This is a genomic window from Gammaproteobacteria bacterium (genome assembly GCA_009838035.1).
In the GTDB taxonomy this organism is placed as follows: domain Bacteria; phylum Pseudomonadota; class Gammaproteobacteria; order Steroidobacterales; family Foliamicaceae; genus Foliamicus.
In genome coordinates, this window is sequence record VXSK01000002.1 from 230,687 (window position 1) to 288,357 (window position 57,671).

Consider the following 57,671-nt stretch of genomic DNA (forward strand, 5'->3'; position numbering starts at 1 on the left):
AAGAAGCGGTTCCCGCCTGCGTTCATCTCGCCCACCCTGCCCTGTGCGGCGAAGGCCTCGGCGCTGAATACTGGATGCGCGAAGCTGGTCCTGGTGATGACCTTGTCGCGGCGCAGCGGACGCAGCGGATTGAGCGTGACGCAAATCGGTTCCGGCGACCGAAGATGCTGCAGCACGTTGAGGTTGTAGGTAACGGAAGCCTCGCGTCCGCTATCGGGCGCGCGGTAGTAGTTCCAGGAGGCCCAGGCCAGCCGCCGCCTGGGGAGAACGCTGCGGTCGGTATGCACAACCGCTTCGTTGCGCCGATACGATATTGCGCTCAGCACCTGCCGCTCAAGCGGGCTGGGATCCTTGATCAGGCGCAGCGCCTGGTTGCTGTGTACCGCCAGCACGGCGGTGTCGAAGGCCTCAACGCCCCGATCGGTTTCGACGCGGACTTCGCCCGCCGTGGATTCAAGCGAGCGCACCGGCGAACTTGCCCTGACGCGGCCGCTGAATCCGCGCAGTACAGCGTCGACGTATTGGTCGGCGCCGCCGGGAATCATCCGCCACTGGCGGTGCCCCTTGGCACCCAGCAGCATGTGGTTGGCCATAAAACGGAGCAGGTAGAGGCTCGGGTAGCGCTCGATCGATTGCGCGGAACACGACCAGATGGCCCCCGTCATCGGCAGCAGGTAGTCGTTGACCAGTTCCGTGCCGTAACCGCCCTGCCCGAGAAACTCCGCCACGCTGGTTTCGGCCAGCTCCCCTTCTCTCTCCGCCAGCGCCCTGTTGGCGTCGCGATTGAACTTGAGGATGTCGCGCAGCATCCGGTAGTGCCGGGGCCGGAGAAGGTTGCGTCTCTGCGCAAAGAGCTTGTTCATTGTGCTGCCGTGGTATTCCAGGCCGGTCTGGTCGCAGCGCATGCTGAAGCTCATTTCCGTGTCCCGCGCGGGAATGTTCAGGTCCTGCAAGAGCCGGGTGAAATGCGGGTAATTGGCCTCGTTGAACACCATGAAGCCCAGGTCCGCCCGGTATTCCTGCCCGAACCGCTCGAATTCGAGGGTGCGCGTGTGGCCACCCGGCTTGGCCCGCGCGTCGAACAGCGTCACCTCATGTTCGCCGTCCAGCGCCCTGGCCGCGGCAAGCCCGGAGATTCCTGCGCCGATGACGGCGATGCGCAGGCGGTTCACCGTCCCGAGCCGGGTTACTTCAACGTCCATCCGGCTATAATTCGCAGTTCTCGCGCGCGCCGGATTCAGGCGCAGGCAGCAAGGAGCCCGGGAGGGATCGATTGGTGAAGACCGCAACGCGAAAGGCGCAACAAAAGGCTCGAGTAGTAGTCATAGGAATGATCGCCTTTCACCTGGCCTGCTTCGGCGCCATCTACACGGGCGTGAGCTGGACCGCCGTAATTGTCGCGGCCGTACTCTACTTCCTGCGGGCCTTCGGCGTCACCGCGGGTTTTCACCGCCTGCTCGCCCATTCCTCCTACAGCGCGTCGCGTCCCGTGCGTTTCCTGCTGACTTTTCTTGGTAGCTGCGCGACCCAGGGCGGACCGTTGTGGTGGGCGTCGCATCATCGCCGGCACCATCGCTATTCCGAGCGCGAAGACGATGTGCACTCGCCGGTTCAGCGTGGCTTCTGGTACGCGCATATCGGATGGATGTGGGATGCGGTTTGCTTCGCGGGCAACTACGCCAACATCAAGGACCTTCACCGTTACCCGGAAATCCGGATTCTACAGAAAGGCTACGTTTTCCTGATTCTCGCCCAGGCCGCGGCCCTGTTCGGCCTTGGCGCGCTGCTGAACTGGCTGAACCCGGCCTTGGGAACGAGCGGTCTGCAGATGCTCGTGTGGGGTTTCTTCATCAGCACCGTGGCCCTGTGGCACGCCACATTCATGGTGAATTCGGTCTGCCACCTGTGGGGAACGCGACCCAATCCCGCCGGAGACGGCAGCCGCAACAACTTCCTGGTGGCCCTGCTGACGCTGGGAGAAGGCTGGCACAACAACCACCACCGCTGGGCCTACTCGGCGCGGCACGGACTGCGCTGGTGGCAGATCGACATCACCTGGATGGGCCTGCTACTGATGAAGCATCTCCGCCTGGTCCGCGATCTTCGCCTGCCTGCCCGGAGAGTGGCGCCGGCGCAAACCTGATTCCTGAGGCGCGGTGGTGAAAACTCTCTTCATCCTGATCGCGATCCTCGTGTGCTGCGAGTCCGCTCTCGCCTGCTCCTGTGCGGACAGGACGACTACCGAGCTGTATTCCGCGGCCAGTCATGTATTTCGAGCCCGCATTGAGTCCGTAGGTATCGTAGTGGTGCCCAAGCACGTTGAGAGTTTCCGTGTGCACAAGACGGCGGTCCTGGCGCGCTTCGATTTGCTGGAAACGTACAAGGGTTCACCGCAACGTCTCGATGCGGTTTACACCAACCCGTCTGGCGCAGCCTGCGGCCGGTCTATCGTCGATGCCGAAGAATACGTCTTCTTTGCAGACGCCGAGGGCATTGTAGGTCACTGCGACGGAAGCACCCAAGTTTGGTCCCACGAGAGCATCAGGGAACTGATCGAGACCTTGAAACGCTTGGCGTCTGAGCAGTCGGATCATGAGAAAGGCCCGGCGGCGCCAGAAACCCCCGGTAGCGAATGACGAATCCTGCCAACGGCAGGCGGACCTCCACGTCGAACCAAAACTGATTGTCTTTCGCGAATTCGTGAGAATCGCCGCTCGGCATCAAGCTGCGCGGTAGCGGCAATCCGAGAAAGCTCCACCTGCGCATGACCAGGTTCAGCCGGCCGGCGTCCGGAACCAGGGCCATGCCGAACGTCAACGGGCCGAACCGTTCGCACAGGAGGTGTTCGAAGCGGCCGGTGCCCAAAGTGAAGTTGCTGGAAAACTCCTGGCCCCCGAAATCGCGCGTCCACTTGTCGTAATCCCCATGGCGCTCGAAAGTCACCGACACGGGGGTGTTTTCGCCGGCGGCGGGAAACCGCATGATCCACGCCAGCAGGCGCGCCAGCACTCCCCTACCCCGGGTGATCGAGGCTTCGCCGCTGATCGTCAGCTTCGGCCCGGCACCATGCACGGCCCTGAGGACGGCAGGAAGCGATTGCCATGCCGTGCCGAGAATCCGCTTGTGCAGGCAGTGAACGCCGGTTCCCGCGCCGTTTCGTGTGCCGATAGCGATAGGCCGGTCCGCGAACACGCGTGCGTAATCGGAAAACTCCAGCGCCGCGGTCGCGGGCCGGGCGCCGGCCCTGGGCGGGCGGCCGTCCAGCCAGTTGCGAACAATCGCCTCCACTGCCATCGACGGAATGTAGAGGCCGTGATGGCCCTCCGCCAGGAGGTGAGCCGATCGGCTGATTTCGGCTCCTTCCGCGTCCCTGCCTCTGACTTCCACGAACATGCCGCCTCGATGCTCGCCCCAGCGTACGTTGTTGGCCGTCGAGTGAATGATCCGCGCGAGCGGCGCCAGCGAAGGTACCAGTCCCAGCCTTACCAGCCCGGCAAACCGGCGCAGCAGCCAGTGCAGGATCGCGGGTTCCGGGGCGGCGCCCATCCACACTTCCCGCACTTCCGGCCATTCATCGGCCAGCAACTGCAGGTCCGGCACATCGACCAGCGAAAACGTGCGCGGGAACAGCGGAATTTCTCCGGGCGGCGCAATCATGAACCTTCTTGTCTCCCGCAAGGCGCGGGCGGTTTGCTCGCTTCCACCTCGACGCACCGGGATTCCCTTGCCCGCGTAACCAGCAATCGCACGGATCACGTTGTATCCGACGCCGGCATACGGGGAAGGCGCGATCCCTCCCGTTATCGAGTCTATGCGCCGGAATTCGGTTGCGAGATCGCGCACCAGAGCGGCCGACAGCACGGGAAAACTGCTGACGCCCGACAACATTACCAGCCCTTGCTCTTTGGCTGTCCCATCGAATTTTCGGATGCCCCGAACAAAATCGGGGCTGTCGGCGAGATCGAGATAGTGCGTGCCCGTGGCCAGCGCGGCCTTGACCACGCGATAGGGGTCCTTACCGTAGGCCTGGAACGGTCCGGACGCGTCCACAACGATGTCCGGCTTGACCTTCTCGATCCGCCGGGCCACGTCCCCATCACGATCCACCGCCAGCGCTTCACGAGTAGCCCCGGGTGGAAGCGCATGACAGAAATCCAGCGCGGCGGACTTTGAGCGACCGGCGATGACAAGCGAGACACGCCGCTCGCGGCATAGCAATTCGGCCAATCGGCCGCCGAACGTGCCGTAACCCCCGATGATCAACAGGCGGATCGTCGTATCCGTCAATTCTGGCTCTCTCAGCAAATGCGATCGGCTTCCGGTTCATAGGTTACTATGCGGCGATGATCCGATCTCCGTCACAGATTGCGCTTGCAACGCCCTAGTGAGACATGCGGGCTTCGGTTCGCGCGTTCGGGTTCCGAGTGTAGCTTTGAGTACTTGAGAAGCGGATCGTGGCGAAAACCCAGGTAGCGATTATTGGCGCGGGGCCATCGGGATTACTGCTTGGTCAACTGCTCCACAAGGCAGGCATCGACAACGTCGTCATCGAGCGCCGCAGCGCCGAGTATGTTCTCGGACGCATCCGCGCAGGCATTCTTGAGTACGGATTCGTCGATCTCATGCGGGAAGCTGGAGTCCACAGCCGAATGGATGCGGAGGGTCTACGCCACGATGGATTCGAGATTGCAATTGGAGAAGATCGCACTCGCATCGATTTGCATGGATTAACGGCCGGCAAGTCGGTCCTCGTATACGGGCAGACCGAAGTTACACGTGACCTAATGGAAGCGCGTACCGGGGCGGGACTACCGACGCTCTACGAGTCCGAGGCCGTCGAATTGCGGGGACTGGACACCGACAAACCGGCAGTGGTCGTTCGCCCGGACCGCGAGGAGTACGTCCTGGAGTGCGATTACATTGCCGGGTGCGACGGATTCCATGGGGTTTCGCGGAGGAGTATTCCGCGCGAAGCGCTACGCGAGCACGAAAAGATCTATCCTTTCGGATGGTTGGGGCTGTTGTCGGATACCCGGCCGGCGTCGGACGAGCTCATCTACAACAAGAGCGATCGTGGATTTGCGTTGTGCAGCATGCGTTCCGAATCGCGCAGCCGCCATTACCTGCAGGTTCCATTGTCCGACAAGATCGAAGATTGGTCCGACGACCGGTTCTGGGATGAATTGAAGACCCGTGTGCCGGCGGACGTAGCGTCAACTCTCGAAACCGGGCCATCCCTCGAAAAGAGCATAGCCCCGCTGAGGAGCTTCGTCGCCGAACCGCTTCAGTACGGCAGGCTGTTTCTCGCCGGCGATTCGGGCCACATAGTTCCTCCAACCGGGGCAAAGGGACTCAACCTGGCAGCCAGCGACATCAGCACGCTATTCACTCTGCTGGTCAGCATTTACGAGCAGGGTCGTACCGATCTCATAGAGCGGTACTCGGAAACCTGTCTCAGGCGCATATGGAAGGCCGAGCGATTTTCGTGGTGGATGACCACGATGTTGCACCACCTGGACAGCACCGACATAGACCGGAAACTGATTGATGCCGAACTCGACTACTACCTCAACAGCGAGGCCGGGTTGACTACGATCGCGGAAAACTACGTAGGGCTGCCGTTCGACCGACTGGAGTAGCCGCCGGCGTTAGCGGCCTGGCGCAAAGCGCTAGGGTGCCACGTGTTGTCACCGTAGAATCGGAACATGAATTCAGATCCTCGTTTTGTCGGCACCAGATGCAATATGCCAGGTAAAGGGACACGCAATTTCTTGGACAATGCGCTGACAATCCAACAATTGCTCGCTCCCGCACAAGCCCGTGTTTTCGCCGGTAAATAGTCTGGTAAAGATGTGAGGCGGAGAAAGACATGACGAGCAGCGAACAGGACCTTTTGCTGGCCAGCGGCCTGCCGATCTTTTTTGAGATCGACAACTTCGACGAACTTGATCTAAGCCCGACGGACAATCGCCACGGACAGTCCGTCCGTGTCTGGGCGCGGTCCCTGTCCGTCATGCAGAAAGAGGCGATCGTGGCATCGGCGCGGTCGGGGAAGGCCTGGCGTCTTGCCAGCGATGAGGGGCCGTACCTTGACGGGTTCGACAGCGCGCCCTGCCCGCTGTCGTTCCTGACCACCGGTATGGTGAGTTCATATTTCAATGAGATTCAGGCGCTTGCCAGGCAGCGTGACATCAACATCCGGAATCTCGTTCTGATTCAGGACAACTACTACACGATGCAAGGCTCGGCATTGCGTGGAACGATGATTGGAGGAGCCTTGCCGGTCGATCTGGAGGTGCAAATCGACTGCGATGCGGATGATGCCGGGCTGAACGAATTGTTGGTGCATGCCGTGCATGCGTCGCCGTTGAACGGACTGATGAGAAAAGTCCACGAGTCACTATTCACGTTGACAATGAACGGCAGCGAAATCGGTGTCGGCGAGGTCGCATCGATCAATGCCCCGGCCGAAAAGGACCCGGGCGACCGTTTCGCGTTGATCAGCGCGGGCGACGACACCGGCCGCCATGATGAACTGATCCGGCGCATAGACAAGGTTGCAGTTCAGGATGGAGTCGCCGGCGGCGCGGGCACCAGCTTGCAGGCCAACCAGAGCCGTCAACTGCACGTCCGGGCCCGGTGCCGGCTGCGGGCGGACGGGGTCAAGGAGATAACCCAGGACCTTCTGAGTCCGCTCGGCTCAAGGTTCCGGTTTCTGTCGGACGAAACGGAAGAGTTCGGCGGCCAGGACGCCGCGCCGGATGCGGTGACGTACATGTCCGCGGGCATTGCCTTTTGTTTCATGACGCAGCTCGGTCGCTACGCGAAAATCGTGAAGAAGAACCTGGACGAATACAAGGTCATCCAGGATACGCATTTCTCTCTGGGCGGCGCCAGCGGGCGTACGGGCCAACCGGGCGTGGCTGACCCTGTCGAGACGCATACGTACCTGGATACTTCGGAAGAAGCGGAATTCGCCCGCAAGGTCCTGGATATGGGTGAGCGAACCTGTTTTCTGCATGCGTTTTGCCGCACCGAACTGAAAACGAAGATCAAGATCAGGAGAATCTGACGAATCCGGCCGCGAAACTCGCGGCTACAGCGCCAATAAGCAACCGATCGGCGCAAGAGCTGGCTTTTCGCTCCCGATTTGCCACCAATCGGGGTGCGCTGAAACACTAATAATTGAGCACTCGCGTGCTAGCGTCGGTGAGCGCGGCGCATTTAGCATTGAGCCTAGGGCAATACCATTTTGCTCAGAGGGCTCTACTGATATGAATTTCCAACACGCCAATCTGTTTCGCGTATGCATTCTCGCCGCAAGCCTGTCCATACCGGCAAGTGCGCTTGCCCAGGCAGCCCTGGAAGAGATTGTCGTCACGGCGCAAAAGCGCGAGCAATCGCTGACTGACGTGCCGGTCTCTGTTCAGGTCCTGTCCGGTGAGGACTTTATCGAGCAGGGACTCAATACGCTTGAGGATGCCGCAAATTTCATTCCCGGCCTGCAGGTGGAGCAGACAGAGGGTGGCGCAACCGTGCGCATCCGCGGAATCTCCAATGAAGGCTTCAACGTTGGGTTTGAACAGGCGACGGCCGTGTTCAATGACGGCGTCTATTACGGCCGGCAACTGCAGGCGCTCGCGGGGGTGTACGACATCGAGCAAATGGAAGTCCTGTTTGGCCCGCAACCCGTCTATTTCGGCCAGAGCGCCATAGCGGGTCTGATCGGCTATCGGAGCCGGCGCCCTACCGACGAGTTGGACGGGTACGTCGTTGCCGAGGCCGGCAACATCGGCCACACGAAAGTCGAGGGCGCCCTCGGCGGCCCGCTGGGCGGCAACTGGGCTGGCCGCTTATCCGCGAAGATTGTTCAAGACGACGGCTGGACCAAGGTGTTCGGCACCGGAGAGGATGGCAACCCGAACGAAAACTCGGCATTTCGTTTACAGCTTTCCGGCGATATCGCGGAGAACTTTTCGGTCTGGGCCAAGTACGAACAATTCGAGGCGAATACGGATGGATCATCGACCGATGCGTTCCCCTGCAACGTAGGGCTTTCAGCGGCGCCTCCGCTGGTGTTCTGCGATGACGCGATCAGGAATGGCCTTGGCGAGTTCGAGTACAACGACACGGTCAGCTTTGGTTCGTCCGTTTCGGCGCACCCGTTCGGGAGGGCACCCTTCGGTAATCTCGACCTGACTCAACTGGATATTGCCCAGCGCGACGCGATCGCGATCGACATTGAGGGCTCGGCAGCCGCTCTGGAACTTGTCTGGGAGCCCGTCAATGGCCTGATCGTGACCTCGCTGACCGGCTTTTCCGATTACGAGGCCGATCGCGCACAGGATTTTGACTTTTCACCGTACGCCAATTTCGCGTTTCCGAATGTCGAGGAGTTCGACCAGGTCAGCCAGGAATTGCGCGTGCAGAGCGACAATGACGGAGCCCTCAACTGGATGGCCGGTCTCTACTGGCAGGACCAGGAACTCAACTTCCAGGCGGATATCGTGTCTGCATTGCCGAACCCGATGGGGCCGTCGGGCACCAACGCAACCGAGTACAACGAAGAAGCCCAGTATTTCGGCGCGTTCGCTGCCGTGGCCTGGGAGGTTTCCGACGAGGTCACGCTGGAATATGGCATTCGGCATAACGATGTGCAAAAGGACGCCTACCTCTGGGAAGTGGATTCGTACCTGACAAATGCCGCCGGTAATCGAATTTCCAACGCCGGGCCGCCCAATCGGGGCATGACGCCACTCACCCTCGTGCCCAACGGCACGCAGGCAACCGGTTATTCGGGTTTGCTTGGCGAGATGGTTGCCGGCGATCGATGCCTGGGCAAGACGCCCAATAACGACGACTGCACGGTCAACATAAACCCGGCAGTTCTGGCGGCCTGGGGAGACACGGACCTGTCCCTTGACGAGAACGACCTTACGCATCAATTGACCGTCAACTGGGCCTTCAGCGATTCCTCCAGTGTTTTCTTCCGCTACGCCGAAGCATTCAAGCCGGGTGGGTTCAGCCGCGGAAGTTCATCGTTCATCGTATCCACAAAAGGTATATACGACGCCGAGAAGGCCGACAGCATAGAGGTGGGAGGTCGATTCGGTTTCGCCAATGGGCGCGGCCAGGCGAATGTCACGCTATTCAGCACCGACTATGAGGAGCGCCAGGTGGAACAACGGTTCGACGACCCGGTTACGGGCGTCACCTTCCTTATCTTCCAGAACGCCGCAAATTCCTCGATCAATGGACTGGAAGGCGACCTGCGCTATGTCGCCGACAGCGGACTGCGCTTCAGCCTGGCTGCATCGTATGCGAAAGGCGAGTACGACCTGTTTGACGATGCTGCCTGCTTCCGTGCGGAGCAGCGGATGATGCTTGGCGGGTGCAGGCCGGGAGGCGGCAGCATCGATCTGTCCGGCACGGAGTTTGACGGCATCCCCAACTGGACGATAACCGTGGGTCTCGGCTATGACTTTGCCTTGGGCGGCAACCTGCGCATGAACCTCGACACGAACCTGACAACGCACGACGATTTCGACCGGACGCGCCCGTTCGCATCCCAGACGCCGTACGAATTCCGCCAGCAAAACGGTTTTACGCTGATCAACGCGCGGGCGGCAATTTATCCCGGAGACGGGCGGTGGGAAATCGCAGCGTACGGCCGAAATCTCACCGACGAGCGGTACTGGCATACCCAACCCTCCGAAGTGGGGATATTCGGTAATGCAGTGGCCGTCATCAATCGCCCCGCGACGTATGGCGTAACGCTCCGATACAACTTCGGCGGCGCCTGAATTCACCGAGACCTGTAAGGTCGATGGCGGACGGGAGTCGTTGCCAGGCTCCATGGGAACACGCCGATGAAATTCAGGATATGTCTGTTGCTGTCAGCCATGTTGGCGACCTCAGTCACGGCTGCCGAAACCATTCTGATCACCGGAGCAAACCGGGGAATCGGACTGGAATTCGCGAGACAATACGCAGCCAAGGAGTGGCACGTTGTAGCGACTCATCGACGTGACGAAATTCCGGAAACGCTGGCGGCGCTGGCCGCCGAGCACGGCAATGTGCAGGTGGAAACACTCGACGTCAACAATCCCGGGCATCTCGCGGCGTTGGTTGCAAAGCTCGATGGCATGCCCATCGATGTGTTGCTCAACAATGCTGCCGTAATGGGCATCGACTCCGCGGGCACACTGGCAACGCAAACGAACGAAAATTTCGGCACGCTGCAACGCGAAGACTTCCTGCCCTACTTCACAACCAACGTGCTGGCGCCGCTGCTGGTGTCCGAGGCGTTCATCGACAGTGTACTCGCGAGCGACAGGAAGATGATCCTCAATATGACATCCGGCGCAGGCTCGATGACGACCGGCACGGAAATGTTCGCCGGCACAGGCTTTTTCTACAAGAGCACCAAGGCCGCACTGAACAGGAACATGGTGAATCTTGCGGCACACCTGAGGTCGATCGACGGGGAAGCAATTACATTCAACCTGGCGCCGGGTTTTACCATCACGGAGCGCTTTCAGGGAATGAGCGCCGATGAAATCGGGAACCGCGGAACGCCCGTTGCGGAGGTCGTCGCCGGCTTTGTCGAAGTCATCGACAGCGCGACGCCCGAATACAACGGCAGGATTTACGGGTTCAGGGGCGACATCAAGCCTTTTTGATTCCAGAGCCTGTTTGTGGCGCCACTCGTCTGGCCTGATGCTGACAGGCCTGTTTTCAGTAACGGGTACACTGCGGGCCAATGACCGGCGAGCTTCAGGGTTCATACCGTGATCGAGCAGTATTTGCGGGAGTTGCTGTCTGCTTTGTGCTTTCGGGATTTGCCGCGCTTTTGTATCAAACCGCGTGGATGCGACAGCTGTCGACGGTTTTCGGGACTTCGGAACTCGCCGTCGCGACAGTACTGGCAGCCTATATGGCGGGTCTCGCCTTTGGTGCAGCCGTAGCCGCCCGTTACGTAGACCGCATTCGCAAACCAATTCTGGTTTACGGAATTCTGGAGGCCGCAATCGCGTTGTCGGCAATTGCCGTACCGTACCTGCTCGAGCTGGCCGGCGGCGTCTACGCAACCTTGTTCGGCGGACATCCCGAACCGCCCGATGCGAGTGGTGCAGGTCAGTCGCTCTACTACCTGGCCGCATCCTTCCTGGTTCTGGTCCTGCCCACCGCGTGCATGGGCGCGACATTGCCGATGCTGTTGCGCTATGCGGTGCAATCGGACGATCAGGTCGGTCCCAGGACAGGCGCGCTCTATGCCCTGAATACGATCGGTGCGATTGCCGGGACTCTCGCAGCGGCATTCCTGTTGCTGCCCGCACTCGGGCTCAGGGGGACCATTCTGTTCGGGGCCAGCGTGAACTTCTTGGTGTTCCTGGTGGCGGCCTGGTTGTCGCGGGCGCAGTCGGACGCCCGGCAAACCACTTCAGCCACGACACTGCAACACGCGCGAATCGGGAAACAGGCCGAAGCGCTGATACTCCCGGTCATGCTCATGTCGGGCATGGTGACGTTTACCTATGAGGTTCTGTGGACGCGCCTGTTGTCACATGTCCTGGGCGGCAGCGTCGTGGCGTTCGCAGTCATGCTCGCGAGTTTCCTCTCGGGTATCGCATTGGGCAGCGCGGTGGCGTCCCGTCTTGCGGTATCGAGCCTGTTTTCCCAGAAGGCGTTCGCGATAACGCAAATGGGAATCGCGGCCACCTCGCTGGCGATTTACCAGCTGTTGGACGTTGCCGTACCGGAAATTGCAGGCCTCGGCCCCAATATTGCGCTTGCCGTTGCAGTGCTTCTGCCCGCGACATTGTTTATCGGGGCGACATTTCCACTCGCCGTCCGCATCCTCAGCCGCAACGAAGAGGATGCGGCGAACGCGTCCGCGCGCGTGTATTCATGGAACACCCTGGGCGCCATTGCGGGTGCTGTGATTGCCGGATTCGTATTGATTCCGGTACTTCGCTACGAAGGAACGGTGAAGCTGGCAGTGATGGTGAATATCCTGCTGGCGCTTGCGGTGGCGCTCGCCGTACCGGTCCGGCTATCGAAATTGGCGGGCGTTGCTGCTGCGTCCGCCATACTCGTTCTCATCGTTTTCAGGCCTGCCATGCCCGAGTCCTTTCTCAGGGTGTCGCCATTGAACGACTCGCGTAGCGGGGCGATCCGCTACTATGACGTTGGCCGCTCGGCAACGGTACTGATGCTGGAGCGGGATGGCTTCTTCTTTTTAAGAACCAATGGCCTCCCCGAGGCCTCTACGGACATGAAAGGCGCGCCGCCGACCAGGCATTCGCAGCGGCTGCTCGCAGCGCTTCCGGTAATCGCCAGGCCTGAACTCGAGAAAATGCTCGTCATCGGGCTTGGTGGCGGCGTCGTTGCTGAAGATATTCCAGCGTCGGTGCGAGAGTTCGATGTAATTGAGCTGGAGCCGAAGGTTGTCGAAGCCAATCGCGAGATTGCCGCCGAGCGAAACACTGATCCGCTGAGCGATCCGCGCGTACGAGTCGTTGTCAATGACGCCCGGAACGCAATGCGTCTCATGACCAAGGAATATGATGCGATCGTCTCGCAACCGTCACATCCCTGGACGGCTGGTTCGTCGCATCTCTATACACGTGAATTCATGTCGCTGGCAAGGTCCCGGCTTACGGAGGACGGCGTCTTCCTGCAGTGGATGAACCTCAGATTCGTTACCGAAGACCTGTTGCGTTCGCTCTCCGGCACCCTGCTGGACGTATTCCCGCACGTCCGCGCCTACCAGTTCGATCCCAACGTCGTATTCTTCCTGGCTTCGCGATCCCCGCTGAATCCCGAACTGGGCCTTGCGCTGCACGGCGAGCCACTTGCGACCCACCAGGCGCAATTCATGCGCAAGGGAATTGCGTCGCTCAATGATGTTGTTGCAGCGCTCGCCTGGGATACCGAGGGACTGCGCGTGATGGCGGGAGACGCGCCGCTGCTCACGGACGACGAAAACCGAATGGCGCAAAGGATCGTGGGGGGCTTCGAGAATGCTGCAATTCCGTATTCTCGTGTCAAAAGCCTGATCAGGGAACATGGACCACTTTTTGATCCGACGAGTTTTGTGTATCGGGAGCTTATAGACGAGATTGACTTTGTTTACGTCGGCGATCGGCTCTCGGCAATGTATGCGCCTGAACTCGTTCAGGCGCTTGCCCGGTCGCTGGCGGGCTACAGACACGCACATGGACCCGCGATAGGCGCGAAAGTACTCCTGTCGCAAGGTCAGCCGCAGCGGGCCGATCGACTTTTGATGACTGCGCTCGATCTGGATCCGGACAACCCGGTTGCCGGCTACCTGCTCTTCAAGGATCGTGGTGACTCCCTTGCCGACAATTCCCTGCCCAGTCGAATCGCCGGCTACGCCGACACACTGACGGATGCCGCGCGGTCGGTGATTCTGAATTGGAACGATTCGTTTCGCGGGCCGGGTGCCGGTGCGCGTTCCGACGACCCCATTCTCGCCGAGTCAGCGCCCTACGAGCAGTGGTATGTAGACGCTGCAAAAATGCGCGCCGACTGGAGAATCCGGGCGGGTATGCGCGGTGAACCCGGCACTCACGCAGTTGAAGCAATGAAAATCATAGACGATGCAATTGCCCTGCATCAGGATCTTGACATATACGGTATGCGCATGGCCGCGTCGTTCCTCGCGGGTGATTACGACGCGACGCTTGAAACGGCGCGGCGAATGATCTGGGTGATTCGTACGGATCTGGAGTTTCGCTCGAGATCGGGCGGAACTCCGATGTCGCGTCTCGAAGCCAGGAATACGCTCCGAAGGCTTGGTTCTGTCAATCGTGGCCTGCAGGAGGTCAGAAACCAGGGTCTGGCGGCGGATTACAAACTCAATGACCTTGACGCGCAGGCCAGCGCGCTCGCAAGGCGGCTGGAACTGATCGACCAGGGAGCTCCCCGGAGCTGACTACACCGGGACGGTCTTGTTCATGGGCTGGCGACGGCGCGCTTAGACACCAATAATTATGCGCTCAGATGCCAGCGTGAACGTTAACGGAAAACTATACTCAGACATGGACCGGTTCACAGAGGTCCACGCCAAAGGGTAGGAATGGTATGGACTTGGCGGCCAAGAGAATCGTTGTAACGGGAGCAGCGTCCGGTATTGGCAAGGAGAGCGCTCGCATGCTCAGGAAGCGGGGCGCGACGGTCATCGGTCTTGATCGCAAACAGCCGGCAAATGGACTGGTGGATCAGTTCATTCGCGTTGACTTGACGGAATTCGATTCGATTGGCCGGGCTGTCAACGCTATCAGCGGCAAAGTCGATGGGCTGTGCAATATCGCCGGTGTGCCTCCGACGGCATCTATTGCCACCGTCGTCACCGTGAACTTCATTGCCTTGCGATACCTGACGGAGCGCATGCTGGACAAGCTCGCCGACGGAGCATCCATTATCAATATGGCGTCGTTGGCAGGCGTGGGCTGGCCCGATTCCATCGAGCAGGTCAAGCGCTTCATTGAGGAGGCAAATTTCGACAATGCCGATAGTCTGTGCGAGGAACTCGGCATCGATGAAGAGCGGAGCTATTTCTTTGCGAAGGAAGTGCTCCGTGTATGGACCATGCAGAACTGGAATACCTGGCGGCAGCGCGGGATACGGGTGAATGCAATAAGTCCCGGCCCCGTTGAAACTCCGATTCTGGCCGATTTCCTCGAGACTCTGGGTGAACGCGCCGAAGAGGATATGGGCGTCATGGGCCGCGCCGGTACGGTGGAAGAGATTGCGCCGATCGTTGCATTTCTTTGCAGTGATGACAGCGTCTGGATAAACGGCACGAACATAGCCGCAGATGGTGGTATGCAGGCGCATGTGATGAGACAGGTTCACGGATTCTGAAGAGGCTGCAGCTTTGAGGCATCTTCGATTTGCACCTGCAGCCTTTCTGGCCGTTTCGCTGTTATCGGGTTGCGGCGGCGATGGTGGTTCCGCTCCGGTCAGTGAGGGAGATGCGCGCCCCAACATTCTGCTGATAGTCGTTGACGACCTGGGTCTGAACGATCTCAGTCATTTTGGCAGCGAGATCGGGACGCCGAATATTGATGCGTTGGTGAGGGATGGAGTAATGCTCGCGGATTTCAATGCGGGCCCTACCTGTTCGCCTACGCGGGCGATGCTCATGACGGGTGTGGACAGCCACGTTGTCGGCCTTGGCTGGATGGCCGAAGTGCTGCCTGATTTTCTGAAGGGTCGCCCCGGTTACGAGGGCTACCTCAATCAGCGCGCCGCTGCGCTGCCGGAGCTTATGGCCGATGCCGGCTACAACACCTATATGACCGGCAAGTGGCACCTTGGAAACACGGAAGAGACAAGCCCTTTCGCACGGGGTTTTGACAGGACATTCAGCCTGGCGAACGGTGGCGCAGGCGCGTTTCAGAATCAACTGTGGTTGCTGCCGCACGATCCCATCGTTTATCGCGAGAATGGCAAACGGGTCGAGGTTTTGCCTGACGATTTCTACAGCACCCGTTTCTATACGGAAAAGATGATCGAGTTCATCGACAGCGATCTTGGCGACGGCAAGCCGTTTCTGGCGTTCCTTTCATATACGTCGCCGCACTGGCCGCTTCAGGCGCCGGCGGAATCCATCGCCAAGTACGAGGACACGTATCTCGATGGGTACGATGCTCTGAAAAGTCGCCGCCTGCAACGTCTCAAGGATCTGGGTTTCTACGAACAGGATATCGACGCATTCCCCAGGATGCTGAAGGGAAGACCATGGGTTGAGCTTACTGAAGAGGAGCAGCGATACGAGTCGAAGAAGATGGCCATTTACGCCGCCATGGTTGACGATCTCGATGCCTACATCGGTGTAATCGTCGATCATCTGAAGAGCATAGGCGAGTATGAGAATACCCTGATCTTCCTTATGTCGGACAACGGCCCGGAAGGCAACAACATCCTGATGGGTCCGGGCATGGACGAGTATCTGGAAGCCTGTTGCGACAACCGATACGAAAATATTGGCAACCCCGATTCCTACGTCATCTACGGTCCCGATTGGGCTCAGGCCGGCAACGTGCCGTTGCGGACCTACAAGGCGCATACTTCGCAAGGAGCGTTGCTGGTGCCCGCCTTCGCCCATTTTCCCAAAAACTACCCGGGGGGCAGGACCTCTGACGAATTTCTGACCGTAAAGGACGTAGTGCCGACCATTCTCGAGGTGGCGAAGGTCAAACATCCTGGAGGCGGGATGTATCGCGGACGCGAGGTCGCCGAATTGGAGGGACGTTCAATGCACCCGCTTCTTCTCGGCCGGCAGGATTCCATTCGCGAACCCACGGACTACGTGGGCTGGGAAATATTCGGCCGACGTGCGATTCGCAAAGGCGACTGGAAGGCGATTTACCTGGCGCAACCGCTGTTTGGAGAAAACGATGTTCCGTTGGTAAAGCTGCAGACCTGGCAGCTCTATAACCTGGCCGACGATCCCGGTGAAGTAAACGACTTGTCCGCCCAGCACCCAGGAAAACTGAATGAACTGGTCGCTCTGTGGGACGAGTACGCGGAGAGAAACAATATCTACATTCGTGAGGGCGCCGAATGAAAAAAGGCATCCTGACGGCAGTCATTGCCGCCCCGGTTAACGGCATGTTCGCGGTCTTTGCCGTCATCCTGGCGCTGGTCATTTCCCGGGACGGCTTGGCGCACGAAAGCGAATACGACCCGAAGACGAATCCCCGGCCCTGGATTCGGCCGCTTGACCGGCAGGGTTTTCACCTCGGTTTTCCGCTGGCAACCGTTACGCCAATGCTTTCGCCGGCGGACACCGGCGGCTTGTTCGATGGGGGCGTCGAGCACATCGAAACGAATTACTACGGCCCGGCGCATGTGCACGAGAAATTGGACGAAACCATCATCATGATCGATGGCAGCGCCTACATCCGACTCAATGATCGCGACTTCACGCTCACCAGGGGCGAATGGCTTCACATCCCACGGGGCACGGTTCACAGTTTCAAGTCAACGGGCAGCCCGGCCAAGTGGATTATCCTGAAATCGCCGCCGGCACCACCGCCGCCCGCAACTGTCACGCCCGAGTGCGATCGTTCCGCATTCACGCCGGCGATGGTCGCGGATGTCGAGAGAATGAAACAGTTCTATCACGACTGCCTCGATGACTTTTATATGGTTCCGGATGCAGGTTTACCGGGAACACCCTTTACGCCCAGCAGTTACAGGCCCGATTTCGAGATTCGTCCCTGGGTCCGGCCGCTGGACCGCCGGCAATTTCACCTTGGCTTCCCGTCCGCAAGCGTTACGCCCATGTTGAGCGGCGAAGATACGGGGGGCGCATTTACGGGCGCCATAGAGCATATCGAGACCGATTACTACGGTCCCGCGCATGTGCACTACACCAAGTCCGAGACGATCATCATGATCGATGGGAGCACCCGGCTCCGGGTGGATGGCACCGACATTACATTGACGGAGGGTCAGTGGCTGCATATTCCGCCCGGCAATGTGCACAGCTTTGATTCCACCGGCAATCCGGCCAGGTGGATCATCCTGCAGTCGCCTGCGTCGGGAGAGCCTGGCGATGCGGCGGATTCGGATGAGTGCGACAGGAGCGCCTTCACGCCGGACATGATTGCCGATCCGGAAATCATGACTAGGTGGTATCACGACTGCGTGGATGACTTCTACATGGTCCCGGAAGCGGGACTGCCCGGTGACGAAGCGGGGCGGTAGTTCGCGCGGTTACTCAATATGGGGAAACGAATGATGAATAGACGGGCGTTTGTGAAAATGGGCATCGGCTCCGTGTCGGCTTCGCTGATATGGCCCGTGCTGGCGCAAGGCAAGTCCGGCGCAGAACTGCTGAACACTGTTGTGGTTTATCACGAAAATGCGCCCGACGGGACGGCTTTCTTCGGGGAACTCCTGGACAGGGGTGCGGAACCATTCCCGATTGGCGGAACTCTCGATCCTGCCCGGAAGAACCAGCTGTACCGCCGCCTCCAGGAACGTCCCTCGCTGGTCATGGGTCTGACTGACCAGGTGAGCGCTTTCGAATTGCAGATGGCCGCGGGAGACGCTTTTCATTTCAAGGTGCCTGAGGACCAGGTGTCCATCGAAAACCGTGGGGATGGCTCATTGGTGGCCTGGGCCGTAGCCCCGATTGCTGAAATACGCAAAGGAGGTGGAGCATGAGAACTCCGGATGGGGTAAGCGAAAGCGACTTTCGGAAGGCGCTCGAGGAATTCGCGAATATAGTCGGATCCCAGTGGGTATTCACGTCGCCGGAAGCCGTGGATCTGTATCGCGACGTTTACTCGATTTACAGGAATGAGCCGGAAGAGCCGGTGATACCGGCGGCGATCGCACCTTATACAGCCGAAGAAGTACAGGCGGTCGTGAAGGTTGCGAACCGATACAGGATCCCCCTGTATCCGATCTCCACAGGCAAGAACCTGGGTTACGGTGGCCCCTCGCCGGTGTACTCGGGCAGCCTCGTACTCGACCTGAAGCGCATGGATCGCATTCTTAACGTCGACGTTCAGAGCGCGACCGTCCTGGTTGAGCCGGGAGTCAGTTTTTACCAGCTGTATGAGTACTTCGAGGAAAACAACATCCCGCTAACCATGGATATTCCCGATCCGGCGTGGGGCAGCCTCGTCGGCCATGCACTGGACCGTGGCCTGGCGCATACCTATTCGCAATACGGCCGCGACCGCTGGAGTAGCCGGTGCGGCATGGAGGTCGTGTTGCCTACGGGTGAGTTGATCCGTACCGGAACCGGGGCTGCGGAAAACACCGCAATCTGGCAGGACCATCAATACGGCATGGGTCCTCAGATTGACGGGATCTTCGCACAGTCAAATTACGGTGTGGTGACCAAGATGGGGTTCTGGTTGCGGCCGGCGCACGAGGGGTTCCGCCGCGGCCGCGTTCACTTTGCGAATTTCGACGATATCCACAAGATGCTGGAACTGGATACCCGCCTGCAAAACATGGAAGTCTATAACGGCATGGCGAATCTGGGCACGCCGTTGTACGGAAGCATGATGCCCGGCATGCACGAGAAACCGGTCACCGATCCCGAGCACCTGCGCCTGCTTGAGATCAAGGACAGCAAGCGCCCCGACCCCGGCCCCCTGGCGCGCTATGGAAAGGAAAACAGGATTCCGTTCTGGGTGCTGGATCTCAAGTACCACGGGCCAAACTCGATTACAAAGGCGCAGTGGGAGTACACCCGGGACCTGTTTTCCCGGGAGGTGCCCGGGTGCTGGTTCACGGAGTACGAACCGCTTACGTTCCCGCTGGACAAGGCGACCATGGATACGCTGAACGAACCCGGTCGTGTCGAAAAGGTGCACCTTGGCATTCCCACGCTGGCTCGATTCGCGAGCGTCATGCGCAGCGAGCTCAACCCGAATCCCGATGTCGGCCACCTCTGGTTTGCACCCATGGTTCCGAAGAACGGGACGGAAGTCCTGAAGGCGCAGGAAGTACTGCAACGGGAAACGGACCGTCTGGGCGTCAAACTGCCGTTCCCCTATTACGCGCAGATGCCGCTCTTCTGGTACCCGAGAGTGGGCATCTTCCTCGCCGGCTGGCAGGTCAGTCCCGACCCCAAGGTCAATCAACGAACCCGGGAACAGTACATCGAGCTTACGCAGATTTGCGCCGATCTTGGCTGGACCGAATATCGGGCGCCGGCCCCGCTGCACAAGGACATTATCGGCATGGCGAACGGCTTCAACGACTCGGCCATGATGAAGTTCCGGAACACGCTGAAGGACGCCATCGACCCGAACGGCATTATTTCCGCGGGGCGCTATGACGTTTGGCCGAAGCATCTCAGAGAGGAGCGAGAGTCATGAAAAGGCTGATCCTTTTATCAATACTTGCAGCGTCCATTGGAGTAGCCGAGGCCGACGACGAAAAGCAGCATGCCAAAGGCAAGGCCGTCTACGACAAGTGGTGTCTGATCTGCCATGGCGAAGACAATGGCTCGTCCGGAGGCGGAACCCGGGCGCTGAAGGTCCTTTACAAGGGCGTGGTGCCCGCCAAGCTCGAAGACAGGACCGACATGACTCCCGAATTCATCAAGACGGTCGTCCGGAAAGGACAGGCCGGCATGCCGAACTTCAGATACACGGAAATCAGCCCGAAGGACCTGGAGGCCGTAATCGCCTACCTGAGGAGGAACAACAAGTAATGAGCCTCGTCAACCGGCGCCGGTTTCTGGCGCGGATCGCGGCTTTGCCGGGCGGGATCGCCGCCGCCGGCGCCTTGTCATCGCTGCGTTCTCCCGACGCCCGTGCGGCGCCCATGCCGGAATATCCCTATACGCTCGCGGAACGCAATCGCCGTTGGGCCAACATTCGCAAGATGATGTCCGAAGGCGGCTTTGACTGCCTGATTCTTCCCCATCGGTCGGGCGATGACGTCAATCAGCTGATGTATGCAGACTACGTGTCGGGCGGCGGCTTCTTCGACTTCGGCGATGGAGCGGTCGTGTTTCCGCTGGAAGGCGAACCCGTTCTTGTCAATGGCTTTCTGCCGTCGGCCTGGATCGACAGGCGGGCGGACAAGGCCTACCAGGAGAATGGAGTGCAGGTTCCTTTGGGCAATCAGATTGTTGAAGTCGTTCAGGACCTTGGGCTGGCCAGAAGCAACCTGGCGGTTGTCGGCACCAGGTCGGGCGCCGAAGGTCTCAATGAATTCCTCAATGAGGGCCTAATCACGTATGCGGCGTGGTCGGCCGTCCTGGCCGGCTTGCCGGAGGCGACTTTCACGGACATCACCGAGGCCTTCTCAATGATCATGATGGTCAAGAGCCAGGAGGAGATTGCCAATATCGAAAAATCGGCGTTGCTGGGCGAGCGGCTCCACGAACTAATTCTGCAGGAAACCGCAGTCGGCATGGACAAGAGGGAATTCCAGGCGATGGTCGAGCATTTTTTGGCCGTGAACGGCGCGCGTCCGGACGTGCGGGCGCTTGCGATGGCGCCGGGGCTCGTCAGGGAGGGCCACGTCATCAATTCCGAGTACGGGATCGTGTACGCGGGCGGGTACAGCCAGGTCACGCTCTGCGCGGTGGTCGGCAAGATGAGCGATGAAATGAAGAGGCTCGCCGATGTCGCCCACCAGCTCATGGACCTTGGCGCATCGACCCTGCGCGCGGGAAAGACCTTTGGCGATGTCATCGAGCCGATGGAGAAGCTCAGCGCCGACTCCGGCTACTGGCACATGTTCCCGCATATTCACAATATTCTGCCGATGACCCTGGTCGGCCCGGTGTATATCGGCGGTCCGGACAAGCCGGGATCCCTTTGCCTTGGAGCGCACATCGAAATCAAGGAAGGAATGGCATTCAGTTTCGAACCGGCCGCAAGAACAGGGCAATTCGCCGAAGCCAAGGTAGGCGCGACTGCCGTCGTTACCGCGGACGGGCTCAACGTAATCAATAAGATCGGAACGCGGGTTCAGCAGATCTGAGGCTCCCATGAATACCCGATCTGAGCAAGGGGCCGGCATGCAGGATTTGAGAAAGGAAAACTGGGTCTACGGCGGGGCCTTTATCGTCGGTCTCGCGATTGTCGCCATGCTTCAGTACCTTTTCTGGAGCCGCGCACCCGGCGATTGCTCGGTGGAATCATTTGGTGAAGATGCTGCTGCGGCGTGGAATAACCGTGAGTACCTTGCTCATTCAGCCTGTTACCAGAAGCTGTTCCGTGACCATTCCGATCTGGACCTCAGTCAACAAGCGGCCCGCGAAATGGAAGCGATACTGGCAAGGGATCACCCGCGGCGCGGTTACAAGATTGGCGGCCACGATGCCTCCATGTGGGACAGGATCGGATTGCCTGGCCCGATGTTTGGCGTGTTCTATGGCGAGGATGCGTTCTTTGACAACGGCGCGACTGTTCCCATCCGGGGCCAGGTGATGAATTACGAACCGGACATGCTGCTCCGGATCGGCGACGAGCGCATCAACGAGGCGGAGTCCGTCGAGGAAGCCATGCGTTATGTGGACCGCATCTACGCGTTCATCGAACTGCCGGTGCTGTTGGGCGACCCGGCGGAACTGCAGGAAGGTTTTATCTTTCCTTTCCTGATGCAGGCGACGAACCTGGGAGCAAGACACGGCGTCATCGGCGAGTACCTGGATACCGCCGATGACCCCGAGATCTTCGAGAACCTGCGCAATCTGACGGTGATATCCGCCAACCCTGACGGAACCGAAAGAAGCATTTACAAAGTTGCGGAACGCGATTCGGTGCACCCGGTTATCGTCGCACTGCAGGCTGCGGAATCCCTGCGCAAACGGGGGGAGTCACTGAAAAAAGGCGACGTAATCAGCGTGGGCGCAATGATGGAGGAGTTCATTGATCCCGCAGTACCTATCGAAGGAAAGCGGCACGTGCACTACTACATTGGCGACGCGGTAATCTCCGTGTCCGCCGGATTCAGGGAGTGAGGTGATGGCGAACATTCTGGCGCATACAACGCTGCCGCGCATGGCGAAGAACCACTTGCTGTTCGTGCTAACGCTGCCCATGACCGTGGTCTTCCTGATGACGGCAAGCCTGAAGATCCGAGCCTACTGGATGATGATCATGGGCTTTGACGGTTACGGCTATCCGATCGCTTTCATGTTCTTCATCGGCTATGCCGAATTGTTCGGATCGATTTCCCTGTGGCTCAGACGATGGGCGCTGCTGGGCTCAATGGGTCTGTCGGTGATTATTCTCGGCGCTGCAGCGACCCACATCATCAACGACGATCCCATCGAGTTTTCCGGTTTGGCGTATGCGATGACGCCGGCGATGCTCCTGATCACCTTCTATCATTGGCGGGCTGCCCGTCAGGAGTAGACAAATCAGGGCGTTAACAAGCCCTGATCGGTTACGTCCGTCAATGCGGAGATGTGTGCGGCCGGATACTTGTACGCCTTGAATACCGGGGTAGTTCCCTTGTACTCGGCGACGATTTCGCCGTCGGAGGCCACCTCCACCACGTGATAGTCCGTCGTGTCGGAAATCAATGTGTTGCCGTTCGGCAGGCGTCTCGCCCCGCCCTGAAAATCGGCGAAATAGTCGGGGTGCTCCCAGTACCAGGCGGTTTCGGCTTCATAGGCTGAGTTTTCACGGCGCCTGTAAGTGCCTCCATCCAAACTGGGTAACGTCAACTCGTACACATTGCTGCGGGTTTCCTCAACTTCGATTTCGCCGATATCGCGCATGTTTTCGGCGGAAGGCTGCGCAGGACGTCGCGGCCGGATAATTGTGTTGTTGTTGTGGACCAGGATATTGCCCGCGCCCGGTAGTCCCTCGTCGATCCAGTTCGCGTCATGTTGCTTCAGAAAAACTCTGTCGTTGGCGATTCCCATGTCGTAGGCGGCCGGATTGCCGTACCGAAAAAGGATTTCGCCGCTGCGCCCGACAATCCAGATTTCGTCGTAGATAAATGAGCTTAGCAGCACCTGGTCGAGGTCCGCGTTGTAATCGACGGAATTGATGTGTTGCCTTACGGTGTCGAGCGGCGCATAGGACTCCGGAAAGTGCGGATCAATTCGCTCCGGATGCTCAGCAATTACGCCGTAGTTGGGAGCGTCCGGAAATCGATCCTGGATAAGGTGGTCCGCGAAACTCCATTCCCAGACAATCTCGCCTCCACCGGTTTCGAAATTGGGTGCAAGCTCCATCACTCCATCGGCCCACACTTCGTCCCGTCCGTCGGCGTCCCATCCTAGAGCCCTTGCTTCGCCGGCTGACAGACGCTTGTACGTCGTTACCAGAAAATGACCGTTCCGCATCGGCTCCATGTCGTGGTGGAACAGCGTATTTTCGAGCTGCGTCGCCAGAAACTGCCAGATGACATTACCGTGGGCATCGACCACCTGAATCGCGTCCGTCGAGGCGATCGGCCCGCCCGCGACATTCCTGCGATCAAGAATCCCGGTCCTCAGGACCCGGCCTCCGTCAAGCAGGTAGGCAGGCGTTCCGCCGCCCGTGAGGTTGGTCGGCCATGTGTGGACAAGTTTGCCGGTAGAGTCAACGAGAACACTGATGTTCTCGACATCCTGCTGCAATTCGTCGGACTGGTGCCAGAAGAGAAAGCCCGGGTCAACGCGATCAGGCTGGTGAATGTTGACCTCAATAGGCTCCAGGGAATCGCCTGCATTGGCGCAAGCGAACGCGACAAGTGCCAGGACCAGCGGCATTCGTGTGATGAGAGGTAGAGTGGTCATTTGTTCACTATTGATTGCGGATCGTTCTGATGAGGCAAGGAAGTATACTGAGACGGAGATGATGGGAGCGTGAGACTTGGGGGAGCGGATTTTCGACACGAGCGTCGTGCCGGCACAAGCCCAACTGGAGTATTGGGCCGATCACGTCTGTAAGGCCTTTACGAATTTGCAGATCCGAAAGGCTTCGCATGACATCGAAGGATTTACCGGCAAGCTTGCTCAACGCGATTTTGGGCCGATATCGATTGCGTCCGCACTTGCGCAGGAGAGCGAAGTACAGCTGACAAGAAGGGAAATCTCGGAGGCAACCGAAGAAGTCCTGTTGCTGCATCTGCAATACAAGGGACGCTCAACCCTCTACCACAATGGCGCGGACACGATTCTGAGTGCGGGCGATATAGAGATATGCGACTGCACTCAACCTTACCGCCTCAACCTGTTCAGCAACCATCGGGCGCTGCATGAAATGCTGGTTGTTCGAATACCGCTGGCGCTTCTGTCGTCTCGAATACCTAATGTTCATGTCCTGGCCGGCGCGTTCGTGTCCGCAAAGAGCGACCTTGGAAATTTGCTTTCCCGGTTCATTGTCAATGTCTGGGAAGGCCGCCACGGAATCAAGGATGAGGCGGCCATGCAACTTGGCAAGCAGATCGTCGACCTGGTGATGCTGGCATTCAATAACGATGCCATCAAGGAGATCCCGGAGTCTTCGATTCGGACGGGGCACCTGATTCGAATGAAGCGCTTCATCGACGCACATTTGTCCGATGCATCCTTGGCGCCTGCAACAGTTGCGGCAGCCGCATGCATTTCACCAAGATACGCTCATCAGCTGTTCGCGACCGAGGAAGGTACCATCTCGGGCTACATAATGGCGTGTCGATTATTGCGTTGCGAGGAGATGTTGGCAGCGCCGCAATACAGCAATCTCACGATATCGGAAATCGCTCATATGTGGGGTTTCAAAGACGCTTCGCACTTTGGCCATGTGTTTCGTCGCAAGCATGGAATGAGCCCGTCAGCCTTCAGAAACCCAAGGCCATAGTGTCCCAGGCATTCAGCTCGGCCCCGTGATGGATGACGGAACTCAGATAGCTCGGGCGTGGGAATTTTGCAGGCACCGAACCCGTATCGAATAGCCGCTCCACCACGAAGCCAAACCCAGTGCCCTGATTTGAATATAACCGGACGTGAATTCGGCACGTTTCGCTCATTGGCCGCAACTTCAGTTGCACTCAGAAGCCAGCATTTGGGCGTCCAGATACCAGACTTTTCGCTTCCGAACAACTAGATTTGTAACCGTGTTCGTCAGGAAGAACGCATGAGACAAGGCATCCTGTTGGCGGTCATCGCTTATGAACTGATCACGATTGTCGGTGTCGGCGTGTGGGTAGCCCGAATCCAGGCTCGCCGAAAGCTCGCGGACCAGGAATCGTTCACTCACGCGGGCCACGGCCTTCCGGTTCCCGCAGTTGCATTGACGCTGGCGCTAACGGTTCTCGGAGCCGTGCATGTGATCGGCGTGTTCGAAATGACCTGGGATCTAGGCGCGCCCGTCCTGTGGTTCAGTTTCGCGCATGTAATCCTGTTGTCGGTAATCTGCCTGGCAACGGGCCGTTGGGTGCGGCGGCTGAAGATGTCCACGGTGCCCGAGTTTCTCGAGTCGGGCTACGGACTGCGTACGCGTCTCCTGGTGAGCAGTGCCATGATCGGCGCCATTTTCGGAATCATCACCCTGGAAGCCCAGGGGCTGGGCGTGCTCTTCTACACGATGACCGGCTGGCCGATTCAAGTCGGTTGCATCGTTGGAGGCGTACTCGGTGTCCTGTACGTGATATTGGCGGGAATGAGGGAAATCAGCTTTCTCAATATCATCAATGCGGCGGTAATGTATTTCGCCATCATCCTGTCGGTCATCTTCATTGGCTTCGCCCTGCCAGGGGACGGCTACAACACGGTCGCCGAGGTCCATCGGGCCGCAGAAAACGGCCCTTCGCTCTCTCCGATCGGCGACCTTGGAGTCATAATCGGTTTTGGCTTGCCCATCATCATTGCGATCGCAGTCAGTCAGTCAGTAAGCCAGATGACCTTGCAGACTGCAATGTCGGCGAAGTCCGAGAAGACACTGGTGCGATCGATGTGGATCGCGGCCCCGGTTAACGGCATGTTCGCCGTTTTTGCGGTGATCCTGGCTCTTGCCGCCATGTCGTTGCCCGAGTTCGCCGATCGCGGCCCGAAGGTAGCGACCACGGCCATGCTCGTTGAACTCCTGCCGCCGTGGCTCGCTGCGGTCCTGCTGGCCGCATTTGTGGGTGTGATCCTTTCAACCTTCGCGATGACGGCATTGGCCTCGTCAACGCTCTTTGCCAAGGACATATACAAGCGGCTCTACAGGCAGGATGCGAACGAAGCCGAAGTAACCCGCGTAACGCGGATCGGGATCGTCGTGTTCGGGTCGCTGGCCATGGTCGCGTCCATGTTCATGCCCCCTATCCTCGCCGGTGTCGCCTGGCTCCTGGCGTGGATGACACCCGTCTTCTGGGTGCTGGTCTACGGGTTGTTCTGGAAACGCAATGAGAACGTCGCGATTGCAGCCTTGCTCGCAGCCTGGATTCTCAATTCACTTTGGACTTACACGGATCTTGCGGACTGGGTAGGGCTCGCGGGCGTACACAATGCCTACGTGACTTTCAGCGCAGGATTCGTGGTGACAACGCTGGGCAACGCGATGTTTGGCGGAAAGCCCGGCCTGATGAACAAAGCGGCGAGAGCTTGAAAGGAGCAACGATGGCCTGGGACATCATCTTGAAAAGCCTTGGGATCATTCTCGCAATCATGGTCGTTGCGCAGGCGATCTTCCACTTCTTCGGGGACAAGCGGGGGCCGGGGGTAAAAGATGAGTGATGCACTGACGGAGATGCTGTGGATGGGTGGTTGCACGGCCCTAATGGTTTGTGTGGGCCTGATTGCATTCGTGGGCTACTTGCGCACGAAGCCGGCCGCGCCCCGTACGCGTCAGAGGAGCTCCTGACCGACGAGATCTCGGTGGAGGAACAGGCCGCGATTGACCAACTTCCTGCATGCTTCGGAGGAATAATTGATGGCACACAGCATGTACATTGACGGTGCCTGGTGTGCACCCGGAGACACGTTCCCCGTTATCAATCCGGCGGATGGAGCGGAGTGGACGCAAGTGGCGAATGCCGACCGGCCGGTTACGGTTCAAGCGATCGAAAGCGCTGCCGCGGCGGCCAACGGATGGGCGAACCTACCCCATACAGAACGCGCACGCTACCTTCTGAAGGCCGCCGATATTGTCGAGGCACGCCGCGACGATCTCGTGGATTCCCTGGTCGACGAAGCCGGCTCCTGGATTGGCAAGGCGATGTTCGAATCAGGTTATGTTCCCGGCATTTTTCGCGCAGCGGCTGCCGTCGCGTACCAGACAAGCGGAGAGATCCTGCCGTCCGAACACGACAAGGTCAGCATGGTGCAGCGCTGCTCACTCGGCGTTGTAAGCGTTATCTCGCCATGGAACTTCCCTGCCCTGCTGTCAGCCCGCGGCTTTGCCGTCGCCCTGGCGGTGGGGAATTCCGTCGTGCTCAAGCCTTCCGAGGAAACGCCCGTGAGCGGCGGCGTCTTTTTCGCACAGGTCTTTGAAGAGGCCGGTTTGCCTCCCGGCGTACTCAATGTCGTCACCTGCTCGCGTGAGAGGGTCACCGATGTGGGCGAGGAACTCGTATCCAATCCTCATGTTCGAGGAATCAGCTTTACGGGCTCCACGGCCGTGGGGCGCGAAATCGCGTCGCGGGCCGGTTTCCTGCTCAAGAAGGCTTGCGTCGAACTGGGCGGCAAGGATGCGCTGCTGATACTTGACGACGCCGACCTGGACCGGGCGGTCAACGCAGCAACCTTCGGCTCCTTCATGCACCAGGGACAGATCTGCATGTCGGTTGAAAGGATCATCGCTGCCGAATCGCTGGCCGAGGAATTCTCTGGACGCTTCGCCGCCAACGCGCGACGGCTCAAGAGCGGCAACCCGCGTAATTTAGGCTGCCCTATTGGCCCAATCATCAACGAGCGCCAATTGGAAAAAATCAGGACGCAGGTTGAAGACGCGCGCGACAGGGGAGCGAAAGTGCTCGCGGGTGGAACGAGTAACGGAAATTTCTACGATGCCACCGTGCTGACCGAGGTCACGGCGGACATGCAGGTGTACTCCGTGGAAACTTTCGGACCGGTAGCTGCCGTGATTACGGCTGCCGATGACGATGAAGCCATCGCAATTGCCAATGACACGGAATACGGGCTTTCGGCAGGCATCATCACCGCTGATGAAGAGCGCGGACTGGAGGTCGCACGCCGTCTGCACACCGGAATGGCGCACGTGAACGACAGCTCCGTGAACGACGAACCGCATGTTCCGTTCGGCGGAATGAAGTCCAGCGGCCTCGGCCGTCACGGAGGGCGCGCTTCCGTCGATACGTTCACCGAATTACGGTGGATCACGCTGGAGCGCGGGGGCAGACATTATCCTCCTCCCTTCCTTGAACCGAAATAGTTGAGCGCAGCGAACAAGATCGGCACGCAATAGGCATCCGACTTTTTTATGGAAGCAGCTTCTCATGTCCATCGTCTTTACGAAGATTGACCGCTCCGCGCAGGGAATGGCGGAGGAATTCGCCGGTTTCGGCGTTGCCACCGTGCATGAGGCGCAGGGCCAGAGGGGACTGCTCGACCCGGCGTTGCGGCCGATCTACCGGCCGGTATCCATTGCCGGCACGGCCGTAACCTGCGAGGTAGCGCCCGGCGACAACTGGATGATCCACGTTGCCGTAGAGCAATGCCGGGACGGCGATGTGCTGGTCGTGACACCAACCCGCGCCTGCCATGACGGCTACTTCGGCGATCTTCTGGCGACCTCTCTGCAGGCCCGCGGCGTGCGTGGACTGGTCATTGATGCGGGCGTCCGCGATATCGCCACGCTTACCGAGATGCAGTTTCCGGTCTGGTCGGCCGCGGTGTGCGCCCAGGGCACGGTGAAGGAAACGCTGGCCAACGTCAACACGACAATTGATTGCGCGGGACAGACGATCGCGCCGGGCGACCTTATCGTTGCCGACGACGACGGCGTGGTGGTCGTGCGCCAGGCCGAAGCAAAGGCCGTGCTCGTAAAGGCCAGACAGCGGGTTGCCCAGGAAAAAGAGAAGCGTGCGCGGTTCGAAGCCGGTGAACTCGGCCTGGACATGTACAACATGCGCGAAACCCTTGCAGAAAAGGGCCTGCGCTACATCGAATCGGAGGGCTGACGTGCCGCTTACCGGCAGGTCGAGCCGTTCACCCGCAGACTAGCGATGCAAACGGCGATTCCAACTGTCGTAATGCGCGGCGGCACCTCAAAGGGGCTGTACTTCCTGAAGGACAATTTGCCGGCTGACGAGGCCGCACGCGACCGCCTGCTGCTGGCTGCGATGGGCTCGCCCGACATGCGCCAGATCGACGGAATGGGCGGCGCTCATCCTCTGACGAGCAAGGTGGCCGTGGTTTCAGGGTCGAAAAACGCGGACGCCGACGTCGACTACCTTTTTCTGCAGGTTTTTGTGGACAAGGCACTGGTGTCCGACGGCCAGAATTGCGGAAACATACTTGCCGGGGTCGGTCCGTTTGCGATCGAAAAGGGCCTGGTGGGAGCCGATCCTGCGGAAACGACGGTGCGGATACGCATGCTGAATTCGGGCGGTATCGCGGTTTCGAAAGTGAGCACGCCCGGCGGCCAGGTCAGCTACGAAGGCGCGGCGCGCATTGACGGGGTGCCCGGAACGGCAGCGCCCGTCATGATTGATTTCGCGGACGTTGCCGGATCGAACTGCGGCGCCCTGCTGCCGACGGGCAAGGCCGTCGACCGGATCGATGGAATCTCCGTGACCTGCGTGGATAACGGCATGCCGGTTGTCGTGATGCGGGCTTCGGACTTCGGCAAGACAGGCTATGAGTCGCCCGGGGAACTGGAGCAGGATAAGGCCCTGAAATCCCGGGTCGAATCGATTCGCATTCAGGCGGGCCCGATGATGAACCTCGGAGACGTTACCGGGAAGACGGTTCCCAAGATGAGCCTCGTCGCTCCTCCGCGGCACGGCGGCGTGGTGGCCACGCGAACGTTCATCCCGCACCGCGTTCACCAGTCGATCGGCGTGCTGGGTGCGGCAGGCGTGGCCGCAGCCTGCTGCGTCTCGGAAAGCGTCGTCGAGGGCGTCACGGACACCGCTACGGGCGGCGAAATGGACATCGAGCACCCGACCGGCCGCTTCACGGTGGACATCGGAATCTCGGAGCGGGAAGGCTGCCATGTCATCACCCGCTCCGCCCTGCTCCGCACCGCGCGCAAGCTGATGGACGGAACCGTCTATGTACCGCAGGGAGCCGCAGTATGCTGATCGTCGATTGCCACGGTCACTACACGACCGCGCCGAAGCCCCACCAGGACTACCGCAAGGCGCAACTCGACCGGCTGACTGATCCATCCCTGCCGCCACCTGAACCGGCAAAGATCAGCGACGACGAAATCCGTGAGAGCATCGAGCTGAATCAGCTCAAGCTGTTGCGCGAACGCGGTGCGGACCTGACGGTATTCTCGCCCAGGGCCTCAGCGATGGCGCATCACCTGGGCGACACCGCGACATCCATGGAATGGGCGCGCGCCAACAACGACCTGATCCGCCGCGTCATCGGCCTTTATCCGCAGTACTTTGCCGGCGCCGCGCAGCTGCCTCAGGTGGCCAACGAGTCGCTGGCGGGCCCCGTGGAAGAACTGGACCGCGCCGTCAACGAGCTCGGTTTCGTAGGCTGCAACCTGAGCCTGGATCCATCCGGCGGCCACTGGACCTCACCGCCGCTTACCGACCGTTACTGGTACCCGATCTACGAGAAACTCGTGGAGCTGGACGTGCCGGCGATGATCCACGTTTCGGCGAGCTGCAACCCCTGCTTTCACGCGACGGGTGCGCACTACATCAACGCCGATACGACTGCGTTCATGCAGCTCATCCAGGGCAATCTGTTCGCCGATTTCCCCGAACTGCGCCTGATCATCCCTCACGGCGGCGGTGCGGCGCCCTACCACTGGGGCCGCTACCGGGGCCTTGCGGACATGCTCAAGCAGCCGGAACTGTCCGAGCACGTCATGAAGAACGTTTTCTTCGACACCTGCGTCTACCACCAATCCGGCATCAATCTGCTGTTCGAGGTGATCGATGTGGAGAACATCCTGTTCGCATCGGAAATGGTCGGCGCCGTGCGCGGCATCGACCCCGAAACAGGCCACTACTTTGACGACACGAAGCGCTACGTCGACGCTCTCGATCTCGACAAGGCGGACCGCCGCAAGGTCTTCGAATTGAATGCTCGCCGGGTCTACCCAAGGCTGGATACGCATCTGAAAGTGCAGGGGCGATGAACGCAAACCGTTTCGAGATGGATGAGGGCTGGCTTGCCTTCCACCCCAATCCTTCGCGCCCGGAGTTCGCCGTCCCAGAAGGCGCGGTGGATGCGCACTGCCATGTTTTCGGTCCGGGCAACGTCTTTCCGTTTGCCCCGGAACGCAAGTACACGCCCTGCGACGCCTCCAAGGAACAGCTCTGGGGACTGCGCGACCATCTTGGCTTCAAGCGCAATGTCATCGTGCAGGCCACTTGTCATGGTGCGGACAATCGCGCGCTCCTCGATGCATTGGTCCACTCCGACGGCACGGCCCGCGGAGTCGCATCCGTCAGGCGCAGCGCGACGGATGCGGAGCTGCAGGCGCTGCATGACGCCGGAGTGCGAGGCATTCGCTTCAACTTCGTCAAGCGCCTGGTGGACGTGTTGCCCGTTGAGGCACTCCGGGAAATCGCCGAGCGCATCGAGCCGATAGGCATGCACCTGGTGATTTACCTGGAGGCGGAGGACCTGCCCGAGTTGAAACCATTGTTTGCTTCCCTTCCCGGCACGGTCGTCTTCGACCATATGGGGAGGCCGGATGTGCGGAAAGGCGCGCACTCGGACGAGTTCGACCAGTTCATCAACCTCCTGGGCAAGAATGAGAACATGTGGGCGAAGGTGAGTTGCCCTGAACGGCTGAGTTCAATCGGACCGCCCGGCTATGACGATGTCATTCCCTTCGCCAGGCGAGTAGTCGAGGCCTTCCCCGATCGCGTGCTCTGGGGCACGGATTGGCCGCACCCGAACATGAAATCGTATATGCCCGATGACGGCAAGCTGGTCGATTACATTCCGAAAATCGCAGCAACGGAGCAACTTCAGCACAAACTGCTGGTGGTTAACCCGATGACACTCTACTGGCCCGAGGAAACAAGCCATGGCGACGGATAAGCCCTACTCCGACATTCCGGGCACGACGATCTTCGACGCGCAGCAGGCGCGTCTGGGCTATCACCTGAACCAGTTCTGCATGTCACTGATGAACGCTGCCGATCGTGCCCGATTCGCGGCGGACGAGCGCGCCTATCTCGATGAATGGCCCATGATGGAAGAACAGAAGCAAGCCGTGCTCGATCGCGACTACAACCGCATGATCCGCCACGGCGGCAACATCTACTTCCTTGCCAAGATCTTCCTGTCCGACGGACAGACCTTCGAACAGGCCGCGGCGTCCATGACCGGCCTGAAGCGCGAGGAATACCGGCAGATGATGCTAAGCGGAGGTCGATCCCCGCAAGGCAACCCGTACAAGGGGGAAAGTTAGATGGCCAGGATCACAGCAGGCGTAGCAACCTCGCATGTGCCCGCCATAGGCGCGGCAATCGACCAGGGCATGACCGGGACCGACTACTGGGCTCCGCTTTTCCGGGGTTACGAGTTCTCGAAGCAATGGATCGCAAAATCGAAACCGGATGTCGTTTTTCTCGTTTACAACGATCATGCCTCGGCGTTCGGCCTTGACTTGTTTCCGACGTTTGCCATTGGTTGCGGAGAGGAGTTCAAACCCGCCGACGAAGGCTGGGGGCCGCGCCCGGTGCCGAACGTCGAGGGGCACCCGGACCTCGCCTGGCACATCATGCAATCGGTTATTCAGGATGACTTCGACCTGACCGTGATCAACGAAATGGACGTCGACCATGGACTAACGGTCCCTCTGTCACTCATGTTCGGGCAACCCGAGGCTTGGCCATGCAAGGTCATTCCTTTCGCCGTCAACGTGGTCGTATATCCGCCGCCTTCCGGGCAGCGCTGCTACAACCTCGGAAAGTCCATTCGCCGCGCCATCGAGAGTTTCGACGGAGACCTCAACGTGCAGGTCTGGGGCACCGGCGGAATGAGCCATCAACTGCAAGGCCCGCGGGCCGGATTGATCAACAAGGAATGGGACAACGCATTCCTGGATCAGATTGTCGCGAACCCCCGGGGGCTCGCCGCAAAGCCGCATCTCGAGTACGTGCGCGAGGCCGGTTCCGAAGGCATAGAGCTCGTAATGTGGCTGATCATGCGCGGCGCGCTGGACGACGAGGTGGTCCAGCGGCATCGTTTTTACCATGTGCCGGCTTCGAATACCGCAGTCGGCCATCTCGTTCTCGAAAACAGCAGTTAAGTGGAGGAAATATGAAGGTTGTACTGGCGGGAGCTGGAGCATTCGGCAAGAAGCACCTGGACGGCATCGCAAACATTGACGGCGTCGACTGCGTTTCGGTGGTCGGAAGAACGCTTGAGCCAACGCAGAAGATTGCCGAACAATACGGCATCGGGCACGCAACGACTCACCTTGCCGAGGCGCTCGATCTGCCCGGCGTGGATGCGGCAATCCTTTGCACGCCGACCCAGATGCACGCGGATCAGGCCATTCAATGCATGGACGCGGGCAAGCATGTGCAGGTCGAGATACCGCTGGCGGACTCACTGGCGGACGCCGAGGCCGTGCTGGCGAAGCAAGGGGAAACCGGACTTGTCGCCATGTGCGGGCACACGCGCCGTTTCAATCCGTCTCACCAGTGGGTCCGCAACAAGATAGCGGCTGGCGAACTCAACATTCAGCAGATGGACGTGCAGACGTATTTTTTCCGGCGCAAGAACATCAACGCAGCGGGTGAGCCGCGCTCCTGGACGGACCACCTGTTGTGGCACCACGCGGCTCACACGGTCGATCTGTTCCAGTATCAGGCGGGCGAAAGGATCGTCCAGGTCAATGGTATGGAGGGACCGCATCATCCCGAACTGGGCATCGCCATGGACATGTCGATCCAGATGAAGACGGAGAGCGGCAAGATCTGCACCCTGTCCCTGTCGTTCAACAACGACGGTCCGCTCGGCACCTTCTTCCGCTACATCTGCGACAATGGTACCTACATCGCGCGCTACGACGACCTGGTCGATGGCTACGAAAACACCATCGACGTGTCGAAGGTCGATGTATCGATGAACGGTATCGAGTTGCAGGACCGGGAGTTCTTCGCGGCGATCAGGGAAGGCCGCGAACCTAACTCATCGGTCGCCCAGGTACTCGACTGCTACCGCGTGCTGCACGAAGTCGAACAGCAATACAGCTCGTAGCAGCCCGGAAGTTTCGCGGGCGGCAAAGCGCGGGGGTCGCGATTCCCGGGCTTCGCCGATAGCCTTAGGGCTGATGGATCAGGTCGAGTTCGAGGGCGCCCTGCCCTGCCTGCCAGGCGGCCTGCGCTTCGTAGTCACCGGCGCCGCGAGTGATCTGCCCGCTGGCGGATAGCCGGGCGGTAATCGCCAGTTCGGACTGGTCGGATATTCTTGCGCCAGGGAGCATCGCGTCGGCATCGCTCAACCGGACTTCCAGCGGGAAGCGCGCACCGTCCACGCGCTTTGCGGCCAGCGGCGGGCCGGCCTGCCCGGGAATGCGCGCATCGATGAACAGGACGGCGCCGGGCGGCGGGGTGGCCGGCAGCCCCAAGGTCAGGCGAAGCTCCACGCTGCCTTCGGCGGAGACGGCCCCGCCCGACTCAACGCGCGCTCCCAGGCGATCCAGTTCGCCCTCGACGATCGCCCGCACCTCGGGCGTGACCGGACCTTCCAGCATCATCCTCCAGCGCTGCACCGCGATGATGTCCTGGCCGGTTGCGCTGGCCCGCAGGCCGCCGTACCAGAGTCCCTTGGGATTGGCGGGGTCCGCCAGCAGCACCTGCTCGACCATTTCGCCGGCGTCCTCCAGCAGCCGCTGGGGATTGCCGAGGATCAGCGCCTCGGCCTTGCCCATGAGAGCATCCATGTCCCGGCCTCCGGTCAGGTCCAGCACCCGGTCGAAGGCCTGCGCCGCATCTGAATAACGCTCCACCTGGGCGTAGGAAGCGCCCAGCAGCATCCAGCCCCTGGGGTCGTCAGGTGACGCTTCCAGTCGCGCGCGCAACGGACCGATCAGTTCCTCCACTCTCGGAGGCGAACCGTCTTCACCCATTTCAAGTCCGGCATGGGCCCATTCGTAGTTGCTGGACTGCAGGTAGATCAGCACGGCCAGGACCGGAATCAGCAGGCACGAAGCGGTCAACGCCGCCGTGCTTGCGGGCTTGCCGCGGTCGCGCCACAACTGGGGCGCAACGCAGGCCAGCGCCGCCAGGGCCAGAACCACGCAGATTGCAACGAAGCCGGCTAGCATGTCCTGTGCCCGGGCCCTAGTCCTCGTCGGGTATCGGCATCTGCATGCGGCGCCGGATGACCAGCGCAATCGCGCCCAGCGCGATGACCAGGATCACGCCGGGTCCAGCCCAGAGTAGCAGCGTATTGGGCGCAAGCCGCGGTCGGTAAAGGGCGAAGTCGCCATAGCGATCGAGCAGGAACTGCTTGACATCGTCCTCGCTTGCGCCGCCCTCCACCATGCGGCGCAACTCGCGGCGCATGTCCCTGGCCAGTGGCGCGTCGGAATCGCGCAGGTTCTGGTTCTGGCAAACCATGCAGCGCACTTCCTCCAGAAGCTTGCGGTAGAGGCTCTGCTGCTCGGCAGTCGGCAGCGGCGCTTCCGTGTCCACGGCGGCGGCGCTTGCCGCCATCAGCACCAGCAGAACTGTAGCCAGGCTTTTCATTGCGATTGACCCTCGAGGACCGGTAGGAACACGTCCGCGAATACGGCGCCGTCCAGCGGCCCCACATGCCGATACCGCACGATGCCGTCGGCGTCGATCAGGAAGGTTTCCGGCGCCCCGTAAACGCCCCAGTCGATACCGGAGCGCCCGTCCACATCGACGCCGATAGCCCGGTAGGGATTGCCCCTGAGTTGCAACCATTCCATGGCGTCGGCGTGCCCGTCCTTCCAGTTGAGCCCGTAGAGCGGGGCGCCGGCGCGGCCCAGCGCCATCAGGAACTCATGTTCAACGATGCAGCCCGAGCACCAGCTTGCCCAGACGTTGAGCATCCACGGCCCCTCCTCGACGTCCTGCAAGGAAAATACAATGTTGGGGTCCAGCAGCTCCGGCAGAGAGAATTCCGGCGCCGGACGGCCGACAAGCGGCGACGGCACCAGGCTGGGGTCGCGCCCCAGGCTGACGCCGAAAAAGTACACCATCACCAGCAGCACTGCGCACGGCAGCAGCAGGACCCAGCGAATGCGCCTGCGACCGCTCACGATTCATCCTCTTTCGGCGCAGCCACTCGATAGCGTCGGTCCGAGAGCGCCAGCAGACCGCCCAGGCCCATGATCAGCGCACCCAGCCAGATGAAGCGCACCAGCGGCTTGACCTGCACCCGCACGCTCCAGGCCTCCTCGCCCAGCGGTTCGCCCAGCGCCACGAACAGGTCGTGCCGCCATCCGGCATCTATTCCGGCCTCGGTCATCGGACTCTGCTGCACTTCGTATACACGCTTTTGCGGATAGAGCGTCGTCACCGGTCGGCCGTCGCGCGAAACATTCACAACGCCCTGCGCGGCCTGGTAATTCGGGCCCTGGACGTCTTCTATGCGATCGAGCTGAAATTCATATCCGGACACTTCCAGGCTTTCGCCCAGCTCAAGACTACGGTCGGTTTCCACGCCCCAGGCGGAAACCACGACGATGCCCAATGTGGTTACGCCCAGTCCGCAGTGCGCCACCTGCATGCCCCAGGACGAACGACTCGGTTTCGGGCCGCGCCGGAGCAGCCAGGCCATAGGGTCACGCAGTGCAGACGCAATCACCCATACGGCGATCAGGATCCCGATGCCGGTCAGGAGTCCCGCAAACCCGTAAGCCGCAACGCTCAGGACGATTCCGGCAAGGACGGCTACCGCGGCCGGCGCCCTGAGCTTTCGTCCCCAGGCGGCGGTATCGGTGGCCTTCCAGGAAGCGTGCATGCCGGCGCCCACGACCAGCAGCAGCGGCAGCATGGGAAGAATGAAGACCAGGTTGAAATACGGCGGGCCCACCGAGATCTTGCCCATGTCCAATGCGTCCAGCGCGAGCGGATAGAGCGTGCCGAATAAAACAAGCACGGTGGCCGCGCTCAGCAGGATCGTGTTGACCAGCAGCGCAGACTCACGCGACACCAGCTTGAATCCCGTCTGGGGGTTGGTGGCCGCGTTCCGGAGCGCGTACAGCAGCAGCGCGCCCCCCATCACGACCGCCAGGAACACCAGGATGAACAGCCCGCGCGCGGGGTCGCTGGCGAAGGCATGCACCGACACCAGCACGCCCGAGCGGACCAGGAAGGTGCCCAGCAGGCTCAAACCGAAGGCGGCAATCGCCAGCAGCAGCGTCGTGTTGCCGAAAAGCCCGCGTCGCTCCGTCACGGCCAGCGTGTGAATCAGCGCGGTGCCCGCCAGCCAGGGCATGAACGAAGCGTTCTCCACCGGGTCCCAGAACCACCATCCACCCCAGCCCAGCTCATAGTAGGCCCACCAGCTACCCAGTGCGATACCCACCGTGAGAAACATCCAGGCCGCGGTGGTCCACGGACGGGTCCAGCGCGCCCAGCGGCGGTCCAGCCGCCCGCTCAGCAGTGCCGCGATCGCGAAGGCGAAGGGCACGGCCATCCCCACGTAGCCCATGTAGAGCAAGGGCGGGTGAATCGCCATGGCCGGGTCCTGCAGCAGCGGGTTGAGGTCGGCGCCGTCCACCGCCGCCGGAAAGAGCCTCAGGAAAGGGTTGGAGGTGAGCAGGATGAACAGCAGAAAGCCGATGCTCACCAGCCCCAGCACGCCGAGTACCCGCGCCCTGAGCACCTGCGGGAGCGTGCGGCTGGCCAGCGCCACGGCCACCGTCCAACTGCTCAGAATGAGTTGCCAGAGAACCAGCGAACCTTCGTGCGCGCCCCAGATGGCCGCGAAACGGTACATGGCCGGCAGCTTCAGGTTCGAGTGCTGGGCCACGTACATGACGCTGAAGTCGTGGCGGAAGAAGCTGACGGCCAGCATCGCGAACGCCAGCGCGACAAACGCGAGCATCCCCAGGGCGCAGGGCCGGGCCACTTCCATCCAGCGGACATTGCCCGTATGCGCCCCCGCCAGCGGGAATACGACCAGCGCAACCGCCAGGCACAAGGCAAGCGCCAGGCTGATCTGGCCGATTTCAGGAATCATTACTTCTTGTGCCTGGTATCAGGGGCGTCAGCGGAGGGAAGCATCCGGGGGGTGGCCCCGTTCTTCCAGCATTTCCGCGACTTCCGGCGGCATGTAGTTCTCGTCGTGGCGCGCCAGTACCTCGTCGGCCTCGAACAGCCCGTCCGCGCCTACCAAGCCGTGGGCCACGACGCCCTGCCCCTCACGGAACAGGTCCGGCAGTACGCCGGCGTAGGCCACTGTAATCGTTTGATCGAGGTCGGTCACGTCGAACCGCACTTCCAGCGAACCGGGCGTGCGCCGTACGCTGCCCTGTTCGACCAGCCCGCCGACCCGCAGGCGCCGCCCTTCCGGCGCCTCGCCCGCGGCGATCTGCGTGGGCGTGTAGAAATACAGCATGTTCTGCTCGAAGGCGGTCAGCACCAGCGCCGTCGCCGCCACCAGGCAGACGAGCCCGCCGGTCATCGCCACCATCCGGCGCCGGCGCGGCGTCATGCGCGCAACTCCCAGGCGCCCTCTTCCGGTGCGACATTCAGGTGCCTGATGCGCCGGTGAACGCCGCGCAGGCGCCGGCGGGCGGTCAGCATCAACCCCGCCAGGATCGCAAACGACAGCCCCACACAGGGCCAGACGAACGCGGCGTAGCCGCCCATGGCCAGAAACTCGCTCATGCGCCCACCGCCACCACGTCGCGCACCCAGCGGGCGCCGCGCTCGCGCAACAGCACTTCCGCCCGTGCCCGGGTCAGCGTGACCGCAAGGGAAAACAGCACCGCTCCCACTATCATGACCAGCAGGGGCCAAAGCATATCCCAGGTGATTGCCGGCGCAGCCAGGCGGGAAATGGTCGGGCCCTGGTGCAGGCTGCTCCACCATTCAACCGAGAACTTGATGATCGGCAGGTTCACGACGCCCACCACCGCGAGAATGCCGGCCGCGCGGTCCGCGGTCGAACGCTCTTCCAGCGAGGCGTGCAGCAGCATGTAGCCCAGGTAGAGGAAGAACATCACCAGCACCGAGGTCAGCCGGGCGTCGCCCCAGCTCCAGTAGGCGCCCCACATCGGCTTGCCCCAGAGCATGCCGGTGGCCAGCGCAAGACCGGTAAACGCCAGACCCACAGGCGCCGCGGCCGCGGAGATGGCGTAGGCCAGCTTCATCCGCCAGACGAGTCCAATGGCCGAGCCGATTGCCATCAGCGCATAGAGCTGCATGGCCAGGTAGGCGGCGGGAACGTGGAAGTAGATGATGCGGTAGGCATCGCCCTGCTGGTAGTCCGGCGGCGCAAGCAGCAATCCGCCGAAAGCGCCGACCGCGATGGCCGCAAGCCCGGAGCAGAGCATCCAGGGCTCGATGCGCCCCGCGATCCGGTAGAAATGGGGCGGCGAAGCCAGCTTGTGCAGCCAGTTGGGAAGTCGCATCTTGGGCAGCCAGACGTGATCAGGAGCAGGCGAAGTTCAGCCCTTTATTTTAGCCTGTAGCGTGGGTGGGAGGGCGTCCCGTCCTCCACGTAGGCAGGACGCCTTCGCTCCCGGTGTGGAAGGCGGGACCCCCTCCCCCCAATTCAGTTTGCCGTCGCGCGGAGCGCAGCGCCCGCGGCCCACGGCAACAGCCCCACGGCCACCAGCAGAAAGGCCCCCAGCATCATCAGAGGCGCTCCTGCCGGCAGTCCGTCCAACGCCAGCTCCGTTCCGCGCACGCCGAATAGCAGGACCGGCAATGCCAGCGGCAGGACCAGCAGCGCCAGCAGACCCACGCCGCGGCGCAGTCCCGCGGTCAGGGCGGCGGCCACGGTCGCCAGCAGAATCAGCGCCGGCGTCCCCAGCGCCAGCGTCGCCGGAAGGACCAGCAGCGCCGTTCCTTCCATGCCGTAACTGGCGGCCAGCAACGGCGAAAGAAGAACCAGCGGCAGTCCGAAAACGCACCAGTTGGCGCCCGCCTTGGCCAGCGCCAGCCAGGCCGGATCGACCGCGCTCAGGAGCATCAGGTCCAGCGTCCCGTCGTCGCGGTCCGGCTGGAACAATAGCGGCATGGAGAGCAGCATCGAGAGAAAGGCCACCACCCAGATCACGCCGGCGCCCCATTGCGCAAGCAGCTCCGGCTCCAGTCCCGCGACGATCGAAAAGAGAGACGTGGAGATAAGGAAAAAAGTAATATTTATAATGATATGTATCCACTTCTTGAAGTAGATCAAGAACTCATGCTGCAGCACGGTCAGCCAGATGCTCATCTGCTGACCCCAAGAAACAACTGCGCGACCGGCCCCGGGAAATCCCAATCCAGACGGTGCCCAGCCAGCACCGCACAGCCGCCACCCTCAAGATGCGAACCGAGTTCCTGCTGCAGCCACTCCCTGCCCTGCGCATCCAGGTTGGCGTCCGGCTCGTCCAGCAACCACAGCGGCGGCCCAGCCCCGATCAGACCTGCCAGCGCCAATCGCCGGCGCTGGCCATACGACAGTTGCGAAGCAGCCCGCTCCTCCAGACCGCTCAAACCTGCCTTTTCGAGCAGTTGGTCCTCCCTTCCCGTCGAACCAGCAAGCCTCAGCGTAAAGGCCAGGTTACGGCGCACGCTCAACTCTCCCTTGACGCCGTCCTTGTGACCCAGCCATCCCAGGCTGCTCAGATAGCGCGCGGGATCGCTCCTGAACGCGACACCGTTCAGCTCGACGGTTCCCGATTCCAGCGGCAGCAGGCCGGCCAGGGACCGCAACAGCGAGGTCTTGCCTGAACCGTTCGGTCCCTTCAGCAGCAACAGCGCACCCGGCGCCAGGCTGAAGGACAGTTCGTGGAAGAGGCGCCGTTCCCCGCGCCAGAGAGTCAGCCCCTGCGCCGCAAGCATCGTGACTTCTAGCCGATTCTCACCAGCAGTTTGCCGAAATGCTCGCCCCGGGTGATCGAACCGATGGCCTCCGGGCCTTCCGGCAGAGAATACTCGCGGTCGATCACGGCGGAGATGCCGTGCTTGACCAGGTGTGCGTTCAACGCCCGGTGGTCGTCGCGGGCGCCCACCGTAATCCCGTGAATGCCGGCGCACTTTCCGATCAGGGCCATGGCGCTCAACTCGGCGCTCACGCCGCCCAGCGCGCCCAGAACCCCGATCGAGCCGCCAAGTCCCAGGGCCTGCAGCGACTGGCCCAACGTGCCCATGCCGCCGGTCTCCACCACCACGTCCACGCCGCCCCCGGCGCGCTGGAAGGCTTCCGCTCCCCATTCGGGTGTCTGCTTGTAGTTGATCGTTTCATCCGCGCCCAATTCCCTGGCCCGCTCCAGCTTCTCGTCGCTTGAAGAGGTGATGACCGCGGTCGCACCGAAGGCCTTTGCGATCTGCAGGGCAAAGATGGAAACCCCGCCGGTGCCCAGCATCAGCACCTTGGAGCCCGGCCCCACCGGGCCGCCGCAATGCAGCGCGGTCCATGCCGTAACGCCCGCGCAGGCCAGCGATGCCGCCGTTTCCATGGTCATTTCGTCGGGCACGGCCAGCAATGCCGATTCCGGAAACACGCCCAATTCGGTGAGCGCCCCCGGCGCCTCGCATCCGGTGGTGCGGGTGCGCACACCGGGCCGCACCGGCTGGGACTCCCAGTCCTGCCAGAACACCGTCATGACACGGTCGCCCGGCTCAAACTCCATGACTTCCGAGCCGACCGACTCCACCACCCCTGCCCCGTCGGACAGCGGAATCAGCGGGTATTCCTTGCCGCCGCCGTAGATGCCGGCGCAGATCATGAAATCCCGGTAGTTGATCGCAGCCGCCTGCATCCGCACACGAACCTCGCCCGGCCCGGGCTCCGGCGCCGCGCCCGAAACGACCTCGAGGTTCTCCAGGCCGGACGCCGTCAACTGCACGCACTGCATAAGTTTCTCCCTCGGAAAATCCCAAATGAATCGCTGTCAGAGGGCGGATTGTGCCCTATTCCCCCCAGGAAGGGGTCTCAATCGCCTGGTCACAGCGTATCGTTTCCGCCAATTGCCAAGATCGCCGATTCTGTATAGCCTTGCAGCATAGGGGATTCATACATTGACCGGGGACCGGGACCATGCAGAAACCGACACTGAAGGACGTTTACCGCCCCACCCATGACGAGGCGGCAAGGCACGCATTCGTCGGCGCGTTGAAGGGCTACCTGAACGGTCCGCTGGAAGCGCGCCTTGCAGGTCACTACGAGGACAACCTAAAACCCGCTTACGTCGAGGCACGCGGACGCGAACCGGAGAACCGCACGGAGGGAACCGAGGCGTTTCGCGACGATCACCTCTACCAGCTTTGGGGGAGTTCGGTGTTTACCTCCCAGGACCTGATGTGGGAGACGGTGGGCGAAACCTGCGATCGGCTGCTTCCGGACTTTGAAGCGCGGCGAGAGGAACTGGCGAACCGGGAACTGCACGGCCGTCTCGAAATCGAGGAAGGATTCGTCCCCCCGGATCCCATCCGCCGCGTGGAAATCCACCGCCAGCCGGGTGGCTATTTCGGGCAATCGGGCGATACCAGCCTGCGCCTGGGCATGGACTACATGGGCACGGGCGAGCTCTATCGAGCCGCCAAGGGCCTGTCGGAAGGCGACGAAGTCGGCGACCCGGGGATGGGTAAATTCCTCCTCGGCGCTCTCGGACGCCGGTTTCCCGATGCGGATCCCGGTTCCGTGCTCGACATGGGCTGCGGAGTCGGCGTCCACACGGTTGCCTACAAACAGGCATTCCCGAATGCGGAGGTATGGGGCGTGGACCTGTCCGCGCCTTTCCTCCGCTTTGCCCACGTATGGGCGGAAGACAAGGGCCTGGCCATCAACTACCGGCAGGCCAATGCCAACGACACCGGCTTCGCCGACGGGCAGTTTGACCTGATCGTGTCGCACATTATGTTTCATGAGACCTGGCACGACATCCTTCCCGGAATCATGGAGGAGGCCCATCGCCTGCTGGCGCCCGGCGGGATTTTCCTGAACGGGGATACGCCCTATCAGCCCGACCGCCTGTCCATGACCAAGCAGGTCACCAACCACTGGCAGGTCGTCAATAACGGAGAGCCCTTCTGGACCGGCTATGCCGACACCGATATGCGCCAGGCGCTGATCGACGGCGGCTTCGACCCGCAGCACGTCTTCGCCGAATACGACCCCCTGGGTTCGGGCGAATACTTCATATTCGGCGGAGTCAAGGCGTGATGACGGCCGCCGGCGACGATGCCGCGCGGCCCCACAAGCTGCCGCGTCCGCGCCAGATCCAGGACCTGAACCCCGATCAGCTGGTAGCCGTCATCTGGCGGCTGGCGATGGAAATCTGCGTGCTGCGCGACCGGCTCGGCACGCACGAGGCCCTGCTTGCCGGACAAAACGTGCTTTCCCGCAACGACATCGAAGCCTATTCGCCCTCGAAGGACGAAGCGGCCGCCCGTCTGAAGGCCCGCACCGAGCTGATCGAGAACATCATCAACGACCTGAGCTAGCCCCGAAACGGCCACGAGGAGGAAGTCATGTGCGATGACCGAACATTCAGGGAATCCCGCGAGTATCTGAACGACAGGAACGAGCTGAGCCGGCGCAGGTTCACCCAGCTTTCCGCCGGGGCCGGGCTCGCAATGCTGTTGCCGCGGGCTGCCAATGCGCAGGAAGTGACCGAACAGAATGTAGAAGTCACCACGCCCGACGGCGTCGCGGACTGCTATTACGTGCATCCCGCGTCCGGACGCCATCCCGGTGTCCTCGTGTGGCCGGACATTCTCGGCCTTCGCCCGGCGTTCAGGCAGATGGGCCGGCGGCTAGCCGAGTCGGGCTACTCGGTCCTCGTGGTCAATCCCTTCTACCGCTCGGCGCGCGCACCGGTCGTGCCCGAAGGCGCGACCTTCCAGGACGAGTCGGTAAGGGACACGGTCTTCCCGCTCTATCGCCAGCTCAGTGCCGAAACCCACGTCACCGACGCCCGGGCCTTTGTCGATTTCCTCGACTCGCAGGCAGCCGTGGATCCGGACCGCAGGATGGGCACCACCGGTTACTGCATGGGCGGCCCGATGACGATGCGAACCGCCTGGGCGCGCTCCGACCGCATCGGCGCCGGCGCATCGTTCCACGGCGGCGGGCTCGTGACCGACGGGCCGGACAGCCCGCACCTGCTAGTAGAGGAAATGAACGCGCACTACCTGTTCGCCGTCGCCGAGAACGACGACGACAACGATCCCGAAGCGAAGAACGTGCTGCGCGAGACCTTCGCGGCCGCCGGTCTTCCCGCTGAAATCGAAGTCTATGAAGGTGCGCTGCACGGCTGGTGCCCGCCGGACTCTTCCGTCTATAACGAAGCGCAGGCCGAACGCGCCTGGAGCCGGCTGCTCGTCCTGTTAGAAACCGCGCTCGCCTGACGCGGGCCCGATCCCGGCGGGCGCCGGGCGAAAAGAGGGTGAGCCGTTTGCCTCTGATTCTGTTCTCCGTTCTGCTGGCCCTCGGCGGTTGCGGAGAATCCCCTGACGCACCTGGCGGCGTGCCGAACTTCGACATTCTGCTCCTCAACGGATCGGTTTATCGAGGCGGCGCGGGAGGAGCCTTCGAGTCGGTCGACGTCGGCATTCGCAACGGCAAAATCGACTACCTGGGGAACGCGGACGAAGACGGGGTAGATGCCCGGCAGCGCCTCTATGCAGCGGGTCTCATTGTGGCGCCGGGATTCATCGATCCGCACACCCACGCGCTCAGCGAACTGCGCAGCGCGACGGCCAACAGCAATCTGAACTACCTGATGCAAGGCGTTACGACGGTTTTCACAGGTAACGACGGCGAAGGCCCCGCGTCGCTCGAGGAAACGATCGAGCATCTGAATTCCAACGGCATCGGTACCAATGCGGCCTTGTACGTCGGCCACGGCAGCCTTCGCAATAGCGTGATGGGCGGCGCATACCGGGCGCCGACAGCAGAGGAACTCGCGCAAATGAAGAGCCTCGTCGCCAAGGCCATGGAAAGCGGTGCGCTGGGCCTGTCGACGGGGCTCTATTACGTGCCGGGCTACTTCGCAGAAACGGAGGAAGTCATCGCGCTGGCGCGGGTAGCGGCCGAGTACGGCGGCATCTACGACACTCACCTGCGCGACGAGAGCACCTACAACATCGGATTGATTGCCGCGATCGACGAGGCGCTTCGCATCGGGCGCGAAGCGCGGATTCCCGTCAACATCGCACACATCAAGGCTCTCGGCGTCGACGTCTGGGGCGAAAGCGCCCGGGTCATCGAAAGGATTGAGCAGGCGCGGAAAGCCGGGCAACGGGTCACGGCGGACCAGTATCCATGGTCGGCGTCGGGCACTCACCTGCGCAACACACTGCTCCCCCGGGCCGTACTGGCCGGTGCCGGAGCCGATTACTTCGAACGACTTCGGGACCCCCGGATCCTGGCGAAAATCCGCCCGGAGATGCAGGAGAACCTGCGCCGCCGGGGTGGCCCGGATTCGTTACTGATCGTAGTAGCGGACAATCCGGATTTCGTAGGCAAGACGCTGGCCGAGATAGCAGGCGCACGCGGCGAGGACCCGATCGACACAGCCGTGGACATCATGACCGAAGGATCCACGCGCGTCGCGTCTTTCAACATGCATGCCGATGACATCAAGGCCTTCATGCAGCAAGAATGGGTCATGACCTCATCCGACGGGACCGACGGACATCCACGCAAGTACGCGAGTTTTCCGAAGAAGTACAGGGACTACGTGTTAGGGGAGCAACTTCTCTCGCTTGAGGACTTCCTTTATCGCAGTTCGGGACTGACCGCGGAAACTTTCGGCCTCGCAGACCGGGGGCGGATCGAGATCGGATACGTGGCCGACATTGTCGCGTTCGATCCGGAGACATTTGCTCCTGTCGCTACGTTTGCAGCCTGGAACGAGTTGTCGGAAGGGCTCGTGTACTCCATCGTCAACGGCCGGCTCGTCGTCGATAAAGGAAATTACACGGGCATCCTGCCCGGCATGGTCCTAAGGAAGAGAAACGACCGCAGATAGCGTGCCATTCGTGCTTCCTCCGCTTTCGTGCTTTCCCGCCTTTCGTTCATCCCCCTCCTCGTAGGAGACGCCATCCTGGCTCAATTCTCGCTGTCCCTGCTCCAACGCTCCCACGAGGAGGGGGATGAACGAAAGGCTTCAGCTGGAGGCGCATGGTGTGAACCGCATGCGGCTGAGGCGCATGGCCTCAGTGATCCAGGAACTCCCGCGTTCTGATCTGCAGGTGTTCGACGAACTGACGGGCCATCATGGACAGCGGCCGGGAGTCTGCATGGATGACCGAAATCGGAAACTGAATCGTGGGGGCCAGGCGCCAGATCTTGATATCGTCATGGCCGGCCGACAATGCCGTGATCTCGTCAATGATCGTAATCCCGGTTCCTTCGGCCACCAGCGATTTGGCGACATGGTAGGTATCGCAGGTAACGATTGTCTTGAATTCCGCGCTGCGGTCTTCCAGCCGCCTGGTCAGCACCTGCCCGAGAGGGCTCCTGCCGCTGAGTTTGATGAATGGAAGAGTGCCCAGGTCCCGGATGTTCACGACCGCTTTGTCGGATATTTTCAAATGGACCGGAGCCAGCACCACGAACTCGGCAGTTGCGATTTCATCGATCCCCAGGCCCGGTTTCGACGGCGGGTCGAACGCCAGACCGATGTCGATGCGCTGTTCCTCCAGGGCCAGCGCCATCTCCTCATAGTGCAGCGTTTCAATTCCAAACGCCGTTTTCCCGTGAGCGAGCAGGAAAGAAGCGATTGTGGATGGAAGCAACTGGAGGCCGAACGCAGGCGTGGCAGCGACCCGAATCCGGGATTCGTCGGAGGACTGGAGGTTTCGCGCCAGACGTCGAAGCTGCTCCATATTCTGGTACACGGTCGATACGCTCTTGAACAAGCGATGCGCTTCGGGCGTGGGTATCAGCGCGCCCCGAACGCGCTCGAACAGTGCGTATCCCAGAACCTGTTCAGCGTGCGCCAGTACTTTGCTGACGGACGGCTGCGTGACATTGAGGACCTTGGCGGCGGCCGTTATGGAACCGCTTGAGTAGACAGCGTGAAACACTTCGGCGTGGCGCAATCTCATGGCAACCCGGTATCGAGCGTGGATTCCCGAAGGTTATACACGGCCTATTCGGCGTCTGCAAATGCCGGACGCTTCGTCTTGACCAGCCAACCCATCCCGACAATGCAACAGTCTGGCGCATTACCGGCGGTTATAGCCTGACGCTCGATTGGAATTTGCCAACCCCATACCTCGGGTTGATACTTGAGTGGCGCGATTTCGCATCAAATGAGCCCGAGTGCGTAATCGTTCGAAAGCTGGAAACGCAGGGGAATACCGATGTTGTTTTTGTTATCGAAACACTCCACAAAGGCAGTCCGTCTCATCGGGGCGCTGCTGATGTTCGGCCTCACGGCCTTGGCGCTCCAAACGGCCAGTGCGCAGGAGGAAGAAACCACCGATACGGCCCTCGAAGAGATCGTTGTGACCGGGACGCACATCGAGGGCGCCGATGTGGGAGGGCTATTGCCGGTAACGGTGATGGACTTTGAAGACATCCGGGCGACCGGCGCCGAAATTGGCGATGAGCTTCTCAGAGCGATCCCGCAGTTCGGCTCAGTCGGCATGACGCATGTCCGGGGCGGCATCACGGGCGTCAACGCGGCCCGGGGTGACGTCGCATCGTTCAATCTGAGAAGCCTCGGCGAAGGCAATACGCTCGTTCTGATTAACGGCAGGCGGATGGTCCTGCACCCCATTACGCAGACCAGTACCGCTTTCGGCGTGCCCGTCGCATCGCCAAACGCCAACACACTGCCGATCGCGGGTCTCAATCGGGTGGAGGTGCTTCGCGATGGTGCGAGCTCTTTGTACGGCGCCGACGCTGTTGCGGGTGTCGTCAACTACGTCCTCGACGACACGTTCGACGGCGCGGAGGTGTCGATTCGCTACGGCGCCGAGAACGGCACCGGTCGGGACGACTTGTCGGTAAACGGCGCGATCGGCTTCGAACTGGGCGGCGGCGATACCCACCTGTTGCTTTCCGGAAGCTACATGACCAGCACCGGCGTGATGGCCTCGGAGAAATCGTATTCGGTCACGCAGGACAATCGCTCGCGAGCGCCGGAAGAGTTCAGATCGGACGTGAGTCTCGACGGGCGTTCCAGCCTGGAGCCCCATTCTCTTGTGAGTTTCACGGGACTGGGCTCGTTCCACGTGCGGCCTGCGAACATGTTGAGGGACAACGGCGGCATGCTCGGAGTAGCCGATTGCGGTGGCCGGGGACTTGCCGGCGCGGACCTCGTCTATAACGACGGCGTACAGGACTTGTGCCTCGACTCGAGCGGCCAGGACCGTGCCTTGCGTCCCAATCGCAATGAAGTCAAATCGCTGACGCCGGATGTTGATCGAGTCAATCTTTATGCCCGCCTGAACCACGACCTGGACAACGGTTGGGAACTCTATGGCGAGGGGGGCTACTACCAATCGAAAGTAAATCGCGTCTGGGAGCAGGCGGCGATCCTGAGCAATGGGCGGTTCTTCGTGCCGGCGCACTATTACTGGAACCCCTTTGGCCCGGTGACGTTCGCCGACGGCCGTCCGAACCCGAACCGTCTGCCCGGCCTGGACACGTCCATCGTCCCGGCGGAGGGCCTGGGCTTTCGGCTCGTCGGTCATCGGCCGGTCGATCTGGGCCCCAGACGTGTCGAGGTGGAGAGCTCCAGCTATCGGATGTTGGCGGGTCTGCAGGGGAATCTTGGAGACTGGGATATCGATACCGCGGTCTGGCACAGCGAGGCGCGCGTTGACGACACCGCCAGCAATCGCATCAGCACGCCGCTCTTTCAGGCGCAGATGATGCTGGACACCCCGGCCGCCTATAACATTTTTACCGGCGTCAATCCGAACGATACGACCAGCACCATCGACGCCACCCCGAATCCGCAGTCCAGTATCGACCCTTTCCTCGTCAGCGCATCACGGGACGTTACGACAACGCTTACGGCCATCGACTTTCGGGCTTCCAGACCGGACCTGTTTTCGTTGTGGGCCGGTGAGGTCGGTATCGCGGTGGGCGCCGAGTTTCGGCAGGAGGACCTCGACGAGGACAACAGTTCGATCTTCGACGGCTCCATGCCCTACATCGATCCGCTGAATCCGAGCCTCGGGCCCGGCGAGGTGACCAATCTCAGCAGCCTCGAGGGCAGCAGCGTCCGGCCGGATGTTGCTGCGGACCGGGACGTTTCATCCTTGTACGCGGAACTCCTGATTCCGCTCCTGGCGAACAGTAGTGGAGTGCCGATCGTTGAAACCCAGGTAGCCGCTCGATACGAGAACTTCAGCGACGTCGGCAGCATAACCCGCCCGAAGATCGCGCTCTCGTGGAATCCGGTTGAGTGGATGAAGGTGCGAGGCTCCTACTCGGAGGGCTTTCGGGCGCCGAACCTGATCCAGCTGAATTCGCCGGGAACGTCCATCACGACCTCGATACAGGATTTTGCCGAGGGCATACTGCTCGGCACCGGCAACCTTGACCGTGGCCCGGCCAACGGCAACTACATTCTGGAAACCTCGGGCAACTCGGCGTTGAGGCCGGAGGAGAGCGAGCAGACGAGTATCGGCATCGTGTTGACGCCGACGGACGGCCTGACAGTGACCTTGGACTGGTGGGAGATCGAATCGACCGGCGCCGTGGGCGTGTTCACCGACGAGAATGAGTCCCGTCTCGACGCCGTGCTGCGCGCCGAAGGCAGCTCTAACCCTTCCGTGTTTCGCGATGTGCCGGACGCGGACAATCCTCTCGGCGAAATCCTGAGAGTTGTGCGTCGCTACGAAAACCTCAATACCAGAAAGGTGAACGGCTACGATGTTCAGGTCATTGTGGGACTGGAATCGCCAGTCGGCGCCTTTGATTTCAGGCTGAACTGGGCCGAACTGAAGGACTTTGACCAGGAAGCCGGCGGAAACGCGGCGCGGCTGGTGGAAGCAGGCGCAAACCCGAGCGTGCTCGGGGCCACTGTCGGGTCTCTGATTCGACGGGAGTTCTTCCCCGAGCGGCGGGCCACATTCAGTGCACGCTGGAGCAGCAACAATTCACTTTGGGAAGCCGGAGCGTTCGCTTCCTACGTAAGCGACGTGTTCGAACCATCGGTAACGAATGCGAATGGCGACTTCATGACGGTCGAATCGATGACCGTCGTAAACGTGCATGCGGCGCGTTACGACCTGCTTGGGGCGGGAAGCGCTATCCGTATCGGAATCACCAATGTTTTCGACGAGGATCCCCCGCTTGCGTCGGAGTCGTTCGGATTCGAAGGCGAATTGCACACCAACCGCGCGCAATATGTCTACCTGAGCTTCAGCAGGCGATTTCAGTAAAACCCGCCCGCTCGAGGTAACGCCAGCCAAAGCCCTTCCTTCGCCTCCTCCTCGCGGGAGCGTTGGAGCAAGGACAGCGAGAATCGAGCCAGGATGGCGCCTCCAGCGAGGAGGAGGCGAAGGAAGGGCGAGGAAGCACGAAAAGAGTCAGGGCCGGTTGGCGCCATCTCACTCGGTTCCCAATGTAAGCGCGTTCGGCCGGCGGGGATCGGATGCTCCGAACAGGTAGTGAGCACCTACTTGAATGGACTGGGTGCTTCCCATGTTGAAGGACTGTTCAACCTTGTGCCCACGCGATTCGAGAAGCGAGAGCGTATCCAGATTGAACCCGGGTTCGACCTCCAGGATGTCCGGAATCCACTGATGATGAATTCGGCGCTGATTGGTGGCTTCGGCTACGTTCATCCGGAAGTCGATAACGTTCACGATCATCTGGATGACGGCCGTGATGATGCGGCTCCCATCGGGGCTGCCCACGACAAGAAACACCTTGCCGTCCTTCATTACGATGGTCGGGGATTGTGAACTGACCGGCCGCTTGCCCTCCTCTACCCTGTTTGCCTGGCTTGCGATGAATCCTTCGGCGCCTTCGATGCCGGCCCTGACGGAAAACGTATGAATCTGGTTGTTCAGGAGAATGCCGGTGTCCGATATCGTCAGCCCCGCACCGAAAGAGGACGACAGGGTGTAGGTATTCGACACCGCAGTACCGTTCGCGTCAACAATCGAATAGTGCGTTGTCGAATAGCCTTCGTCGAAGGGCGCCAGCCCACCATCGATCACCGCCGATGGCGTGGCGCGGTCCAGGCGAATGAGCGAGGCCCTCCTGGCCGCGTAGGCCTTGTCCGTCAGCTCGCTTGCGGGCACGTCGAAAAAGGCGGGGTCCGCCATGTAGTTGCCGCGGTCCGCAAATGTGAGTCTCATGGCCTCGGCCATGACGTGTACGGACTGCGCCGAGTAGCCCCAACCCTGCAGCGGAAAATTTTCCAGAATATTGAGCGCTTCCACGATGGCGATGCCACCCGAACTCGGGGGCGGCATGGAGACGATCTCATGGCCGCGATAATTGCCTCGTATCGGGCGACGGACGATTGCTTCGTATTCCGCCAGGTCGCGCCGGTCGATATGGCCCCCAAAGCGTTCCATGTCCGAGACGATTTGCTCGGCGACCTCACCGCGATAGAACACGTCCGGTCCCTTCTCGGCGATCAGGCGCAGGGTGCGGGCGAGCGCCGGCCGCCGCATGACGTCACCGGCCGCGTAAGGCTCGCCTCCAGCCTGGTACAGCGAGTCTGCGGTCGCCTGGTTTTGCGTCAACCACTCCTTCTTGGAGGCAAGCAACTCCGCCAGGTCGTGATTGACCGTAAAACCCTCCTCGGCAAGACGGATGGCCGGGGCCAGCAAGTCGCTCCAGGCCAGCGAGCCTCCCTTTTGCCAGGCTTTGTGCAGGCCGGCCACCGTGCCGGGGACGCCGACGGCAGGCCACTCGAATCGGGAGCTGTCCAGCTTTTCGCCCTGCTCGTCGAGGAAATCGCCGGCGGTGACCCCGGAGGGCGCCGTCTCCCGGTAGTCGATGGTGTAGGACTCGTTGGTCGCGGCATCGTGCACGACCATAAAGCCACCGCCGCCGATGTTGCCCGCACGGGGAAGCGTTACTGCCAGGGCGAAGCCCACGGCCACCGAAGCGTCGATGGCGTTACCCTCCCGATTCAGGATATCGATGCCGACCCGCGTGGCGAAGTCGCTTTGCGTCGAGACCATCGCGCCCGACGATACGACCGGCAGGAACACGTCGTTGTATCGAACGATGTACGCGTCCCTGGCGATGTTGTAGGGGCCTTCCTTGTCCTCGGCCAATGCGAATTTTTGCGAGAAAAGCGCGAGAGCGGCCAGCGAAACAAGCCCGGCCCGGTCGCGATAAAATCCGGTTCTCATCAGATACTCCATGCGTCAAGTCGGTCGATTGCAACACGCGTGCGACATGGAATTCTACGAGCCGCCGGCGCCGGCCAATACCGCCGTCTATACGCGGGCGAACATTTGGAATTGGCTAACCATAGCGCTAACAGGCATTCTTACGTTCTCAATGCAAATAGAGCTCACTCCATGATTGAACGCATCAAGGCCGTACAGCTGGGCTGCGGACCGATCGGCCGCAGCATCGCAAGGCTGGCGGCATCGAGATCCAGCATTGAAATCGTCGGCGCTGTAGACCCGGCCTTTTCGGGCCATGACATCGGTGAGATCGTGGACGATCGAAATCTGAACGGAATGAAGATCTCCGACGATGCGCGGAGGACGATTGAGCAAACAAATCCCGACATCGTTTTGCACGCTACGGGGTCGTCGCTGGAACAGGTGATGCCTCAATTCGAGCAGATACTGGACTTCGGCGTAGACATCGTTTCCACCTGCGAGGAGATGTCATATCCTTTTTTCCATCACCCGAAACTGTCACGGAAGCTCGACGACCTTGCCATGCAGCACGATGCAACGGTACTCGCCAATGGAGTGAACCCCGGCTTTCTTATGGATGTCTGGCCGGTCTTCATGACCGGCATCCTGCAGGATGTCAAATCGGTGGTCTGCATCCGGGTGCAGGACGCAGCTCATCGCCGCCTGCCGTTTCAGAAGAAGATCGGCGCCGGGCTCGGCGTCGATGAATTTCAGCAACGCGTCGCCGATGGGCGTATACGGCACGTAGGGCTGCCGGAATCGGTGGCCATGATCGCGGCCGGCCTCGGCTTGCATCTGGACGATGTCGTCGAGACGATTGAGCCGGTCGTCGCCGATCGCGAAGTGAGCAGCAAGGACTTGTCGGTCGCCGCGGGACAGGTGTCAGGCGTGAGGCAGGTGGCGAACGGTCTTATTGCCGGCGCCGAAATCATTCGTCTCGAATTCAACGCGTACATTGGGGCGGAAGGACCTCTTGACGCCGTCTATATCAAGGGACTGCCGGACCTGGATGTCGTCATTAAGGGGGGCGTGCACGGCGACCTGGCGACCGCGTCGGCGGTAGTGAACGTGGTTCCCCGCGCCATCAGTGCGCCGCCCGGTCTGAAGACAATGATCGACATCCCGCCTGTTGCAGCATTCCGATAGTGCGGAATGGCGCGCTCGCCTGACGCGGGCGCGGCTACAGGTTCGCGACGAACCGGGCGATGCGATCCATGCCTTCGTCGATGCGGGGCTGATCAAGCGCGAATGAAATCCTGACGAATCCCCCTCCGGCCACGCCGAAACTCGTTCCGTCGATCAGCGCAACGCCTTCTTCCTCAAGGAGGCGGTCCTGAAAGGCGCGTCCCGACAGTCCCGTATTCGTGATATTCGGAAAAACGTAAAACGCGCCGCCGGGTGTCTGGCAAGAGAACGAAGAAAGCGCTTTCAGCCGACCGACCACGCGTGATCGCCGCGACGCAAATTCCGACACCATTGCGGATACGGTGTCCTGTGGCCCCTCCAGCGCCGCAAGACCGCCCAACTGAGCAGCCGTATTCACACAGGAATGACAGTTGATGGCAAGCCGCAAGACCTTGTCCGTGAGTTGCCGTGGCCATACCGAGTATCCGAGGCGCCATCCCGTCATCGCGTAGGTCTTGCTCCAACCGTTCAACACGATCAGCCGGTCGCTAATCCCGTGGTATTCGAGAAGGCTGGGTGGGCGGCGTTCGTCAAAGTAGATCCGGTCATAGATCTCGTCGGACAGAATCGCGACCCGGGGATGCTCCATCAGCCCCTCGACCAGGCGGTCCATGTCCTGTCTGGCGGTAACGCCGCCGGTTGGATTGGAGGGTGAATTGAGAATGATGAGTCGCGTGCGCTCGGTGACCCGTGAAAGCACCGATTCCGGATCGAGAGAAAGACCGCGTGATTCTTTCAGCCGATACGGTACCGCCGCGGCGCCGGAAAAATCGATCATCGAGCGATAGATCGGAAACCCGGGGTCCGGATACAGGATTTCCGCCCCGGACTCGCCGAACAGGAGCATCGCAAAAAACATGACCGGTTTTGCGCCGGGCGTGATGAAGACCCGGTCGGACGCGACGTCGACGCCGAGCCGCCGGTTCAGATCGGCCGCTACCGCTTCCCGCAGAACGGGCAGGCCCGGCGGATCGGTATAGCCATGACTGCCGTCCCGCAGCGCCTTGCGCGCGGCCTCGATCGCCGTCTCCGGCGGTTTGGCGTCAGGCTGTCCTATTCCAAGGTTGATGACATCGCGACCCTCCTTCGCCATCCGGTTCGCGCGCATGAGTACGTCGAATGCGCTTTCCGTGCCCAGACGATCCACTCGCGCGGCCAGAGTCAATTCGTTCATATCGCCCGCCCCCACGGCGTGCCGCAAAGGAACACTACAGAAGCCCCGGCAGCCACAGGCAAAGGGCCGGAATGGACAGGATGAGCGCGAGGACGACGAGTCCGCTCAGCAGGCACGGGACGACGCCCCGGAATGATTCCCCGAGCGGTGTTTCGCGGTCCAGCGAGTTGATCACATAGACGTTGAGGCCGATGGGCGGAGTAATCAGGCCAATCTCGACCGTGAATAGGGCCAGAACTCCAAACCAGACGGCGATCTGCTCCTCCGTATAGCCGAAGTCCAGCCCGATCAGCAGCGGGAAGAAGACCGGGACCGTCAGCAGGATCATGGCCAGACTGTCCATGACGCAGCCAAGCACCAGGTAGGCCAGCAGGATGCCGACCAGGATCAGGACCGGCGACAGTCCGGACCCCGTCAATACGTCGGCCAGCTCGGTCGTGACCTGCGAGAGCGCCAGAAAGCTGTTCAGTATCTGCGCCGATATCAGGATGAGGAAGATCATCGCGGTGGTCTTCGCCGTTTCGAGCAGACACGACGCGAAAGCCGCCCAACTGAGCCGGCCCGACGCGAGCGCTACCAGGCCGGTGGCCGCGGCGCCGATGGCGGCGCCCTCCGTAGGCGTGAACAGGCCGAAATAGATGCCGCCGACGACCGACATGAAGATGAGCGCTACCGGCCACACCATGCCCAGGCTGCGGATGCGTTCGCGTATCGGCAGCGCTTCAACCACGGGGCCGGCACCGGGCTTGAACCGCACGTAGACCGCGATCGCAATCGTGTAACCAATCGTCGCGATCAGTCCCGGTACCACTGCAGCCAGAAACAGCTTGCCGATCGACTGTTCGGTGATGACCGCGTAGATCACCAGGATCACCGACGGGGGGATCAGGATGCCGAGCGTTCCACCGGCCGCCAGGGCGCCTGTAGCCAGGCCGCCGGAATAGTTGTGGCGCTTCATCTCGGGCAAGGCCACGGAGGCCATCGTCGCGCCGGTGGCGATCGAGGAGCCGCAGACGGAGCCGAAGGCGGCGCTGCCGACGATGGTCGACATCGCCAGCCCGCCCCGGTAGTGGCCCGTCCAGGCGCGTGCCGAGTCGAACAGCCGGCGGCCGAGCCCCGCCCGGGTCGCGAACTGGCCCATAAGCAGGAACAGCGGCAGGACCGACAGCGTATAGCTGGACACGCGCCCGAAAGGCACGGTATTGAGCAGATTGAGGAATGCCGACCAGCCCGCGAGCGAGGCGAAACCGAAGCCGCCGGTCACGAACATGGCTATCGCGACCGGCATCCTCAGCGCGATAAGCAGCAGGCAGACGCCGAACATCAGGGCGCCGAACTCGACGCTGGTCATCTAGCCGAAGTCTTCAGATGGCGAAAGAGCAGCAGAACGCAGACCACGGTCAGCAGTCCCGCCCCAAGCACGCCTGAGAAATACGCCCAATGGACCGGAATGCCCAGAAACACGGTCGTCTCGCCGTCGTCGAGCTTGTGCATCGCGCCGACGAACAGGCGCCAGGTGATCAGGCCCGCGACAATCGCGAACGTGACGTTGTGCACCGCGTCCAGCGTCGCCCTGAATCGCGGAGGCGTTTTCCCGGTAAACAACTCCACGACGATATTGGCATTGGTGATATGGCAGTACGGGAAAAAGGCAAACACCGCGATCCCGATCGCAAGTTCGGTGATTTCATAATCGCCGGGGACGGGAGCATTGAACAGATAGCGTCCGAGGACGCTGACCACCGTCATCCCCATCACCCCGACCAGCAGCAGGCCTCCCGCCAGAGCGAGTGCCCGCGCCAGCCGCTTGACCCGGCCGTCAGGGCTCACTGCCGTATTTCGCCACCAGGCGCCTGGCATCCGCGAGCATGGCGTCGCCGTCGTGTCCCATGGCGCCCACTCTATCCAACCAGGCATCGATCACCGGCCTGGTGGCCGTTATCCAACGCTCGCGCTCCGATTCCGAGAGCGGAAACAGCGCATGGCCGCGTTGCACGGCGAAATTGCGGCCCGGCTCTTCATCGTCCTGCCACAGCCGGCCCAGCCGTTTGGCGAGCGCCATTCCGGTGGATCCGTCGATCGCGTTCCTGATCTCCTCCGGCAAGCCCACGTAGCGGGCCTTGTTCATGGCCATCACGAACAGCACACAAGCCAGGGAAGCCTCGGTATGGTTTCGAGTCACCTCATGGAGGCGGAAGGGCTGCATGATGGACCAGGCTACCCATACGCCGCCCACGACCCCGCGCGACAGCGCCTCATAAACGTCCGAAAC

Annotated in this window: 50 protein-coding genes (2 of these 50 running past the window's edge); 31 read left to right on the forward strand and 19 right to left on the reverse strand. The window is 61.2% G+C overall.

Annotation, left to right across the window (positions count from 1 at the left end; genetic code table 11):
• Nucleotides 1-1,202, reverse strand: partial view of an FAD-dependent oxidoreductase gene (locus F4Y72_01065; protein MXZ26878.1) — the 5' portion only. 172 nt of this gene lie to the left of the window's left edge; only the first 1,202 of its 1,374 coding nucleotides appear in the window; its start codon is at nt 1,200-1,202; its stop codon lies off the left edge, out of view.
• A 128-nt stretch (nt 1,203-1,330) separates the two neighbouring features.
• Here F4Y72_01065 and F4Y72_01070 point away from each other — a divergent pair, with 128 nt between their 5' ends.
• The gene (locus F4Y72_01070; GenBank protein MXZ26879.1) at nt 1,331-2,143 is read left to right on the forward strand and encodes an acyl-CoA desaturase; all 813 of its coding nucleotides are present in this window, start codon (nt 1,331-1,333) and stop codon (nt 2,141-2,143) included.
• A 398-nt stretch (nt 2,144-2,541) separates the two neighbouring features.
• On the opposite strand, the gene F4Y72_01075 is transcribed toward F4Y72_01070, so the two are convergent.
• Complete coding sequence (locus F4Y72_01075) at nt 2,542-4,305, reverse strand: DUF4166 domain-containing protein (GenBank protein MXZ26880.1); 1,764 nt, start codon at nt 4,303-4,305, stop codon at nt 2,542-2,544.
• 149 nt (nt 4,306-4,454) lie between these two features.
• On the opposite strand from F4Y72_01075, the gene pobA reads away from it, so the two are divergent.
• The 14 genes from pobA to F4Y72_01145 all read left to right on the forward strand — a co-directional run bounded on the left by pobA (nt 4,455) and on the right by F4Y72_01145 (nt 22,880).
• The gene (pobA, locus tag F4Y72_01080) at nt 4,455-5,639 is read left to right on the forward strand and encodes a 4-hydroxybenzoate 3-monooxygenase (protein ID MXZ26881.1); all 1,185 of its coding nucleotides are present in this window, start codon (nt 4,455-4,457) and stop codon (nt 5,637-5,639) included.
• Nucleotides 5,640-5,869: 230 nt separating this feature from the next.
• Nucleotides 5,870-7,072 carry an OsmC family peroxiredoxin gene (locus F4Y72_01085; protein ID MXZ26882.1) on the forward strand — a complete coding sequence of 401 codons (1,203 nt, stop codon included), beginning with the start codon at nt 5,870-5,872 and terminating at the stop codon, nt 7,070-7,072.
• A gap of 202 nt (nt 7,073-7,274) precedes the next feature.
• Entirely contained in the window at nt 7,275-9,803 is a 2,529-nt protein-coding gene (locus F4Y72_01090; GenBank protein ID MXZ26883.1) for a TonB-dependent receptor, read from the forward strand.
• 66 nt (nt 9,804-9,869) lie between these two features.
• A complete protein-coding gene (locus tag F4Y72_01095) occupies nt 9,870-10,682 on the forward strand; it encodes an SDR family NAD(P)-dependent oxidoreductase (GenBank protein MXZ26884.1) in 813 nt (270 codons plus the stop codon).
• 80 nt (nt 10,683-10,762) lie between these two features.
• Nucleotides 10,763-13,960, forward strand: a complete 3,198-nt coding sequence (locus tag F4Y72_01100) for a hypothetical protein (GenBank protein ID MXZ26885.1) — start codon at nt 10,763-10,765, stop codon at nt 13,958-13,960.
• Nucleotides 13,961-14,109: 149 nt separating this feature from the next.
• A complete protein-coding gene (locus F4Y72_01105; protein MXZ26886.1) occupies nt 14,110-14,892 on the forward strand; it encodes an SDR family oxidoreductase in 783 nt (260 codons plus the stop codon).
• Between the two features lie 58 nt (nt 14,893-14,950).
• Complete coding sequence (locus tag F4Y72_01110) at nt 14,951-16,600, forward strand: arylsulfatase (GenBank protein ID MXZ26887.1); 1,650 nt, start codon at nt 14,951-14,953, stop codon at nt 16,598-16,600.
• On the forward strand, nt 16,597-17,745 hold the full coding sequence (locus F4Y72_01115) for a cupin domain-containing protein (protein ID MXZ26888.1): 1,149 nt from the start codon (nt 16,597-16,599) through the stop codon (nt 17,743-17,745). The genes F4Y72_01110 and F4Y72_01115 overlap by 4 nt, the downstream gene beginning before the upstream one ends.
• 30 nt (nt 17,746-17,775) lie before the next feature.
• Nucleotides 17,776-18,207: a hypothetical protein gene (locus F4Y72_01120; protein MXZ26889.1), complete on the forward strand. Its 432-nt coding sequence runs from the start codon at nt 17,776-17,778 to the stop codon at nt 18,205-18,207.
• Complete coding sequence (locus F4Y72_01125; GenBank protein MXZ26890.1) at nt 18,204-19,880, forward strand: FAD-binding oxidoreductase; 1,677 nt, start codon at nt 18,204-18,206, stop codon at nt 19,878-19,880. The genes F4Y72_01120 and F4Y72_01125 overlap by 4 nt, the downstream gene beginning before the upstream one ends.
• Nucleotides 19,877-20,218 (forward strand): cytochrome c, encoded by a 342-nt coding sequence (locus tag F4Y72_01130; GenBank protein MXZ26891.1) that lies wholly within the window; start codon nt 19,877-19,879, stop codon nt 20,216-20,218. The genes F4Y72_01125 and F4Y72_01130 overlap by 4 nt, the downstream gene beginning before the upstream one ends.
• A complete protein-coding gene (locus tag F4Y72_01135; GenBank protein ID MXZ26892.1) occupies nt 20,218-21,501 on the forward strand; it encodes an aminopeptidase P family protein in 1,284 nt (427 codons plus the stop codon). Before F4Y72_01130 ends, F4Y72_01135 begins: the two co-directional genes overlap by 1 nt.
• Nucleotides 21,502-21,508: 7 nt before the next feature.
• Nucleotides 21,509-22,483: a hypothetical protein gene (locus F4Y72_01140; GenBank protein ID MXZ26893.1), complete on the forward strand. Its 975-nt coding sequence runs from the start codon at nt 21,509-21,511 to the stop codon at nt 22,481-22,483.
• Between the two features lie 4 nt (nt 22,484-22,487).
• Nucleotides 22,488-22,880 carry a DoxX family protein gene (locus F4Y72_01145; GenBank protein MXZ26894.1) on the forward strand — a complete coding sequence of 131 codons (393 nt, stop codon included), beginning with the start codon at nt 22,488-22,490 and terminating at the stop codon, nt 22,878-22,880.
• Nucleotides 22,881-22,885: 5 nt separating this feature from the next.
• Here the strand turns inward: F4Y72_01145 and F4Y72_01150 are convergent, their stop codons facing one another.
• Nucleotides 22,886-24,355: a hypothetical protein gene (locus F4Y72_01150; protein ID MXZ26895.1), complete on the reverse strand. Its 1,470-nt coding sequence runs from the start codon at nt 24,353-24,355 to the stop codon at nt 22,886-22,888.
• Between F4Y72_01150 and F4Y72_01155 the strand changes: the two genes are divergently transcribed.
• The 10 genes from F4Y72_01155 (at nt 24,333) to F4Y72_01200 (ending at nt 34,795) form a co-directional block, all read left to right on the forward strand.
• A complete protein-coding gene (locus tag F4Y72_01155) occupies nt 24,333-25,301 on the forward strand; it encodes an AraC family transcriptional regulator (GenBank protein MXZ26896.1) in 969 nt (322 codons plus the stop codon). The genes F4Y72_01150 and F4Y72_01155 overlap by 23 nt on opposite strands.
• Before the next feature lie 276 nt (nt 25,302-25,577).
• On the forward strand, nt 25,578-27,032 hold the full coding sequence (locus F4Y72_01160; protein MXZ26897.1) for a sodium:solute symporter family protein: 1,455 nt from the start codon (nt 25,578-25,580) through the stop codon (nt 27,030-27,032).
• Between the two features lie 336 nt (nt 27,033-27,368).
• Nucleotides 27,369-28,817: an aldehyde dehydrogenase family protein gene (locus tag F4Y72_01165; GenBank protein ID MXZ26898.1), complete on the forward strand. Its 1,449-nt coding sequence runs from the start codon at nt 27,369-27,371 to the stop codon at nt 28,815-28,817.
• A 64-nt stretch (nt 28,818-28,881) separates the two neighbouring features.
• Nucleotides 28,882-29,565, forward strand: coding sequence for a 4-carboxy-4-hydroxy-2-oxoadipate aldolase/oxaloacetate decarboxylase (gene ligK, locus F4Y72_01170; protein MXZ26899.1), 684 nt, complete (start codon nt 28,882-28,884; stop codon nt 29,563-29,565).
• A 45-nt stretch (nt 29,566-29,610) separates the two neighbouring features.
• Nucleotides 29,611-30,690 carry a 4-oxalomesaconate tautomerase gene (locus tag F4Y72_01175; protein MXZ26900.1) on the forward strand — a complete coding sequence of 360 codons (1,080 nt, stop codon included), beginning with the start codon at nt 29,611-29,613 and terminating at the stop codon, nt 30,688-30,690.
• The gene (locus F4Y72_01180; protein ID MXZ26901.1) at nt 30,687-31,709 is read left to right on the forward strand and encodes an amidohydrolase; all 1,023 of its coding nucleotides are present in this window, start codon (nt 30,687-30,689) and stop codon (nt 31,707-31,709) included. Before F4Y72_01175 ends, F4Y72_01180 begins: the two co-directional genes overlap by 4 nt.
• A 17-nt stretch (nt 31,710-31,726) precedes the next feature.
• Nucleotides 31,727-32,623, forward strand: a complete 897-nt coding sequence (locus F4Y72_01185; protein MXZ26902.1) for an amidohydrolase family protein — start codon at nt 31,727-31,729, stop codon at nt 32,621-32,623.
• Nucleotides 32,610-32,996 (forward strand): protocatechuate 4,5-dioxygenase subunit alpha, encoded by a 387-nt coding sequence (ligA, locus tag F4Y72_01190; GenBank protein MXZ26903.1) that lies wholly within the window; start codon nt 32,610-32,612, stop codon nt 32,994-32,996. The genes F4Y72_01185 and ligA overlap by 14 nt, the downstream gene beginning before the upstream one ends.
• Entirely contained in the window at nt 32,997-33,839 is an 843-nt protein-coding gene (locus tag F4Y72_01195) for a protocatechuate 3,4-dioxygenase (protein MXZ26904.1), read from the forward strand. It abuts the gene before it with no gap.
• Nucleotides 33,840-33,850: 11 nt separating this feature from the next.
• Nucleotides 33,851-34,795, forward strand: a complete 945-nt coding sequence (locus tag F4Y72_01200; protein ID MXZ26905.1) for a Gfo/Idh/MocA family oxidoreductase — start codon at nt 33,851-33,853, stop codon at nt 34,793-34,795.
• Nucleotides 34,796-34,859: 64 nt separating this feature from the next.
• On the opposite strand, the gene F4Y72_01205 is transcribed toward F4Y72_01200, so the two are convergent.
• From F4Y72_01205 to F4Y72_01250, 10 genes are all read right to left on the reverse strand, one after another.
• Nucleotides 34,860-35,864 (reverse strand): hypothetical protein, encoded by a 1,005-nt coding sequence (locus F4Y72_01205; GenBank protein MXZ26906.1) that lies wholly within the window; start codon nt 35,862-35,864, stop codon nt 34,860-34,862.
• 16 nt (nt 35,865-35,880) lie between these two features.
• On the reverse strand, nt 35,881-36,288 hold the full coding sequence (locus F4Y72_01210) for a cytochrome c-type biogenesis protein CcmH (protein MXZ26907.1): 408 nt from the start codon (nt 36,286-36,288) through the stop codon (nt 35,881-35,883).
• Nucleotides 36,285-36,767: a DsbE family thiol:disulfide interchange protein gene (locus tag F4Y72_01215; protein ID MXZ26908.1), complete on the reverse strand. Its 483-nt coding sequence runs from the start codon at nt 36,765-36,767 to the stop codon at nt 36,285-36,287. Before F4Y72_01215 ends, F4Y72_01210 begins: the two co-directional genes overlap by 4 nt.
• Before the next feature lie 56 nt (nt 36,768-36,823).
• Nucleotides 36,824-38,755: a heme lyase CcmF/NrfE family subunit gene (locus F4Y72_01220; protein MXZ26909.1), complete on the reverse strand. Its 1,932-nt coding sequence runs from the start codon at nt 38,753-38,755 to the stop codon at nt 36,824-36,826.
• Between the two features lie 27 nt (nt 38,756-38,782).
• A complete protein-coding gene (ccmE, locus tag F4Y72_01225) occupies nt 38,783-39,229 on the reverse strand; it encodes a cytochrome c maturation protein CcmE (protein ID MXZ26910.1) in 447 nt (148 codons plus the stop codon).
• Nucleotides 39,226-39,405, reverse strand: a complete 180-nt coding sequence (ccmD, locus tag F4Y72_01230; GenBank protein MXZ26911.1) for a heme exporter protein CcmD — start codon at nt 39,403-39,405, stop codon at nt 39,226-39,228. The genes ccmE and ccmD overlap by 4 nt, the downstream gene beginning before the upstream one ends.
• Complete coding sequence (locus F4Y72_01235; GenBank protein ID MXZ26912.1) at nt 39,402-40,151, reverse strand: heme ABC transporter permease; 750 nt, start codon at nt 40,149-40,151, stop codon at nt 39,402-39,404. The genes ccmD and F4Y72_01235 overlap by 4 nt, the downstream gene beginning before the upstream one ends.
• Nucleotides 40,152-40,294: 143 nt before the next feature.
• Entirely contained in the window at nt 40,295-40,960 is a 666-nt protein-coding gene (locus tag F4Y72_01240; GenBank protein ID MXZ26913.1) for a heme exporter protein CcmB, read from the reverse strand.
• Nucleotides 40,957-41,571, reverse strand: a complete 615-nt coding sequence (gene ccmA, locus F4Y72_01245) for a heme ABC exporter ATP-binding protein CcmA (protein ID MXZ26914.1) — start codon at nt 41,569-41,571, stop codon at nt 40,957-40,959. Before ccmA ends, F4Y72_01240 begins: the two co-directional genes overlap by 4 nt.
• A gap of 8 nt (nt 41,572-41,579) precedes the next feature.
• Nucleotides 41,580-42,587: an NAD(P)-dependent alcohol dehydrogenase gene (locus F4Y72_01250; GenBank protein ID MXZ26915.1), complete on the reverse strand. Its 1,008-nt coding sequence runs from the start codon at nt 42,585-42,587 to the stop codon at nt 41,580-41,582.
• Nucleotides 42,588-42,769: 182 nt separating this feature from the next.
• On the opposite strand from F4Y72_01250, the gene F4Y72_01255 reads away from it, so the two are divergent.
• From F4Y72_01255 to F4Y72_01270, 4 genes are read left to right on the forward strand one after another with little or no spacing between them, the layout of a single operon-like run.
• Nucleotides 42,770-43,894 carry a class I SAM-dependent methyltransferase gene (locus tag F4Y72_01255; GenBank protein MXZ26916.1) on the forward strand — a complete coding sequence of 375 codons (1,125 nt, stop codon included), beginning with the start codon at nt 42,770-42,772 and terminating at the stop codon, nt 43,892-43,894.
• A complete protein-coding gene (locus tag F4Y72_01260; protein MXZ26917.1) occupies nt 43,891-44,175 on the forward strand; it encodes a hypothetical protein in 285 nt (94 codons plus the stop codon). The genes F4Y72_01255 and F4Y72_01260 overlap by 4 nt, the downstream gene beginning before the upstream one ends.
• A 27-nt stretch (nt 44,176-44,202) precedes the next feature.
• A complete protein-coding gene (locus tag F4Y72_01265; protein ID MXZ26918.1) occupies nt 44,203-45,081 on the forward strand; it encodes a dienelactone hydrolase family protein in 879 nt (292 codons plus the stop codon).
• The gene (locus tag F4Y72_01270; protein MXZ26919.1) at nt 45,039-46,706 is read left to right on the forward strand and encodes an amidohydrolase family protein; all 1,668 of its coding nucleotides are present in this window, start codon (nt 45,039-45,041) and stop codon (nt 46,704-46,706) included. The genes F4Y72_01265 and F4Y72_01270 overlap by 43 nt, the downstream gene beginning before the upstream one ends.
• Nucleotides 46,707-46,893: 187 nt before the next feature.
• On the opposite strand, the gene F4Y72_01275 is transcribed toward F4Y72_01270, so the two are convergent.
• Nucleotides 46,894-47,787, reverse strand: coding sequence for a LysR family transcriptional regulator (locus tag F4Y72_01275; GenBank protein MXZ26920.1), 894 nt, complete (start codon nt 47,785-47,787; stop codon nt 46,894-46,896).
• A 318-nt stretch (nt 47,788-48,105) separates the two neighbouring features.
• Here F4Y72_01275 and F4Y72_01280 point away from each other — a divergent pair, with 318 nt between their 5' ends.
• Nucleotides 48,106-51,084 carry a TonB-dependent receptor gene (locus F4Y72_01280; protein ID MXZ26921.1) on the forward strand — a complete coding sequence of 993 codons (2,979 nt, stop codon included), beginning with the start codon at nt 48,106-48,108 and terminating at the stop codon, nt 51,082-51,084.
• Between the two features lie 168 nt (nt 51,085-51,252).
• Here F4Y72_01280 and ggt read toward each other — a convergent pair whose 3' ends face one another.
• The gene (gene ggt, locus F4Y72_01285) at nt 51,253-53,019 is read right to left on the reverse strand and encodes a gamma-glutamyltransferase (protein MXZ26922.1); all 1,767 of its coding nucleotides are present in this window, start codon (nt 53,017-53,019) and stop codon (nt 51,253-51,255) included.
• Nucleotides 53,020-53,190: 171 nt separating this feature from the next.
• Here ggt and F4Y72_01290 point away from each other — a divergent pair, with 171 nt between their 5' ends.
• The gene (locus F4Y72_01290; GenBank protein ID MXZ26923.1) at nt 53,191-54,186 is read left to right on the forward strand and encodes a dihydrodipicolinate reductase; all 996 of its coding nucleotides are present in this window, start codon (nt 53,191-53,193) and stop codon (nt 54,184-54,186) included.
• Between the two features lie 34 nt (nt 54,187-54,220).
• On the opposite strand, the gene F4Y72_01295 is transcribed toward F4Y72_01290, so the two are convergent.
• The 4 genes in view from F4Y72_01295 to F4Y72_01310 are tightly spaced (at most 34 nt apart) and all read right to left on the reverse strand, a layout consistent with a single transcriptional unit that may run on beyond the window.
• A complete protein-coding gene (locus tag F4Y72_01295) occupies nt 54,221-55,399 on the reverse strand; it encodes a pyridoxal phosphate-dependent aminotransferase (protein ID MXZ26924.1) in 1,179 nt (392 codons plus the stop codon).
• A 34-nt stretch (nt 55,400-55,433) separates the two neighbouring features.
• Entirely contained in the window at nt 55,434-56,750 is a 1,317-nt protein-coding gene (locus F4Y72_01300) for a TRAP transporter large permease (GenBank protein MXZ26925.1), read from the reverse strand.
• On the reverse strand, nt 56,747-57,316 hold the full coding sequence (locus F4Y72_01305; protein MXZ26926.1) for a TRAP transporter small permease: 570 nt from the start codon (nt 57,314-57,316) through the stop codon (nt 56,747-56,749). The genes F4Y72_01300 and F4Y72_01305 overlap by 4 nt, the downstream gene beginning before the upstream one ends.
• Nucleotides 57,219-57,671, reverse strand: partial view of a TRAP transporter substrate-binding protein gene (locus tag F4Y72_01310; GenBank protein MXZ26927.1) — the 3' portion only. 618 nt of this gene lie beyond the right edge of the window; 453 of the gene's 1,071 nt are visible here — the last part of the coding sequence; its start codon lies off the right edge, out of view; its stop codon occupies nt 57,219-57,221. Before F4Y72_01310 ends, F4Y72_01305 begins: the two co-directional genes overlap by 98 nt.

Bases quoted from the DNA above. Each gene is read 5' to 3' on its own strand.
- F4Y72_01105 (MXZ26886.1), top strand. From the start codon at position 14,110: ATGGACTTGGCGGCCAAGAGAATCGTTGTAACGGGAGCAGCGTCCGGT.
- F4Y72_01255 (MXZ26916.1), top strand. From the start codon at position 42,770: ATGCAGAAACCGACACTGAAGGACGTTTACCGCCCCACCCATGACGAG.
- F4Y72_01300 (MXZ26925.1), bottom strand. From the start codon at position 56,750: ATGACCAGCGTCGAGTTCGGCGCCCTGATGTTCGGCGTCTGCCTGCTG.
- F4Y72_01195 (MXZ26904.1), top strand. From the start codon at position 32,997: ATGGCCAGGATCACAGCAGGCGTAGCAACCTCGCATGTGCCCGCCATA.
- F4Y72_01160 (MXZ26897.1), top strand. From the start codon at position 25,578: ATGAGACAAGGCATCCTGTTGGCGGTCATCGCTTATGAACTGATCACG.
- ligA (MXZ26903.1), top strand. From the start codon at position 32,610: ATGGCGACGGATAAGCCCTACTCCGACATTCCGGGCACGACGATCTTC.
- F4Y72_01140 (MXZ26893.1), top strand. From the start codon at position 21,509: ATGAATACCCGATCTGAGCAAGGGGCCGGCATGCAGGATTTGAGAAAG.
- ccmA (MXZ26914.1), bottom strand. From the start codon at position 41,571: ATGCTTGCGGCGCAGGGGCTGACTCTCTGGCGCGGGGAACGGCGCCTC.
- F4Y72_01185 (MXZ26902.1), top strand. From the start codon at position 31,727: ATGGATGAGGGCTGGCTTGCCTTCCACCCCAATCCTTCGCGCCCGGAG.
- F4Y72_01100 (MXZ26885.1), top strand. From the start codon at position 10,763: ATGACCGGCGAGCTTCAGGGTTCATACCGTGATCGAGCAGTATTTGCG.
- F4Y72_01145 (MXZ26894.1), top strand. From the start codon at position 22,488: ATGGCGAACATTCTGGCGCATACAACGCTGCCGCGCATGGCGAAGAAC.
- F4Y72_01265 (MXZ26918.1), top strand. From the start codon at position 44,203: ATGTGCGATGACCGAACATTCAGGGAATCCCGCGAGTATCTGAACGAC.
- F4Y72_01275 (MXZ26920.1), bottom strand. From the start codon at position 47,787: ATGAGATTGCGCCACGCCGAAGTGTTTCACGCTGTCTACTCAAGCGGT.
- F4Y72_01165 (MXZ26898.1), top strand. From the start codon at position 27,369: ATGTACATTGACGGTGCCTGGTGTGCACCCGGAGACACGTTCCCCGTT.
- F4Y72_01095 (MXZ26884.1), top strand. From the start codon at position 9,870: ATGAAATTCAGGATATGTCTGTTGCTGTCAGCCATGTTGGCGACCTCA.
- F4Y72_01130 (MXZ26891.1), top strand. From the start codon at position 19,877: ATGAAAAGGCTGATCCTTTTATCAATACTTGCAGCGTCCATTGGAGTA.
- F4Y72_01290 (MXZ26923.1), top strand. From the start codon at position 53,191: ATGATTGAACGCATCAAGGCCGTACAGCTGGGCTGCGGACCGATCGGC.
- F4Y72_01085 (MXZ26882.1), top strand. From the start codon at position 5,870: ATGACGAGCAGCGAACAGGACCTTTTGCTGGCCAGCGGCCTGCCGATC.
- F4Y72_01250 (MXZ26915.1), bottom strand. From the start codon at position 42,587: ATGCAGTGCGTGCAGTTGACGGCGTCCGGCCTGGAGAACCTCGAGGTC.
- F4Y72_01175 (MXZ26900.1), top strand. From the start codon at position 29,611: ATGCAAACGGCGATTCCAACTGTCGTAATGCGCGGCGGCACCTCAAAG.
- F4Y72_01205 (MXZ26906.1), bottom strand. From the start codon at position 35,864: ATGCTAGCCGGCTTCGTTGCAATCTGCGTGGTTCTGGCCCTGGCGGCG.
- ccmD (MXZ26911.1), bottom strand. From the start codon at position 39,405: ATGAGCGAGTTTCTGGCCATGGGCGGCTACGCCGCGTTCGTCTGGCCC.
- ligK (MXZ26899.1), top strand. From the start codon at position 28,882: ATGTCCATCGTCTTTACGAAGATTGACCGCTCCGCGCAGGGAATGGCG.
- F4Y72_01220 (MXZ26909.1), bottom strand. From the start codon at position 38,755: ATGATTCCTGAAATCGGCCAGATCAGCCTGGCGCTTGCCTTGTGCCTG.
- F4Y72_01295 (MXZ26924.1), bottom strand. From the start codon at position 55,399: ATGAACGAATTGACTCTGGCCGCGCGAGTGGATCGTCTGGGCACGGAA.
- F4Y72_01125 (MXZ26890.1), top strand. From the start codon at position 18,204: ATGAGAACTCCGGATGGGGTAAGCGAAAGCGACTTTCGGAAGGCGCTC.
- F4Y72_01240 (MXZ26913.1), bottom strand. From the start codon at position 40,960: ATGAGCATCTGGCTGACCGTGCTGCAGCATGAGTTCTTGATCTACTTC.
- F4Y72_01235 (MXZ26912.1), bottom strand. From the start codon at position 40,151: ATGCGACTTCCCAACTGGCTGCACAAGCTGGCTTCGCCGCCCCATTTC.
- F4Y72_01215 (MXZ26908.1), bottom strand. From the start codon at position 36,767: ATGGTGTACTTTTTCGGCGTCAGCCTGGGGCGCGACCCCAGCCTGGTG.
- F4Y72_01305 (MXZ26926.1), bottom strand. From the start codon at position 57,316: ATGCCTGGTTGGATAGAGTGGGCGCCATGGGACACGACGGCGACGCCA.
- ggt (MXZ26922.1), bottom strand. From the start codon at position 53,019: ATGAGAACCGGATTTTATCGCGACCGGGCCGGGCTTGTTTCGCTGGCC.
- F4Y72_01120 (MXZ26889.1), top strand. From the start codon at position 17,776: ATGATGAATAGACGGGCGTTTGTGAAAATGGGCATCGGCTCCGTGTCG.
- F4Y72_01200 (MXZ26905.1), top strand. From the start codon at position 33,851: ATGAAGGTTGTACTGGCGGGAGCTGGAGCATTCGGCAAGAAGCACCTG.
- F4Y72_01090 (MXZ26883.1), top strand. From the start codon at position 7,275: ATGAATTTCCAACACGCCAATCTGTTTCGCGTATGCATTCTCGCCGCA.
- F4Y72_01210 (MXZ26907.1), bottom strand. From the start codon at position 36,288: ATGAAAAGCCTGGCTACAGTTCTGCTGGTGCTGATGGCGGCAAGCGCC.
- F4Y72_01115 (MXZ26888.1), top strand. From the start codon at position 16,597: ATGAAAAAAGGCATCCTGACGGCAGTCATTGCCGCCCCGGTTAACGGC.
- F4Y72_01135 (MXZ26892.1), top strand. From the start codon at position 20,218: ATGAGCCTCGTCAACCGGCGCCGGTTTCTGGCGCGGATCGCGGCTTTG.
- F4Y72_01280 (MXZ26921.1), top strand. From the start codon at position 48,106: ATGTTCGGCCTCACGGCCTTGGCGCTCCAAACGGCCAGTGCGCAGGAG.
- F4Y72_01070 (MXZ26879.1), top strand. From the start codon at position 1,331: ATGATCGCCTTTCACCTGGCCTGCTTCGGCGCCATCTACACGGGCGTG.
- ccmE (MXZ26910.1), bottom strand. From the start codon at position 39,229: ATGACGCCGCGCCGGCGCCGGATGGTGGCGATGACCGGCGGGCTCGTC.